The 57,671-nt window shown below is 56.4% G+C and carries 59 protein-coding genes (1 of these 59 running past the window's edge); 12 read left to right on the top strand and 47 right to left on the bottom strand.

Annotated elements, in window-relative coordinates; translation table 11 throughout:
• From dxr to rpsB, 8 genes are all read right to left on the bottom strand, one after another.
• A protein-coding gene (gene dxr / locus PG731_RS06870; protein WP_270772980.1) for a 1-deoxy-D-xylulose-5-phosphate reductoisomerase crosses the window boundary here: on the bottom strand, positions 1-814 show its 5' portion. 401 nt of this gene lie to the left of the window's left edge; the window shows 814 of its 1,215 coding nt (coding positions 1-814); the start codon lies at positions 812-814; its stop codon lies off the left edge, out of view.
• A gap of 15 nt (positions 815-829) precedes the next feature.
• Positions 830-1,381 carry a DivIVA domain-containing protein gene (locus PG731_RS06865; protein ID WP_101627854.1) on the bottom strand — a complete coding sequence of 184 codons (552 nt, stop codon included), beginning with the start codon at positions 1,379-1,381 and terminating at the stop codon, positions 830-832.
• The gene (rlmN, locus tag PG731_RS06860) at positions 1,378-2,625 is read right to left on the bottom strand and encodes a 23S rRNA (adenine(2503)-C(2))-methyltransferase RlmN (protein WP_270772979.1); all 1,248 of its coding nucleotides are present in this window, start codon (positions 2,623-2,625) and stop codon (positions 1,378-1,380) included. The genes PG731_RS06865 and rlmN overlap by 4 nt, the downstream gene beginning before the upstream one ends.
• An 8-nt stretch (positions 2,626-2,633) precedes the next feature.
• Complete coding sequence (locus PG731_RS06855; RefSeq protein WP_270772978.1) at positions 2,634-3,524, bottom strand: phosphatidate cytidylyltransferase; 891 nt, start codon at positions 3,522-3,524, stop codon at positions 2,634-2,636.
• Positions 3,521-4,078 (bottom strand): ribosome recycling factor, encoded by a 558-nt coding sequence (gene frr / locus PG731_RS06850; RefSeq protein ID WP_195224481.1) that lies wholly within the window; start codon positions 4,076-4,078, stop codon positions 3,521-3,523. The genes PG731_RS06855 and frr overlap by 4 nt, the downstream gene beginning before the upstream one ends.
• Before the next feature lie 18 nt (positions 4,079-4,096).
• Complete coding sequence (gene pyrH / locus PG731_RS06845) at positions 4,097-4,813, bottom strand: UMP kinase (protein WP_101627858.1); 717 nt, start codon at positions 4,811-4,813, stop codon at positions 4,097-4,099.
• A gap of 90 nt (positions 4,814-4,903) precedes the next feature.
• Positions 4,904-5,731 (bottom strand): translation elongation factor Ts, encoded by an 828-nt coding sequence (tsf, locus tag PG731_RS06840; protein ID WP_270772977.1) that lies wholly within the window; start codon positions 5,729-5,731, stop codon positions 4,904-4,906.
• Between the two features lie 33 nt (positions 5,732-5,764).
• Entirely contained in the window at positions 5,765-6,592 is an 828-nt protein-coding gene (rpsB, locus tag PG731_RS06835) for a 30S ribosomal protein S2 (RefSeq protein WP_006681171.1), read from the bottom strand.
• Between the two features lie 348 nt (positions 6,593-6,940).
• Here rpsB and PG731_RS06830 point away from each other — a divergent pair, with 348 nt between their 5' ends.
• On the top strand, positions 6,941-7,453 hold the full coding sequence (locus tag PG731_RS06830) for a M23 family metallopeptidase (RefSeq protein ID WP_270772975.1): 513 nt from the start codon (positions 6,941-6,943) through the stop codon (positions 7,451-7,453).
• A 55-nt stretch (positions 7,454-7,508) separates the two neighbouring features.
• Here PG731_RS06830 and PG731_RS06825 read toward each other — a convergent pair whose 3' ends face one another.
• The 17 genes from PG731_RS06825 to PG731_RS06745 form a co-directional block, all read right to left on the bottom strand.
• Positions 7,509-8,423 (bottom strand): tyrosine recombinase XerC, encoded by a 915-nt coding sequence (locus tag PG731_RS06825; protein WP_270772973.1) that lies wholly within the window; start codon positions 8,421-8,423, stop codon positions 7,509-7,511.
• 10 nt (positions 8,424-8,433) lie between these two features.
• The gene (dprA, locus tag PG731_RS06820; RefSeq protein WP_270772972.1) at positions 8,434-9,588 is read right to left on the bottom strand and encodes a DNA-processing protein DprA; all 1,155 of its coding nucleotides are present in this window, start codon (positions 9,586-9,588) and stop codon (positions 8,434-8,436) included.
• Positions 9,572-11,131, bottom strand: coding sequence for a YifB family Mg chelatase-like AAA ATPase (locus tag PG731_RS06815; RefSeq protein WP_270772971.1), 1,560 nt, complete (start codon positions 11,129-11,131; stop codon positions 9,572-9,574). The genes dprA and PG731_RS06815 overlap by 17 nt, the downstream gene beginning before the upstream one ends.
• Entirely contained in the window at positions 11,128-11,538 is a 411-nt protein-coding gene (locus PG731_RS06810; RefSeq protein WP_270772969.1) for a YraN family protein, read from the bottom strand. The genes PG731_RS06815 and PG731_RS06810 overlap by 4 nt, the downstream gene beginning before the upstream one ends.
• A 111-nt stretch (positions 11,539-11,649) precedes the next feature.
• On the bottom strand, positions 11,650-11,946 hold the full coding sequence (locus PG731_RS06805) for a DUF2469 domain-containing protein (protein ID WP_101627866.1): 297 nt from the start codon (positions 11,944-11,946) through the stop codon (positions 11,650-11,652).
• Positions 11,947-11,981: 35 nt separating this feature from the next.
• Positions 11,982-12,665 (bottom strand): ribonuclease HII, encoded by a 684-nt coding sequence (locus PG731_RS06800; RefSeq protein ID WP_270772968.1) that lies wholly within the window; start codon positions 12,663-12,665, stop codon positions 11,982-11,984.
• Positions 12,655-13,362, bottom strand: coding sequence for a signal peptidase I (gene lepB / locus PG731_RS06795; RefSeq protein WP_207760301.1), 708 nt, complete (start codon positions 13,360-13,362; stop codon positions 12,655-12,657). The genes PG731_RS06800 and lepB overlap by 11 nt, the downstream gene beginning before the upstream one ends.
• A 107-nt stretch (positions 13,363-13,469) precedes the next feature.
• Positions 13,470-13,826, bottom strand: coding sequence for a 50S ribosomal protein L19 (rplS, locus tag PG731_RS06790; protein WP_195224491.1), 357 nt, complete (start codon positions 13,824-13,826; stop codon positions 13,470-13,472).
• A 181-nt stretch (positions 13,827-14,007) separates the two neighbouring features.
• The gene (gene trmD / locus PG731_RS06785) at positions 14,008-15,351 is read right to left on the bottom strand and encodes a tRNA (guanosine(37)-N1)-methyltransferase TrmD (protein WP_270772967.1); all 1,344 of its coding nucleotides are present in this window, start codon (positions 15,349-15,351) and stop codon (positions 14,008-14,010) included.
• The gene (gene rimM, locus PG731_RS06780; protein ID WP_101627870.1) at positions 15,351-15,875 is read right to left on the bottom strand and encodes a ribosome maturation factor RimM; all 525 of its coding nucleotides are present in this window, start codon (positions 15,873-15,875) and stop codon (positions 15,351-15,353) included. Before rimM ends, trmD begins: the two co-directional genes overlap by 1 nt.
• A gap of 173 nt (positions 15,876-16,048) precedes the next feature.
• Positions 16,049-16,288 carry an RNA-binding protein gene (locus PG731_RS06775; RefSeq protein ID WP_006681183.1) on the bottom strand — a complete coding sequence of 80 codons (240 nt, stop codon included), beginning with the start codon at positions 16,286-16,288 and terminating at the stop codon, positions 16,049-16,051.
• A gap of 2 nt (positions 16,289-16,290) precedes the next feature.
• The gene (rpsP, locus tag PG731_RS06770; RefSeq protein ID WP_270772965.1) at positions 16,291-16,779 is read right to left on the bottom strand and encodes a 30S ribosomal protein S16; all 489 of its coding nucleotides are present in this window, start codon (positions 16,777-16,779) and stop codon (positions 16,291-16,293) included.
• A 227-nt stretch (positions 16,780-17,006) separates the two neighbouring features.
• Positions 17,007-18,113: an amidohydrolase family protein gene (locus PG731_RS06765; RefSeq protein WP_270772964.1), complete on the bottom strand. Its 1,107-nt coding sequence runs from the start codon at positions 18,111-18,113 to the stop codon at positions 17,007-17,009.
• Positions 18,110-19,702: a signal recognition particle protein gene (ffh, locus tag PG731_RS06760; RefSeq protein WP_270772962.1), complete on the bottom strand. Its 1,593-nt coding sequence runs from the start codon at positions 19,700-19,702 to the stop codon at positions 18,110-18,112. Before ffh ends, PG731_RS06765 begins: the two co-directional genes overlap by 4 nt.
• A gap of 153 nt (positions 19,703-19,855) precedes the next feature.
• Positions 19,856-21,133 carry a signal recognition particle-docking protein FtsY gene (gene ftsY / locus PG731_RS06755; protein WP_270773002.1) on the bottom strand — a complete coding sequence of 426 codons (1,278 nt, stop codon included), beginning with the start codon at positions 21,131-21,133 and terminating at the stop codon, positions 19,856-19,858.
• A gap of 88 nt (positions 21,134-21,221) precedes the next feature.
• Entirely contained in the window at positions 21,222-21,566 is a 345-nt protein-coding gene (locus PG731_RS06750; RefSeq protein WP_270772960.1) for an ABC transporter, read from the bottom strand.
• Between the two features lie 117 nt (positions 21,567-21,683).
• Positions 21,684-23,552, bottom strand: a complete 1,869-nt coding sequence (locus PG731_RS06745; RefSeq protein WP_270772958.1) for an RNA polymerase sigma factor — start codon at positions 23,550-23,552, stop codon at positions 21,684-21,686.
• A gap of 198 nt (positions 23,553-23,750) precedes the next feature.
• On the opposite strand from PG731_RS06745, the gene PG731_RS06740 reads away from it, so the two are divergent.
• Positions 23,751-24,851 carry a polyprenyl synthetase family protein gene (locus PG731_RS06740; RefSeq protein ID WP_270772956.1) on the top strand — a complete coding sequence of 367 codons (1,101 nt, stop codon included), beginning with the start codon at positions 23,751-23,753 and terminating at the stop codon, positions 24,849-24,851.
• 105 nt (positions 24,852-24,956) lie between these two features.
• Here PG731_RS06740 and PG731_RS06735 read toward each other — a convergent pair whose 3' ends face one another.
• Positions 24,957-25,307: an Rv2175c family DNA-binding protein gene (locus PG731_RS06735; protein WP_101627877.1), complete on the bottom strand. Its 351-nt coding sequence runs from the start codon at positions 25,305-25,307 to the stop codon at positions 24,957-24,959.
• A gap of 120 nt (positions 25,308-25,427) precedes the next feature.
• On the opposite strand from PG731_RS06735, the gene pknB reads away from it, so the two are divergent.
• A complete protein-coding gene (gene pknB / locus PG731_RS06730) occupies positions 25,428-27,470 on the top strand; it encodes a Stk1 family PASTA domain-containing Ser/Thr kinase (protein WP_270772955.1) in 2,043 nt (680 codons plus the stop codon).
• A 301-nt stretch (positions 27,471-27,771) separates the two neighbouring features.
• Here the strand turns inward: pknB and PG731_RS06725 are convergent, their stop codons facing one another.
• The 3 genes from PG731_RS06725 to PG731_RS06715 all read right to left on the bottom strand — a co-directional run bounded on the left by PG731_RS06725 (position 27,772) and on the right by PG731_RS06715 (position 31,356).
• Entirely contained in the window at positions 27,772-29,187 is a 1,416-nt protein-coding gene (locus tag PG731_RS06725; RefSeq protein ID WP_270772954.1) for a class II 3-deoxy-7-phosphoheptulonate synthase, read from the bottom strand.
• Between the two features lie 8 nt (positions 29,188-29,195).
• Positions 29,196-30,413, bottom strand: a complete 1,218-nt coding sequence (locus PG731_RS06720; protein WP_101628666.1) for a pyrophosphate--fructose-6-phosphate 1-phosphotransferase — start codon at positions 30,411-30,413, stop codon at positions 29,196-29,198.
• A gap of 124 nt (positions 30,414-30,537) precedes the next feature.
• On the bottom strand, positions 30,538-31,356 hold the full coding sequence (locus PG731_RS06715; RefSeq protein ID WP_270772952.1) for a lysophospholipid acyltransferase family protein: 819 nt from the start codon (positions 31,354-31,356) through the stop codon (positions 30,538-30,540).
• Between the two features lie 49 nt (positions 31,357-31,405).
• Between PG731_RS06715 and PG731_RS06710 the strand changes: the two genes are divergently transcribed.
• Complete coding sequence (locus tag PG731_RS06710) at positions 31,406-32,152, top strand: 3'-5' exonuclease (protein ID WP_270772951.1); 747 nt, start codon at positions 31,406-31,408, stop codon at positions 32,150-32,152.
• Between the two features lie 149 nt (positions 32,153-32,301).
• Here the strand turns inward: PG731_RS06710 and trpD are convergent, their stop codons facing one another.
• From trpD to PG731_RS06680, 6 genes are all read right to left on the bottom strand, one after another.
• Positions 32,302-33,363, bottom strand: coding sequence for an anthranilate phosphoribosyltransferase (gene trpD / locus PG731_RS06705; protein WP_270772950.1), 1,062 nt, complete (start codon positions 33,361-33,363; stop codon positions 32,302-32,304).
• The gene (locus PG731_RS06700; RefSeq protein WP_101628670.1) at positions 33,360-33,755 is read right to left on the bottom strand and encodes a response regulator; all 396 of its coding nucleotides are present in this window, start codon (positions 33,753-33,755) and stop codon (positions 33,360-33,362) included. The genes trpD and PG731_RS06700 overlap by 4 nt, the downstream gene beginning before the upstream one ends.
• A 120-nt stretch (positions 33,756-33,875) precedes the next feature.
• Positions 33,876-34,868 carry an FKBP-type peptidyl-prolyl cis-trans isomerase gene (locus PG731_RS06695; RefSeq protein WP_270772947.1) on the bottom strand — a complete coding sequence of 331 codons (993 nt, stop codon included), beginning with the start codon at positions 34,866-34,868 and terminating at the stop codon, positions 33,876-33,878.
• Between the two features lie 13 nt (positions 34,869-34,881).
• Positions 34,882-35,235 carry an iron-sulfur cluster insertion protein ErpA gene (erpA, locus tag PG731_RS06690; RefSeq protein ID WP_101628672.1) on the bottom strand — a complete coding sequence of 118 codons (354 nt, stop codon included), beginning with the start codon at positions 35,233-35,235 and terminating at the stop codon, positions 34,882-34,884.
• A 113-nt stretch (positions 35,236-35,348) separates the two neighbouring features.
• The gene (locus tag PG731_RS06685) at positions 35,349-36,335 is read right to left on the bottom strand and encodes a glycerate kinase (protein WP_270772944.1); all 987 of its coding nucleotides are present in this window, start codon (positions 36,333-36,335) and stop codon (positions 35,349-35,351) included.
• Positions 36,332-37,708, bottom strand: coding sequence for a M20/M25/M40 family metallo-hydrolase (locus PG731_RS06680; protein ID WP_270772942.1), 1,377 nt, complete (start codon positions 37,706-37,708; stop codon positions 36,332-36,334). Before PG731_RS06680 ends, PG731_RS06685 begins: the two co-directional genes overlap by 4 nt.
• Before the next feature lie 101 nt (positions 37,709-37,809).
• Here PG731_RS06680 and PG731_RS06675 point away from each other — a divergent pair, with 101 nt between their 5' ends.
• Positions 37,810-38,403, top strand: a complete 594-nt coding sequence (locus PG731_RS06675) for a DUF3043 domain-containing protein (RefSeq protein WP_270772941.1) — start codon at positions 37,810-37,812, stop codon at positions 38,401-38,403.
• 106 nt (positions 38,404-38,509) lie between these two features.
• Here the strand turns inward: PG731_RS06675 and PG731_RS06670 are convergent, their stop codons facing one another.
• From PG731_RS06670 to PG731_RS06630, 9 genes are all read right to left on the bottom strand, one after another.
• Positions 38,510-39,385, bottom strand: a complete 876-nt coding sequence (locus tag PG731_RS06670; RefSeq protein WP_270772939.1) for a TrmH family RNA methyltransferase — start codon at positions 39,383-39,385, stop codon at positions 38,510-38,512.
• Positions 39,382-40,440, bottom strand: coding sequence for a quinone-dependent dihydroorotate dehydrogenase (locus PG731_RS06665; RefSeq protein WP_270772938.1), 1,059 nt, complete (start codon positions 40,438-40,440; stop codon positions 39,382-39,384). The genes PG731_RS06670 and PG731_RS06665 overlap by 4 nt, the downstream gene beginning before the upstream one ends.
• An 18-nt stretch (positions 40,441-40,458) precedes the next feature.
• On the bottom strand, positions 40,459-40,827 hold the full coding sequence (locus PG731_RS06660) for a hypothetical protein (protein ID WP_270772937.1): 369 nt from the start codon (positions 40,825-40,827) through the stop codon (positions 40,459-40,461).
• 561 nt (positions 40,828-41,388) lie between these two features.
• A complete protein-coding gene (locus tag PG731_RS06655; protein WP_270772935.1) occupies positions 41,389-41,550 on the bottom strand; it encodes a MetS family NSS transporter small subunit in 162 nt (53 codons plus the stop codon).
• Entirely contained in the window at positions 41,547-43,169 is a 1,623-nt protein-coding gene (locus PG731_RS06650; protein ID WP_270772934.1) for a sodium-dependent transporter, read from the bottom strand. The genes PG731_RS06655 and PG731_RS06650 overlap by 4 nt, the downstream gene beginning before the upstream one ends.
• A gap of 214 nt (positions 43,170-43,383) precedes the next feature.
• Positions 43,384-44,025: an AEC family transporter gene (locus PG731_RS06645; protein ID WP_270772933.1), complete on the bottom strand. Its 642-nt coding sequence runs from the start codon at positions 44,023-44,025 to the stop codon at positions 43,384-43,386.
• On the bottom strand, positions 43,961-44,320 hold the full coding sequence (locus PG731_RS06640; RefSeq protein ID WP_270772932.1) for a hypothetical protein: 360 nt from the start codon (positions 44,318-44,320) through the stop codon (positions 43,961-43,963). Before PG731_RS06640 ends, PG731_RS06645 begins: the two co-directional genes overlap by 65 nt.
• 161 nt (positions 44,321-44,481) lie before the next feature.
• On the bottom strand, positions 44,482-45,624 hold the full coding sequence (gene glf / locus PG731_RS06635) for a UDP-galactopyranose mutase (RefSeq protein WP_270772931.1): 1,143 nt from the start codon (positions 45,622-45,624) through the stop codon (positions 44,482-44,484).
• A 150-nt stretch (positions 45,625-45,774) separates the two neighbouring features.
• Positions 45,775-46,791: a glycosyltransferase gene (locus tag PG731_RS06630; protein ID WP_270773001.1), complete on the bottom strand. Its 1,017-nt coding sequence runs from the start codon at positions 46,789-46,791 to the stop codon at positions 45,775-45,777.
• A gap of 201 nt (positions 46,792-46,992) precedes the next feature.
• Between PG731_RS06630 and PG731_RS06625 the strand changes: the two genes are divergently transcribed.
• The 4 genes from PG731_RS06625 (at position 46,993) to PG731_RS06610 (ending at position 49,918) form a co-directional block, all read left to right on the top strand.
• Positions 46,993-47,937, top strand: coding sequence for a ketopantoate reductase family protein (locus PG731_RS06625; protein WP_270772930.1), 945 nt, complete (start codon positions 46,993-46,995; stop codon positions 47,935-47,937).
• An 82-nt stretch (positions 47,938-48,019) separates the two neighbouring features.
• Complete coding sequence (locus tag PG731_RS06620) at positions 48,020-48,850, top strand: HAD family hydrolase (RefSeq protein WP_270772929.1); 831 nt, start codon at positions 48,020-48,022, stop codon at positions 48,848-48,850.
• Positions 48,851-49,019: 169 nt separating this feature from the next.
• A complete protein-coding gene (locus PG731_RS06615) occupies positions 49,020-49,250 on the top strand; it encodes a glucose PTS transporter subunit EIIB (protein WP_101628683.1) in 231 nt (76 codons plus the stop codon).
• Between the two features lie 137 nt (positions 49,251-49,387).
• Positions 49,388-49,918, top strand: coding sequence for a PTS sugar transporter subunit IIA (locus PG731_RS06610; RefSeq protein ID WP_101628684.1), 531 nt, complete (start codon positions 49,388-49,390; stop codon positions 49,916-49,918).
• A gap of 384 nt (positions 49,919-50,302) precedes the next feature.
• On the opposite strand, the gene malQ is transcribed toward PG731_RS06610, so the two are convergent.
• On the bottom strand, positions 50,303-52,459 hold the full coding sequence (gene malQ / locus PG731_RS06605; protein WP_270772926.1) for a 4-alpha-glucanotransferase: 2,157 nt from the start codon (positions 52,457-52,459) through the stop codon (positions 50,303-50,305).
• A gap of 92 nt (positions 52,460-52,551) precedes the next feature.
• On the bottom strand, positions 52,552-52,806 hold the full coding sequence (locus tag PG731_RS06600; protein ID WP_101628686.1) for a PTS transporter subunit EIIB: 255 nt from the start codon (positions 52,804-52,806) through the stop codon (positions 52,552-52,554).
• 219 nt (positions 52,807-53,025) lie between these two features.
• On the opposite strand from PG731_RS06600, the gene PG731_RS06595 reads away from it, so the two are divergent.
• The 3 genes from PG731_RS06595 to PG731_RS06585 all read left to right on the top strand — a co-directional run bounded on the left by PG731_RS06595 (position 53,026) and on the right by PG731_RS06585 (position 57,017).
• Positions 53,026-53,985, top strand: coding sequence for an acyl-CoA thioesterase (locus PG731_RS06595; protein ID WP_270772924.1), 960 nt, complete (start codon positions 53,026-53,028; stop codon positions 53,983-53,985).
• Positions 53,986-54,247: 262 nt separating this feature from the next.
• Positions 54,248-56,395: a DNA methyltransferase gene (locus tag PG731_RS06590; RefSeq protein WP_333558944.1), complete on the top strand. Its 2,148-nt coding sequence runs from the start codon at positions 54,248-54,250 to the stop codon at positions 56,393-56,395.
• Positions 56,319-57,017: a type IIL restriction-modification enzyme MmeI gene (locus PG731_RS06585; protein WP_270772922.1), complete on the top strand. Its 699-nt coding sequence runs from the start codon at positions 56,319-56,321 to the stop codon at positions 57,015-57,017. Before PG731_RS06590 ends, PG731_RS06585 begins: the two co-directional genes overlap by 77 nt.
• Before the next feature lie 315 nt (positions 57,018-57,332).
• Here PG731_RS06585 and PG731_RS06580 read toward each other — a convergent pair whose 3' ends face one another.
• On the bottom strand, positions 57,333-57,566 hold the full coding sequence (locus PG731_RS06580; RefSeq protein ID WP_270772921.1) for a hypothetical protein: 234 nt from the start codon (positions 57,564-57,566) through the stop codon (positions 57,333-57,335).
• Between the last annotated feature and the right edge of the window lie 105 nt (positions 57,567-57,671).

The raw sequence follows: 57,671 nt of genomic DNA, 5'->3' as shown, positions 1-57,671 counted from the left end.
CGTCAATCCACGTCACCATTGAGTGCACGATCGACTGGGGGTGAACAGTCGTCACAATGTGCTCGGGAGCCACATCAAACAGCAGGTGAGCCTCAATCAGCTCCAGCCCCTTGTTGACCAGCGTCGAAGAATTGATCGTGACAACTGGACCCATGTTCCACGTCGGGTGAGCAAGAGCAGCTTCCGGAGTGATATCAGCAAGTTCAGCGCGCTTCTTACCCCTAAACGGGCCACCCGATGCCGTCAGAACAAGATCGGCCACCTCAGTGCGGCCGGTGACCACCGGTGAAGTGAGGCCAGCCTCGTGAATTCCACTGGCCAGCGCCTGAGCGATAGCCGAATGCTCGGAGTCTACAGGCACAATCTGACCCGGACGCACGCAGGCGCTACGCACCAAATGGCCACCCACGACCAACGATTCCTTATTCGCCAAAGCTAGCGTCGCACCGGACTTCAAAGCAACCAGAGTGGGAAGCAAACCCACTCCCCCGGTGATACCGTTCAGGACAACTCCGTCAGGGACAAGTGAAGCCACTTGAGTTGCCCCGTCTGCCCCTTCGATAATCTGGGGGTGCGCAGACGAATCAATGGCATGAATCGCGTCGCGTAGCTCGCCACCAACAAGACGATCCACACTGACGACAGGAACATCGAACTCAACCACCTGGCGCGCAAGAAGCTCAATATTGCCACCGCCAGCAGCAAGACCTCGAATATCGAAACGCAACGGATTCGCGCGAACGATATCCAACGCTTGAGTACCAATTGAACCGGTCGACCCCAGCAGGACAATCGGCTGACGCGAAGAAGTCACGATTCGCCCTCCCGATCAGGAAACAGCCAGAAGAATCTCTACGGCGCGCCCAAGATAGGCGTCAACCGTTCCTTCCGTGTAGCCCTTCTTGCCACGAGCAGGCTGGAAAACAGCAAGACGAACGTCATCAACGCTCATCTCAGTGCCCTCGTCAAAATAGGCGGCCAAACGATCCAGCAGATCATCAACCTGAGCCGCGTCATATCCACGACCGGATTCCGGGTGCGAGAAACGCTCGCCCCGAGGACGCATCAGACGGTCGTACAGCGTCGTTGCGCGCTCGGCAACCTTCTCGAACCATGCGGCCTCGCCGTTAACAGCAATATGATCCGCACGATCACGCTGAACAAAGGCCGCTTCAAGACGGCTCATCGCGGAATCAACAGCATCAATCGCGTAGCCACGACGCTTCAATGGGAACGTCGCCTGGCGAACCTGCTGTGCAGAGAACTGCTCTGCCGGCAAGCCACCTTCATACGCCTGGCGTGCGTCCGCAAAGAAAGCGTCCACACGCTCAGTCGCGTAGCCGTGACGCCAGAAGCTCACTCGTGGGAAAGAGTCACTCATCGAGTCTCCTGAATTGAAGTGGAATCTGAATTGATAGACCGACGCTTCGCATTCGCTTCCTTCACTGCTGTTGCGAGCTGACCGCACGCACCATCAATGTCAGAACCGCGAGTATCGCGAATCGTCGTCGAAATCCCATTGTTGCGCAGAGTAGCGACAAATGTGTCCTGAGCACGCCGAGTAGACGCAGTCCAGATTGTGCCGGGAGTCGGATTCAACGGAATTGGGTTCACATGAGCCCACCCGCGACCGCGCTTATTGAGCTCATCAGCAAGCAATTGGGCACGATATTCCTGATCGTTCATATCCTTGATCAGCGCGTACTCAATCGACACGCGACGACCCGTCGCAACAAAGTATCGGCGAGCAGCATCAAGCAACTCCCCCACCTTCCAGCGCGAGTTAATCGGAATCAACTCGTCGCGAAGGTCATCATCGGGAGCATGCAACGAAACTGCCAACGTCACAGGCATGCCTTCTTTCGCCAGCTTGTCGATCGCGGGAACCAAACCCACCGTCGACACAGTGACGTTTCGAGCTGAAAGTCCAAAGCCTTCTGGGCTGGGATCAATCAGGCGGTGCAGAGTATTCACGACCGTGCGGTAGTTAGCAAGCGGTTCGCCCATACCCATAAACACAACGTTAGAGAGGTGCGTCGGCCCGCCGGAAAGCTCGCCATCACGACACGCAATCTGCGCTTGGCGCACCTGATCGACAATTTCGCCCGTCGACAGGTTACGAGTCAGCCCCATCTGGCCGGTCGCGCAGAACGGACACGCCATGCCACATCCTGCCTGCGAAGAAATACACAAGGTCGTGCGCTGCGGGTAACGCATCAGTACGGATTCAACGCGTGCCCCGTCGAAAAGCTCCCAAAGGTGCTTAATCGTCATTCCACCATCCGCGTGTTGCGCGACGACTTGGCGAACCAGTTCAGGCAACAGACCTTCACGAATTGCACCGTGCATCGATGCGGGAATATCACTCATCTTCACCGGATCGGCTTCGAAGTGATCAAAATAGTGTCGAGAAAGCTGGTCAGCACGGAAACCGGGAAGACCCAGATCCTTCAGGACTTGCTTACGTCCTTTTGCGTCCACGTCAGCGAGGTGAGCAGGTGCCTTGCCACGTTTAGCTGGCGCGAATGAAATCACCGGCTTCGCATCAGCTGACGTTGCTCCTTCTGGTGGCTGGTCAGTCGGACGCACTTCACGCCGACGCTGTTTTTCGAATTCGAGGCTCATAGGATTCCTTACAGCGTCCAGGTGAAGATCATAAACATAAGCGGTGCAACCATCAGCAGAGCATCAATGCGGTCAAGGACACCGCCATGCCCCGGCAGAATCTGCGACATGTCCTTCAGACCGGTTTCACGCTTGATTAACGATTCAGTGAGATCACCGAGCGTGCCGACAACACACGCAACAACGCCGGCAAGGAAGCCGAATGCCCAGTGTCCGCCAAGTGCCCAGAAAGCAAGTCCGCCAAGTGCGACAGAACCAATTGTCGAGCCGATGAAGCCTTCCCAGGACTTCTTGGGTGATAGTCGAGGCGCCATCGGATGTTTGCCGAATAGAACGCCTGCGACCCAGCCCCCGGTATCGGATGCGACGACTAAGCCAACGTAGGTGAGAACCACCCACGGGTTAGCGAACTGGCGCATCATCAGCACAACGAACGAGGCAAGGAAAGGAACATACAGCGCGGCAAAGACCGATGCGATAACGTCGTTAATCCGCCCCTTGGGGTTCGGATCCAAGATTCGCCACGCAACAACAGCGAAAATGGTTGTGTACAGGGCAAAGAGGAGCGCTTCTGCGCCAAGAGACCATGCGCACGTGACCATACCGATAGCTCCCGCATACAGCGGAGCCATCGTCAGCTTTGTTTCTAGGTGGGCGAATGCGCCACCTAACTCGTATAAACCCGCCAGCGACGCCAGCACAATGAACAGTGTCAAAAGTGGCGGTACATAAAACAAGCAGATACCGACGAAAAGAATCAAGACAACGGCAGTAGATACTGCTGCTGGAAGATTACGTCCCGCTTTCCCAGTGGCTGCCAGTGGTTCCTTCAACTTCGTTGGTTGCGGAGAGAAAAACTTCGCAACCAACGAAGGGGAAGAATGATCAGAGGCGCTCACAGCGTCAGGAGCTCAGCTTCCTTGGAAGCAAGAAGCTTGTCGATCTGTTCGACCTGCTTCTTCGTCAGCGATTCGAGGCTCTTTTCTGCACGATCGACCTCGTCTTCGCCGGCTTCGCCGTCTTTCTTCAGCTTATCGAGCTGTTCCTTTGCCTTACGACGAACATTACGAACTGCAACGCGGGCATCTTCGGCCTTGGTCTTTGCCAGCTTCACGTATTCCTTACGACGTTCTTCAGTCAGGGCAGGAAGAACAACGCGGACAACGTTGCCATCATCGGTCGGGTTCACACCCAGATCAGATTCACGCAGGGCCTTCAAGATCTCATTCGTGGCAGTGCGATCAAACGGGGAGATCAACACGGTACGAGCTTCAGGAATCTGGAAAGAAGCGAGCTGCTGCATCGGCGTGGGTGCGCCGTAGTAGTCGACAAGAATCTGCTCGAACATCGCTGCGTTTGCGCGACCGGTGCGGATATTGCCAAATTCGTGGCGTGCGGATTCAACCGCACGGTCCATCTTTTCCTCGGTTTCAAGGAGGATGTCATCAATCATTCGTGACTCCTATGTTGATCAGTCTTGTGCAGTCACAAGAGTACCGATTGTCTCACCCATCAGGGCAGCAGTCACATTGCCTGCTTCAGACATTCCGAAAACTCGTGTCTGTAAACCATTATCACGGCAAAGTGCCAAAGCTGTTGCATCCATGACCTTGAGTTCCTGAGAAAGGGCGTCCGAGTACGTCAGGAATTCAAGACGCTTCGCGTCCGGGTTCAGACGCGGATCATCATCGTACACACCGTCCACGCCGTTCTTAGCAACAAGAAGCTCGTCGCAGTGGGTTTCAAGAGCACGCTGAGCTGAAACCGTGTCCGTCGAGAAGAACGGCATGCCGGCTCCCGCGCCGAAGATAACAACGCGCCCCTTTTCCATATGGCGAATAGCGCGCAAAGGAATGTAGGGCTCACCAACCTGGGTCATCGTAATTGCGGATTGAACACGCGCAGGAACACCGGCTTGTTCGATGAAGTCTTGAAGCGCAAGGGCGTTCATCACCGTACCGAGCATACCCATGTAGTCAGCGCGCGAACGATCCATGCCTGCTTTAGCTAGCTGTGCACCGCGGAAGAAGTTACCACCGCCAACGACGACTGCGACTTCAATGCCTCGACGGACAGCAATAGCAATCTGCTGGGCAATATCGCGAACGACAGTGGGGTCAAGGCCAACGGCGCCACCGCCGAAAGCTTCACCAGACAGTTTAAGAAGGACCCTACGAGTATGAGGCATGCGCGTTTCTCCTGTTCACGCGGTAAGAAGCATTAGTACACAGGATAGCCGAATGGCCCCGCCCATTTGGGCGGGGCCATTCATGCGTTATCAGGCTCCGACGTGAACGCGAACGAACTCGGTCACCTTTGCGCCGGCCTCGGCAAGAACCTTGCCGACCGACTTAGAGGGATCGCGGGCGAACGCCTGGTCCACGAGGCAGTTGTCCTTGAAGTAGGCTTCCATGCGACCATCGACGATCTTGCCGACGATGTGCTCGGGCTTGCCTTCTTCGAGCGTGATCTTCGTGAGAGTCTCGCGCTCCTTCTCCAGAACGTCAAGCGGAACGGCATCGCGATCAAGGTATGCCGGCATGTAAGCGGCAATGTGCATTGCGATGTCGTGGGCAACGGAAGCACCAGGTGCGTCGGTGACGACGAAGACGCCAACCTGCGGGGGCAGGTCGGGGCTGGTCTGGTGCAGGTACAGGTCAACGTTCTCGCCCTCGACGCGCACAACGCGACGGATTTCGAGCTTTTCGCCGATGACTGCTGCCATGGAATTGAGCTTGTCCTGAACGGTCTCGTCACCCATGGGGGATGCGAGGAGAGATTCAAGATCGGATGCGCCCGAAGCAACGGCTGCTGCAAGAACCTCGTTTGCGAAGTCAATGAACTTCTGGTTCTTTGCAACGAAGTCGGTTTCGGAGTTGACCTCGACGAGGACGCCAACGCCATCGGCAACCTGAGCGACCAAAAGGCCGGCGGATGCCTGACGATCTTCGCGCTTGGAGAGCGACTTCAGACCCTTCAGGCGGATGATTTCGAGAGCCTTTTCAGCATCGCCATCAGCCTCGGTCAGAGCCTTCTTCACGTCCATCATGCCTGCGCCGGTCTGCTCACGCAGAGCCTTGACGTCAGCAGCGGTGAAATTCGCCATTGATGTCTCTTTCTACTTTGAAGTTGGTAAAGATCAGTTCTCGGCGGGAGCTTCGGTAGCCGGAGCTTCTTCAGCCTTGGCTTCGCCCTTGTCGCCTTCGAGGAGTTCGCGTTCCCACTCGGCGAGCGGTTCTGCAACGGTTTCTGCCGAGTCAGCGGACTTGCGGGTTTCAGAGCGAGCAAGGAGGCCCTCTGCGACTGCGTCTGCGATCACGCGGGTGAGCAGTGCAACTGCGCGGATGGCATCGTCGTTACCGGGGATGCGGTAGTCGACCTCGTCCGGATCAGCGTTGGTGTCGAGGATGGCGACGATCGGGATGTTGAGCTTGCGAGCTTCGGAAACCGCGAGGTGTTCCTTCTTCGGGTCAACGATCCAGATCGCGGACGGGGTCTTGGCCATGTCGCGGATGCCACCGAGTGTGCGAGCCAGCTTGTCCTTCTCACGACGCATCATGAGGAGTTCCTTCTTGGTGCGGCCGGATGCGGCGACATCGTCGAAGTCGATCTGCTCGAGTTCCTTGAGGCGCTGGAGACGCTTGGAAACGGTGGAGAAGTTGGTGAGCATACCACCGAGCCAACGGTGGTTCACGTACGGCATACCAACGCGGGTTGCCTGCTCTGCGACGGCTTCCTGTGCCTGCTTCTTGGTGCCAACGAAGAGGATGGTGCCACCGTGTGCGACGGTCTGCTTCACGAAATCGTAAGCAATATCGATGTCAGCAATGGTCTGCTGAAGATCGATGATGTAGATGCCGTTGCGCTCGGTGAGGATGAAACGCTTCATCTTCGGGTTCCAGCGGCGGGTCTGGTGACCGAAGTGGACACCGGACTCGAGGAGCTGACGCATAGTTACGACTGCCATTGAATCGTCCTTCCCCGCAAAACTGCGGGATCATGAGGGTTTTCACCCTCGGTTTCGGTTACGTGCTGTGCGCGGGTACGCAAGCCCTGGTGCCATGACTTAAGTTCACCTCGAAAGGACCTGGAACTTATGCCCACCGCGGAAGACCGCTGACGTGAAAATGGCACGCGAAGTCACCTGCAAGCAGGTGCTCGAATAGCTTATCTCATATGCCCTAATACTCCCTATTTCGCTTGATGTGACCCTCGTCGCGCGACTTATCCACAAATGCCCCACCCGATCACGGAGTATCCACAATGCGTACTCACCCCATTCGCCCTTTAGCCTGCGATCAACGACATTGAGTGCATGTTTCTTCGCAGTGACCGTTATGCACGTCTTCCTTTGGCGATCCTTGCCGCCTTGGCTCTGTTTTCTTTCCTATTGACGAGGCCGGCCAGCGCATCCATCTGGCAACACTGGCAGTGGCCGACCAGGAATGCGGTAAGCGTGACCAGGGGTTTTGATCCTCCGGCGTTACGGTGGCTTTCAGGTCATCGCGGAGTCGATCTGAAGGTCGATGCTGGCGCTACGATCTATGCCCCGGCTGATGGGATTGTAGAAGTGGCCGGCGAGATTGCCGGCAAGGGTGTTGTCTCGTTGTCCCATGGCCCCGTCCGTTCAACATACGAGCCCGTCGATGCTCTTGTGAACGTTGGAGAGCACGTCAGTGCGGGGACTCCCATAGCGACCCTCAGCGGCGGGCATGAGCCAGCAGGAGGTCTGCACTGGGGTGTCAAAACCTCAAGGGATCACTACGTTGATCCCCTACGGTTCTTAGTTGGCAATCTCGCCCTGAAACCCTGGGAGGGGAGCAAATAGGGCGGCTAGCCTCGTCAATCGTGGACGGGGCGAAGCTGGAGGGCAGACGAATGACTTAAGCGCGCGGGTGTGCCTGAGCATAAATAGCGGACAGTCGTTTTGAATCAACGTGCGTGTACCGCTGGGTGGTCTGTAAAGAAGAGTGACCCAGGATCTCTTGAACGCTACGCAAGTCTGCTCCCCCTTCGAGCAGGTGGGTCGCCATCGTGTGCCGTAGGGCGTGTGGCGCAAGATCTGGAACACCAGCACGGGTAGCTTCGCGATGGAACATGGAGCGAACAACTCGAACATCGATCCGCTTGCCGTGGTCACCAATGAACAGAGCATTCCCAGAGTCAGAATTGCTCAATTGCGGACGACCGCTAACCGTCCACGTCTGCACGGCTTCGAGGGCAAGATCGGTCAGCGGGACAACGCGTTCTTTGTTTCCTTTACCCAGAACACGTCCGGTGTGACCTGAATAATCGATGCTTGTCAGATTCAACCCAACTAGTTCTGAGATACGCATTCCCGACGCATAGATCAGTTCAAGGATCGCCCAGTTCCGCAAATCTGTTGCATCGCCTGAACGGGCGTGGGCACGCGCATAGTCCATCAGGGTTACAGCATCATTCAATGTCAGAACCTGAGGAAGGCGTTGATCTACGCGAGCAGACGCAAGCGATGCAGAAGGATCGTGAGCCAACACGTCATGGTCAATCGCCCACCGACAAAAGTTTCGTACGGCAGCGGTCTTACGTGACAGGGTCGAACGTGATGCTCCCTGCTCGCTCAGTTTCGCTAGCCACAGGCGAAGACGGCGCGTCGTCAAGCGAGCGTCTAGTTGCTCGTTCGTTGGATTCGGGTCAACGCCGATAAACTCAAAACATCCAGTAACATCGCCCGAATATGCCGTGATCGTATGGTCAGACAGCCGGCGCGTATGGGTCAGGAATGATACCCATGCGTCGAAGATGCCTAACTCACTCATGCCTTCATTATCAGCACCGAGCTCCGTCTTTGCGAGCCCAACCGCGGGAGTTAGAACGCACGTACCCCTCAAGTTCCAGTTCCGCGAGCGCCCGCAACGTTTCCTGTTCGCTCATGCCGGCGTTTGCAGCGAGGTTGGAAAGTGTTGAGAGGGTGCGTATGGGAAGGGCTTCCCATGCCCTGCGCGCGTGGGGTGAGAGTGCGTTGACTCCCTGATCTGGGCAGACGGGTTCACCGAAGAGTGTGCCCTGGAGTTGCGTGTGCAGGGGATCAATCATTTCGTGGATGTCGGATGCGTTTCTGATGAGCGTGGCACCGTTGCGAATGAGCTCGTGGCATCCCATTGAGGATTGTGAGGTGATGGGTCCGGGGACTGCTCCTACGGGTTTGCCTAGTGTCATTGCTCGTCTGGCTGTTGCGAGGGCACCGGATCTGGATGATGCTTCGATGACGACGGTGGCATCCCCCCAGGCGGCTAGCATTCTGTTTCGTCCAAGGAAGCGCCATTTTGCGGGTCTGAAGCTTGGTGGTACTTCTGAGACGATGGCTCCTGACGATTCGAGGATTGTTTCGAAGTCGCGGGTATGAGAGACGGGATAGGGGTTTGCTACTCCCCCGGCGAGGATGGCAATTGTCTGCCCGTTTACTGCGAGTGTTCCCCTGTGGGCGGCAATGTCGATGCCGAATGCTCCGCCGGAGAGGATGGTATCCCCTCTGTCGGCAAGGTCGGATGCGATGTCGAAAGCGTTCCTTATTCCGAGGTTTGTTGTTGCTCTCGCTCCGACGATGGTGACTGAGCGTGTGTGTGGGAGTGTGCCTCGGACCCATAGGCCAAGTGGTGTTGATTCTTGAAGGATGTTGAGTTCTTTGGGGAAGGATGGGTCTTCTTGGCTGATGAAGCGTCCGCCTAGGGCGCGGATTGCCGCGAGTTCTTGGTTGACGTTGTTGCGTAGTGCTCGTGGTTTGAAGCGTTTCCAGGCGTCTTCGAGTGTTTTTCGATGCTGTGACAGTGGTGGTGGGAGTGGGCCGGGAGAATCGGCGCGTACCCATTCGACTGATTCAATGAGTCCCAGGTGAAGTCGTAGAGCGTGGGCATGGGCGTCTTCGGGTTCTTGGATGCATGTCCACCATGCCCAGGCGAGGTCGCGTTCACTGATAGAAGGCATCGAGTGCTCCTGAGTTTCTCAGTTGTAGTGCCTGTGCAAGGTCGGTGTCGTTGGGTGTGGATCGTTCGTCTAGGTCGGCGAGGGTCCACATGAGGCGTAAGACGCGATCGGCGCCTCTCATGGACAGGATTCCTCTGTCGACGCCTTGATCGATGCGGTCGATGTATGTGCGCGCTATGCCCGAGTGTTGTCGTAACCAGGGGCCGGGAAGCTGACAGTTGAGGGTCCATCCTGTTCCTTCTAGGCGTGTGCGTGCCCTGTCGCGTGCGGCGAGTACTCTTTCGGCTACTTCTTCGGATGTGCGTCGTTTGCTGGCGTTGAGCTGTGCGCGGGTGGGGGCACGCATTGCGATTGTGATATCGATGCGGTCAAGCAGGGGCCCTGATAGTCGTGTGATGTACCTGCGTTTTTGGATGGATGTGCATCGACAGGGGCGAGCTTTGGTTCCGCCACCACACGGGCAGGGGTTTGAGGCGAGGATCAGTTGAAATCTGGCGGGATAGGTGGTGTGTCCTTTGGCTCGGTGGATCGTGATGACGCCTTCTTCGAGTGGCTGGCGCAGAGCGTCGAGGACCGAGGGAATGAATTCGGTTGCCTCGTCAAGGAACAGGACTCCCCCGTGTGCCAGTGATGCTGCACCCGGCATCGCAATCCCACTACCGCCACCAATCAGGGCCGGCATTGTGACGCTGTGATGAGGGGATTGGAAGGGTGGGGTGCGCATCAGAGTTGTGTGGTCTTCGAGGCGGCCTGCGATGGAATGAAGTGCGGATGTCATAAGGGCTGTTTGATCATCCATCGGCGGCAAAATCGTTGGCATACGTGATGCGAGCATTGACTTGCCAGAGCCGGCTTCACCGATGAGCAACACGTGATGACCTCCCGCGGCAGCCACCTCTAACGCGTCAACGGCTCCGTCTTGACCTCGTACATCTGCTAAATCTGAAACCGCGACGACGTTTTCTGTCACTCTCTCAGTCGGCAGAGCTTGGAAAATCGGGATAGGTGTTTTCGGACGCAGAGCATCTCCCCCAGCCCAGGTAACAAGATCAGCTAAGTGGTCGAAACCAATGACATCAATACCGTGGACAAGACGAGCTTCTAAGACGCATGACGCGGGAACGATGACACGTTGAATCCCAAGTTTCTTCGCCGACAAGACCGCGGGAAGAATTCCTCGGATTGATTGGATACTGCCGTCAAGAGCTAGCTCTCCTAATAGAGCAGCGCCTACAAATGCCTGTCTTTTCAGTGAGCCCGCAGCTTGAAGCACTGCGATGGCAATCGCAAGATCAAACCCTGAACCAGACTTTGGAAGACCCGCCGGCGACAGGTTCACGGTGATATGCGCGTCCATCACTTCCAAGTTGCAGGACTGCAACGCCGAGCGAACCCGGTCTTTCGCTTCACGCAAAGACGCGTCCGGCAGGCCAACCAGAGTGAACTTGACCAGTCCGCGCCCCACGTGTGCTTCGACGCGCACCCGATGGCCTTCTATGCCCACAAGTCCAATTGAATCAATGTGTGCAAGCGAGGCGTTCATGCGATGCCTCGAATCCACGCGATGTGCGCACCGTAGTCACGTAAGTCCGCATCTGGACCAGCCTCTTCAACGACTACACGCATTGCCGGATCGACAGTGATCGCAACAATGTCAACGCGCACGTGTCCACGGCACTCATGTGATCGTGCCCAAGCAACCGACAGCGAACGTAGTTGCCTGACCTTTCGATCATCAACTGATTCGAGCGCGCTCCCCTTTGCGTTCCCAAAGCGGGTTCTGACTTCGATGACAATCGTGTTCGAGCCGTCCGTCGCAATGATGTCGAGCTCGCCTGCCCTGCCGTTGCGCCAATTTCGATCAATAACCTGCAGACCGGCTTCGCTGATAAAGCGCGTCGCAGTGGCCTCGCCTAACACTCCGAGCTGACGGCGAAAATCGTTTCCCATACTGACCTCCGCACCAAGCGTCAGTCAGGAAAGCACAGAGAGAAAGTCAGCGAAAGCGAAATTGTGGATAAGTGGCACCCACCTGAAATTGTGGATAGCCCACCGAAGGGGTCAGAGGTTCAGCTCTGGCTTGGTCAATTCTTCGACGTTCACGTCTTTGTAGGTGATGACCTGGACAGAACGCACGAAACGCGAGGAACGGTAAATGTCCCACACCCACGCGTCAGTCAGCGTGAGCTCAAAGTAAATATCCCCACCAACTGGGCGGGCTTGAACATCGACCTGATTGCAGAGGTAGAAACGGCGTTCGGTTTCGACCACGTACTTAAATAAGCCAATGACATCCCTGTACTCGCGGAAAAGTTCAAGTTCCAGAGAGTTTTCGTAGCTTTCGATGTCTTCACTCACGGTTCAATCATGCCTAACAAATTGTTCCTGGCCCTTCAGGCGCGCTCGGCGTGCCCAGTGCCGGGAAGATTCCACGAACGACGATGAAGAGGAGAAACCCCTAGTCGCCCAAGAGCGTCAATGTGTTTTGCCGAAGAATAGCCTTTGTTCGAGGCCCAGTCGTATCCCGGATCTTCCAGTGTTTTCATCCATTCGTCACGTCTGACCTTCGCAACAACGGATGCGCCGGCCACGACCGAGCATGATGCGTCAGCCTTGACGCGGGTGACAACGTTTGGCACCTCAATGTCCGGGTAGGGTGCGTCATCAATCGGAGAAAACAAATCGTCGGATCGCGTCAGCCAATTATGCGTCCCATCAAGCAGGACAATCACGCGTGCGCCATTGGGAATATCCAACTGTTGCAGAGCACGCATACCAGCCAAACGCAGGCCAACAATGATTCCGTGGGCGTCGACTTCATCATTCGAAGCAAAACCCACACCAACAGACGTCACCCACCGGCACACCAGAGGCTCCAAGGCGACGCGTCTTTTTTCGCTCAACTGTTTCGAGTCGCGAAGCCCCGCTGGTTGAGGGGCCTCGTCCCCCGTGACAAGGCACGCCCCCACGACGACGGGCCCTGCAATTGCGCCACGCCCCACCTCGTCCATTCCAATGACAACGTCATAGTGGGTAAGGAGTTCACGTTCGACATCGCGCGTCGCATCACTGGGCATCGGGAATACCAGCAAAAACGTCGCGACGATTCAGGCCAACCTTCCAATGCGACGTCGGCCAAATAACTGCGCTCACGGTGCCAACAACCGCGTCTTCGGGAACGTAAGGTGTTTCACCAGAACCCATGTGGTAGCGAGAATCCGCTGAATTACCACGGTTATCACCCATGACCCACAGCGTGCCCTGGGGAACCGTAATATCGAAAGAAATGTCAGAGGGAAGCTGACCGTCAGCAATGTAGGGTTCGTCCACGGGCACACCGTTCACTGCAACCTTGCCTTCGGCCGTGCAACAAGTGACGTGGTCACCGCCCACACCGATCACGCGTTTCACAAGTGTTTTATCTGAACCACCGGGAAGAAAACCAACAAATCTACCGACGGCATTGGCAAAAGAATCACCGGTTGAAAGATTCGACGGGAGCCAGTCCAACTGATCGTCAAAAACAACCACGTCACCGCGCTCAATATTTCCCGTGTGTGCCGCGATACGTGAGACTGCGATACGGTCATTTTCCACCAGGGTGTCGCGCATGGACGCGGAGGGAATCCAAAACACTTGGACGATAAAAACGCGGAGCAGAGTGAAGATCACGAACGCCACGACCACGATCAGGGCAAGTTCACGAATCCAAGCAAAAAAGCCACCCGAACCGGTATCCCCATCAGAATCGATGGCGTAATCACTGTCAGTCACTCGTAGTCCTTCACTTTTCAGAGGAGATGCCAACACCGGTTGGCATACGAACACGCAAGCCCGGCGCCCCGAAGGGCACCGGGCACGCAGTGGTCATGCTCAGAGTTTCACTCTGCGCTGCCCGAACGGTGTTCCTTAATCTTGGCAGCCTTGCCGTGACGCTCACGCAGGTAGTAGAGCTTTGCACGACGGACGTCACCCTTAGTGACGACCTCAAGGTGGTCGATCGTCGGTGCATGCAGCGGGAACGTACGCTCCACACCAACACCGAAGGAGACCTTGCGGACGGTGAACGTCTCAGAGACGCCGTGACCGCGACGGGCAATAACAACACCCTGGAAGACCTGGATACGGGAACGGCTTCCTTCAATAACCTTCACGTGAACCTTGACGGTGTCACCGGCGCGGAACGAGGGAAGATCGGAACGAAGGGAAGCGGCGTCGACTGCGTCCAGCTTCTGCATGTTTACTCCTTGACACTTCTGCCGCAGGTCAGTTGCGTCGAATACGGCAGGCGGAGCCTGCGCTTTCTTCACCGGGCATTCATGTGAGTGTCCCCCTGCGGCAGGTTGCACTCGAATGCACCGTGTTCAAGTGTGCCACATTCGCCAGGCGCTGCCCACTGTCGGCGAGGTACGACTACGTTTATCGAACGGTGAGATTCCGCACGAGGACAACGTCTGAGTTCATTACTCCCCCGACGTTGAACGTGCGACGTGCCTTCTTTTTGAAGCCGTGCTTCTTGTAGAACTTTTGAGCGCGAAGGTTGCCGGTGTTTGTTGCTAAAACTAAGCGCGGGGCTGTATTGGAAGCTTCAACGTCCGCCACTGCTGCTTCAAGTAAAACGCCCGCCAGACCACTTCCACGCCACGTAGCATCCGTGTAGCACTTGGACAGGTAGGCGTCCGACGCTTCGATACGTCCGGGTCGCACCATGTCTTTTTCAATCGCGTCTTCGCCGATGATCGACAGGGTGTATCCGCCCAGTTCACCGTCGATTTCGGCGACCAGCACGCGGTATCGTTCCGGCTGAGCGATGAATCGAGCACATGCCTGAGGCGATAGCTGGTCGCCGATAAACGCTGCGATTGCTTCATCAGAAAGGAAGTCGGGACAGGCGTCCGGGAACGTACGCGCCGCAAGTGCGGCAAGAGGTTCTCCATCGTGTGCCTGAGCCACTCGAATCAAAACCGTATGATGCCCGCTAGGTGTGACGAGGTGCCCGCGGGCAGCAAGAAACTCTTTGTCAGCTGAATCGAGATCCTCGTACTGCAACTGAGCAATCAAATCCGGCCTGCGCTCGAGCGTCCGCTTCAGCGACAGGTCGCGTCGCCAGCGTTCGATCCGCCCGTGATCGCCACTGAGAAGAACGTCAGGCACCTCGATATCACGCCACGAACGAGGCTTCGTGTACGTCGGGTACTCCAACAGACCGTTCTCATAGGACTCTTCCTCGAGCGACTGAGAGTTCCCCATAAAACCGTCGAGTAGACGCGTCACCGCTTCCACAAGCACGAGCGCCGCCACTTCCCCACCGTTCAACACATAGTCGCCGATCGAGTACTCAAGAACCTCGACACCGGACGCGCGGTAGTGATCGGCCACACGCTGATCAATCCCTTCGTATCGTCCGCAGGCGATCATCAGCTGATCGACATTAGTCAGATTGCGTGCGGTTGCCTGCGTCAACGGAATACCGGACGGTGTTGGAATCGCAAGAACACGACGTTGCGCAACGTTCTGGTCTTGCCCAGCAGAGCACTCAGCAATGACCTCGTCGAGAGCCTCTCCCCACACGGTCGGCATCATCACCATGCCCGCGCCACCGCCGTACGGGGTGTCGTCAACGGTGCGGTGTGCGTCGTGCGTCCAATCGCGTAGATCGTGGACATGCACATCGACGAGGCCAGTCTCGTGTGCCTTGCCCAGCAGAGACAGATGTACGGGCGCGAAGTATTCAGGGAAAATCGAGAAAAGGTCGATCCTCATCAGTTGGAATTCCTATCCGATGCGTCGACATAGTCATCATCAAACAATCCGGGAGGCGGAGTCAGAGTGACGCGCTTATTCTCAATGTCAACCTCAGGAACAAGCTCTTCAACGAAAGGCACCATGACTGTTGCTCCGCTGACGGGCTTGACCAGAAGAAGATCCTGAGCCATTCCAAATTGCAGGCCAGTCACTGTTCCCAGTGCCAAACCATCGGGCGTCACGGCTACGCATCCCTTTAGTTGATGCGGATACCATGCGTCTTCTTCTTCAGTTTCTTCGACCAGAAGCTTCTTGCCACGCAGAGCCTCTACCTGTTCGCGGGTTGACAGTTCCTCGAAGCCAACAAGCAGGCGATCCTTGTGCATACGCGCACTGCGAACCGTCAGTTCCATTTCAGGCTCTCCCAGTACATCGAAGACAAAGCCGGGTGCCCAGATCTCAGGATCGTCGGAACGTACTTCCACCATTGCTTCACCACGAAGGCCATGAGCTGGCCCGATGATGCCTGCGGTCATCTGCATAGTGTGTCCTTCATCCTTAAGTTGTGTACACCGAGAAGTGACGTATTGGCTTCTAGTATCCCACGGCCAGCGAATCGGTCTGCATTCTGTTTACCGCCCATATCCGTGGGAGAAATAAAACAGTGGAGGGGCTCAAAACTGAGCCCCTCCACATGAGTTTTGTTTGCGAGCGCTTACTCGCGATCCGTGTCGACAACGTCAACACGAATAGGACCGCGCGTTGAAAGAGCGCCCATCACCGTGCGCAGAGCGCGAGCGGTGCGACCACTACGACCAATCACACGACCGAGGTCATCGGGATTGACCCGAACCTCAAGAAGGTGACCGCGTCGCATGGAACGAGCCGAAACCCGAACATCTTCCGGGTGGTCGACGATTCCAGAGACGAGGTGCTCAAGCGCATCAGCCAGCATGATCAGGCTTCCTCGCCAGCTTCAGCCGAAGCTTCTTCAGCTTCAACTTCTGCTGCCTTTGCTTCAGCCTCGCTAGCTTCAGCGGCGGCCTTTGCTTCTGCTTCAGCCTCTGCCTTTGCAGCTGCCTGAGCAGCCTTCGACTTTTCGGCTTCTGCTTCTGCAGCCTTGACAGCTTCAGCAGCTGCGCCAGCCTTGTCAGACTCGGCAACCTTGACGCGGGAAACCGCATCCTTCTTGCCGTTGAACTTTGCGATGTCGCCGGTCAGGACGAGCAGGTTACGAACCTGGTCGGACGGCTGTGCGCCAACACCCAGCCAGTACTGAGCGCGATCCGAGTCGATGCGGATGATCGACGGGTTCGGCTGTGCGTCGTACAGACCGATCTCTTCGATGACGCGACCGTCACGCTTCTTGCGCGAATCGACGACGACAACACGGTATGCGGGAGCATGAATCTTGCCCACGCGCTTCAAACGAATGCGAACTGCCACTTGTGTGGTCACTCCTGTTTCTAGTTCAGAGTTGGAACGTGCACTTCCCCGGTGGGAAACACAGGTCGGTGTTTGTTCCGGGACGCGGTCAAAGAAGGTGAGAGGGTCCTCCAGTGCCCGAGTACGCCCTCAATTGTGCCATAGTTGGCGCCCGATGCCCCAAATCTGGGGCTCAGCACACGCTTCAAACCGCCGTGGAATCGGTCACGTTCGAAGCAAAGAGCAATTCAGGAACGCGAGTAAACCAGCTGCCCGTTGATCACGACGTGGTCGGGCTGATCCAATGCACCGCTTGTTCGCGGATCCTCGCGGTAGATCAGAAGATCCGCACTGGCACCCGGGCTCAACTGCTCAAAGTTCAGTGCAATGCGGGACTTCCATGTGGCGACATCGATCAGTTCTAAGCGCGATACTCCCCGATCCAGCCAGAGTTCAAACTCTTTACCGATCGTCCCATGCTCTTGGTAGCCACCAGAATCAGTACCCATCACCAAGGTGACGCCGAATTCCCGGAGCATTGCGAAATGCTCGCGACGCTCGTCGTACATACGAGACATGGTCGCAGCGTATACGGGGTATTTCGCTCCGGCCTGATCAGCGAAGTCCTTGAACAATTCAACTTGAAGTAGCGTCGGAGTGACCAGCACTCCCCTGCGCGCGGCCTCATCTGCTTGATCCGCGTCCATGCCCGTCGCGTGTTCAATGTCGTCGACGCCCGCTTCAAGAAGTGAATCGATCGTCGCGTGAGCGAAGGAGTGAACCGCCACTTTCGCACCGTTTTCGTGGGCAGCTGCAACGGCATCAATAAGAACCTCCGTCGGCCACAACGGATCGAGGTCAGAATCTGCACCATTCGAGCGATCAATCCAGTCGCCGACCAGTTTCACCCAGCCGTCGCCCCGTTGCGCCTGCTCAGCGACGAGGTCCGGAAGATCAGCGAGATTCTCGCAGTCAATGGGCATGCCACGAATGTATCGCTTGGGACGAGCAATATGACGTCCTGCTCGAATCAGTTTCGGCAGGTCATCACGTGAATCCAACCAACGGTTATCAACGGGAGCGCCACAATCGCGCAGAGCCAAGACACCCGTGTTCCTCTGAGCACACGCCTGCACTTCTTGCTCTTCAAGGCCCACGGGCCCATCTGATCCAACGCCAATATGGGCGTGAGAGTCAACGAATCCGGGCACCGCAAAGCCGGTGAAGTCCGAACCTGTCGTCCCGGCCTCGTCGATCATGGTGATGCCGGAAGCATCAATCTTCCACGAACCGGTTGTCCACGATGCCGGTGAGCCGGAGGTCGCGGACCAGAGTAGCGATCCCTGAAAGATCACTTGAGGCCGGCCATCATGCGCTTGATGTCGTCTGGCAGATCATCCATCGACGGACGAGCGGTCGGTTCACGAGCAGGCGCACCGCCGAATGCGGATCCTGCAGCGGGCGCAGATGAACGTTGTTCGGGCGGAAGAAGAGCCTCAAGCTCCTGCTGGCGACGTTTCGCAGGATTACCGGAACGTGCCTTCTTCTTCACCTTCGCACGCTTTGCCTGAGCGGCACGCGCATTCGCCTTCTGCTTCGCCTTACCGCCCTGGCCGGGCATGTTACCGAAGCCGGGTACTCCGCCCATCTGGCCCATCTGACCCATCATGGCCTTGGCAGCTTCAAAGCGCTTGACCAGCGAGTTCACGTCAGCAACCGTCACACCGGAGCCTCGTGCAATACGCGCACGACGCGAACCGTTCAGTAGCGAAACATCTTCGCGTTCCGCGGGCGTCATCGAACGGACAATCGCCTCAATACGGTCGACCTCGCGTTCATCGAAGTTTTCAATCTGCTCGCGAATCTGGCCTGCGCCAGGAATCATGCCGAGCATCTTCTTCATCGAGCCGAGCTTCTTCACCTGCTGCAACTGCGAGAGGAAGTCACCCAAAGTCAGTTCGCCGGCCATCGCCTTTTGCGCCATGCGCTCGGCTTCTTCGGCGTCCAGCTTCTTTTCTGCCTGCTCGATCAGGGTGAGGATATCGCCCATATCGAGGATGCGTGACGCCATACGGTCAGCGTGGAAGCGCTCAAAGTCATCGAGGTTCTCACCCGTGGACGCGAACAGGATCGGCGCACCGGTCACGCCTCGCACGGAGAGCGCAGCACCACCGCGGGCGTCACCGTCGAGTTTCGACAGGACAACACCTGTGAAACCCACGCCATCGCGGAACGCGGTCGACGTTTGGACGGCATCCTGACCGACCATCGCGTCGAGCACGAACATGATTTCGTGCGGTTGAACGGCATCACGGATCGCGACAGCCTGAGCCATCATTTCTTCGTCGACACCCAAACGACCCGCGGTATCGACGATGACCACGTTAATGCCGTTTTCAATCGCGTGGTTCAGACCCGAGCGTGCGACCTGCACCGGATCACCAACGCCGTTACCGGGTTCGGGTGCCCACACTTGAACACCAGCACGCTCACCCACAACCTGCAACTGGTTCACTGCATTCGGGCGCTGAAGGTCAGAAGCAACAAGAAGAACGGACTTGCCTTCTTCGCGGAGCCACTTACCGAGCTTTCCGGCAAGCGTCGTCTTACCGGCACCCTGGAGACCGGCAAGCATGAAGACCGTCGGACCACGATCGGCAAACTTCAGTTCACGAGTTTCGCCGCCCAGAATCTCAACCAGTTCCTGGTTGACGATTCGAATGACCTGCTGTCCGGGATTCAGTGCCTTCGAACGCGCCGCACCGTAGGCCTTCTCGCGGACCTCGTTGGTGAACTGACGAACAACGGGAAGAGCAACGTCAGCGTCAATCAGGGCGCGACGAATCTCTGAAATTGTCTGGTCAACATCTGATTCGGTCAGTACGCCACGAGAGCGAAGCTGTTTAAAAGACTGAGTCAGCCGATCCGACAGATTTCCGAACACGTTGAGTCTCCCAAAAGGTGGAAAGCAAAAGGGTACGAGGCCACGACCTCGTTTACTGGTCAAAGCCTATCGCACGCGGGCTATTCAGAGCCGTATGCGGGACAACCTCACACGGCGTGAGAGTGCCCCACCTAGCGTGCAATTCGAAGAATGTCAGCCATTCACAATGGCGTCAACGAAGCCCTGCGGATCGAATGGAGCAAGATCGTCAGCGCCTTCACCCAGGCCAACGAACTTCACCGGAACGCCAAGAGCCTTCTGCACGGAGACAACAATGCCACCCTTTGCAGAACCATCGAGCTTGGTCAGGACAATGCCGGTCACTCCAGCAACCTCAGCGAAAACCTCAGCCTGCTTCATACCGTTCTGACCGGTGGTCGCATCGAGGACCAGCAGAACCTCGTTGACAGGAGCTTGCTTTTCCATGACACGCTTGACCTTGCCAAGCTCATCCATCAGCGTCGACTTCGTCTGCAGACGACCAGCGGTATCAACCAGCACGACATCAATATTCTTGTCTGCGCCAGCCTTGACAGCATCGAAAGCAACCGAAGCCGGATCTGCGCCCTCGCGATCAGAAGCAACGACCTCAACACCAACGCGTTCGCCCCACGTGCCCAGCTGTTCGCCGGCAGCAGCGCGGAAGGTATCAGCTGCACCCAGCAAAACGCTCTTGCCTTCGGCAACGAGAACGCGAGCCAGTTTGCCAACGGTCGTCGTCTTACCAGTGCCGTTCACGCCAACCATCAGAATCGATGCGGGAAGCTCACCATTGTCGCCCTGACGATCAAGATGCAGGCTACGATCCATCGCAGGATCAACCAGCGCAAGAAGCTCTTCGGAAAGGAACCTCTTAATGGAATCAGTGTCGTGAACACCTTCAACAGCCACGCGATTCTTCAGTGCTTCAATCAGCGTGTCGGTCGCTTCAAGACCAAGATCAGCGACAAGAAGCGTATCTTCGACTTCTTCCCAGTCAGCAGCCTTCAGCTCACCACGGGACAACACCGAAACGATAGCCTTGCCCAGCGTACCCGAACGCGACAGGCGCGAACGCAGGCGAGTCATACGGCTCGGCACTGATTCAGGAACCTCAACTGACAGTTCAGGTGCTTCGACAGGCTCTTCAACAGGTGCTACTACCTGGTCTTGCCCGCCATCTACGACAGGTTCGGACGTCGGAGATAAAGAGGCGGCCTCGTCGATCGGCGACGGACTACCGCGCGCATCAGGTGCATCTGCAAGGGCCTCATCCGCAGGAGTTGTCGGCGCGGCCGTAACTGGCGTGGCCGGAGTAGCAGGCGTAATAGTCGGCACGGACTTCTTCGAGCTACGCGCAACTCCAATACCAACGCCCACGATGACAACGACGAGCAGTGCAATACACGCAATGCCCGCCGGAGAGCTTAAAAATGAAAGAACAGCGTCCATGGGCTCATCATCTCCCATGGACGCTATCAAGTTCCACTTATTGGTTGAACCTAACGTAGTCGAACACTAGTGGCACGCTAGGCAACGTTTACTCGGCCGAAGCTTCCTTGCCTGCCTTGCGGTGCTCCTGCATCGCTTCAAAACGATCCGTCACACGTTCAATACGATCAACGCCGGGCAAACGATCCGCATCAAAATACGCGTTCTTCATCGACGACGTATCACCCATCAGATCCGTCAACGTTGTCGAGTGAGGTGACACAGGATCGGCATCATTTTCGGGAGCATTCGTCAGCTTCTCACGCTGGTCACGAAGATGTTCCTGCCAAATGGACGCAGGGCGACGCTCAAGTGCCAAACCAACGATCACCGCAACAGCGATAACCACAACGAGCAGAAGAACAAAGGCCATGATGAGAAAACCCGAGAGCATACCACTATGTTCTAACTGTTCGAGCCCATCGGCGACTTGACACTTAGTGATTTCATCGTTTCGTGACCATGAGATGAGTCACCGCACCGTTACTGAGATAAGACAACCGCGAGGCGATCAGTCGAGGTAATCGCGAAGCACCTGGCTACGCGACGGGTGACGCAACTTCGACATCGTCTTCGACTCGATCTGACGAATACGCTCGCGCGTCACGCCATAGACCTTGCCGATCTCATCCAGGGTCTTCGGCTGGCCATCGCCCAGACCGAAACGCATCGACACAACGCCAGCTTCACGTTCCGACAGGGTGTCGAGCACGTTGTGGAGCTGTTCTTGAAGAAGCGTGAACGACACCGCGTCGGCGGGAACGATTGCTTCAGAGTCTTCAATCAGGTCGCCGAACTCAGAATCGCCATCTTCACCCAGCGGAGTGTGAAGCGAGATCGGTTCGCGACCGTACTTCTGAACCTCGACGACCTTTTCGGGCGTCATGTCGAGTTCCTTCGCCAGTTCTTCCGGCGTGGGTTCACGACCAAGATCCTGAAGCATCTGGCGCTGGACGCGAGCAAGCTTGTTGATGACCTCAACCATGTGGACAGGAATACGGATCGTGCGAGCCTGGTCAGCCATTGCACGCGTGATCGCCTGACGAATCCACCAGGTTGCGTAGGTGGAGAACTTGTAGCCCTTCGTGTAGTCGAACTTCTCAACTGCACGAATCAGACCGAGGTTACCTTCCTGGATCAGATCCAGGAACTGCATGCCACGACCTGTGTAACGCTTAGCCAGCGAAACGACCAGACGCAGGTTTGCTTCCAGCAGGTGGTTCTTCGCCAGCTGACCGTCGGATGCCATGAAGTGCAGCTCACGACGTTCCTTCGCCGTCATCGAATCGGCTTCGTTCTTCAGCTTGTATTCGGCATAGAGGCCAGCTTCGATACGGCGAGCAAGGTCAACTTCCTGCTCTGCGTTCAGCAGCGAAACTTTGCCGATCTGTTTGAGGTAGTCCTTGACCGGGTCCGCGGTTGCACCCGCGACGGTCACCTGCTGGACGGGCTCATCGGACTCGTCGGAGTCGGAAACGACGAAGCTACCCTTCGTCTTTGCCTTCGACGTTGTTACCTCAACGACTTCCGACTTGGGCTTGGACTCTTCATCTCCCTCTTCAGATTCGTCTTCATCATCTGACGTATCGTCGCCATCGGTGTCTTCGGTATCGTCGAGTTCTTCTTCGTCGTTCAGATCGATATCAGCATCGTCGATATCGTCTTCAGTCTCTTCTTCAGACTCTTCAATTGCCGGTTCTTCAACCTTGGGCTCGTCCTTCTTCTTGCGACGAGTCGTCTTCTTTGCAGGCTTGCCTTCTTGGGTCTCTGCGACCTCGACAGTCTTCTTGGTCGTGCGACGAGTCGTCTTCTTCGCAGGTTTGTCTTCTTGGACCTCTCCAGCCTCTGCAGCCTTCTTGGTACGACGCGTAGCCTTCTTCGCAGGCTTTCCTTCTCGACTCTCGACAGATTCGCCGGCCTTCTTCGTGGTGCGACGAGTCGTCTTCTTTGCCGGTTTTGCGGGCTCTTCCTGGGTAAGCGGAGCCTGCGCGTCGGTTGTAGGAGCTTCACTAGAAGTGGCTTCAGCGGTCGCCTTCTTCGTGGTACGACGCGTGGTCTTCTTCGCAGGAGCCTTGGTGGCTTCAGCTTCAGACGAAGCTTTTACAGCTTCGTCGGCGACCTTCTTCGCGGTACGTCGAGTCGTTTTCTGAGCAGACTTCTTTTCGGGAGTGACGTCGCCAGCTTCCGCAGTCTTCTTCGCCGTGCGGAGCGCGGTCTTCTTTGTGGGAGCCTTGGTAGCTTTGTCGGTAGCCTTTTGAGTCACAGCCTTCGAAGCACGCTTCTTCGTTGCTGGTGCGGTCTTTTCTACCTCTACTGTTTCGTCAACCTTGCTGGCCTTGGAAGTAGTCTTGGACCCCTTGGTAGTGCTCGATCCGGCCACACCTATCCCTTTCGCAGAAAATGGGGACTTCTTCGCGCCGATTCGGGCGCTGAAAATCTGCTTTTAATTATAGTCCGATAGTGCAAATTTTCCTGATGAGCCTACCTGTCAACCCCTATTTTTAATGATGTAGCTCACCAAAAGCGAAACAATAATGACCAGCACCACATTTGTGCTTGTCACGCTACAGTGTGACCTATGGAAATACTTGCCGCACGGTTCGCCGAACTCCGCCCCATCATCGACAATGCGACTCACGATCATCTGATCGCTGTGATGGACGAAATCGGCACGTCACGAGTCTCGGATGAATTTACGCAGACCTGCGTCGCATCGATCCAGTCAGGCAAGCGCTTCCGCGGACTTCTGGCATATTTCGGGGCTTCGTTGGCCTTGCAACGTCCGCTGGATGATCCGGATCTTGACCTTTCGGCGTTAGCAGCCGGCCTTGAGCTCTACCAAGCCTCAGCATTGGCGCACGACGATCTCATTGACCATGCTGATACGCGTCGCGGAGCCCCCACTCCCCATGTTCGCCTTGCTGGGATTCATCGCGATAGAGGCTGGGAAGGGTCTGCAACCGCATTCGGCGCCGCCGGCGCTGTTCTTGTCGGTGACCTGTTGTTCTCCGCCGCCCAGGCCGCGGTCAATTCTCAGTGCTCGGCGTTGGACCCAGAGCGCGCCTTCTTGCTCATGCAGCGTTTTACAACGATGCACGCGGAAGTGGGCTTGGGGCAATACCTTGATATCCGAGCAGAAAATCTTCCGTTGGACGTCGAAGATGACGTAGCCATCAGCGTCGAGGATGTCATGGAGGTTGTCCTCCACAAGAGCGCGCATTATTCGATCGTCCACCCGGCGATTCTCGGGGCGATTGCCGGCGGTGGTTCACCCGAGTTGATCCAGGCGTTGGACTCTATCCTCACTCCGTGGGGTATCGCTTTCCAGCTTCGCGATGACGATCTGGGGATCTTCGGCGACCCGGCAACCACGGGCAAGCCTGCCGGCGATGATCTGCGTGAAGGCAAACGAACCGTATTGCTTTCTTTGGCGTGGTCTCATGCGACTGTAGACGAACGTCGCACTCTGCTCTCAGTGCTCGGCGATGAGGATGCTTCGGATGAAGCGATTGCCCAGTGCGCGACGATTATTGAAGAACGCGGTCGACGCGCCCACGAGTCGCTGATCGATTCTCTAGTGAAGGAAGGCCATCGCGGTTTTGACGCCTATCCATTCACTGAAGACCAGCGTCGCGATCTGACCGAGTTGGCTGAGATCGTCACCGCCCGTACGGCGTAACCAGTCGCCTTACGCGTTCAGATTTGCCTTCTGCGATAATGAAAAGAACGAGGCAACGCACATGAGCGAGCCTCGTTCTTTGTTCAAGCGCGGGTCGGAATAATTTCAGAACGCCAGAGTTGAGGCGATTGAATTGACCTTGTGGTGGCGCCCCTTCAACAGGGCTTCCATGGGCGTTTCACCGAGCTCGTCTTGAACGGTGTACAACCACGCAGCCGCTTCTTCGGGCGTAAAACCGTCGTCCTCCAGAAGCGTCAGCGTGCCGGGAAGGCTGAACAGTGGCTCCCAGCCGTTTGCACCGAGGACAATGATTTCACGAGGAATCGCAGGCTTGCCGTTCTCGCCCTTCACGGCAAACAAAACATGATCGCGCACAAACTGCTTGATCCGGCGTTCTTCGACGCCCAACAGGCGACCGGCTTCTTCAAACGAAATAGTTTCCACATTCTGGGTCATGTTCTAAGCCTAGCCGTCAAACACTCCCTCGGCCTCGTCCCTAAGCGCTGAGCGCACGAACTCACATGGCGCGCCGTCTTGCGTACGCCCACTACGGCGCCCCTCTAATACAATCCGAACGTGACCGATTTTGATTCAGACCGACGCACCCCTGACGCTGGTTCGCAGCCGACTGAGCGCCTGCAGACCCTACCAGGGCATCTTGCTGCGCCTGAATCACCCGAGCCCAACGATCTTTCATCCCCTACGAGCGACCAGATTGATCCGCTTCTAGGAATGCTTATTGACTCGCGCTATCGCGTGATCCACCTGCTGGCTCGCGGCGGAATGGCAACCGTGTACGTGGCACAAGACGAACGCTTGGAGCGCCCGGTTGCTTTGAAGATCATGCATCCGCATCTTGCCCAGTCACAGGATTACGTTGCTCGTTTCCGTCGCGAAGCGCGATCCGCTGCCCGCATCATTCACCCCGGTGTCGTCTCGGTTTTCGATCAGGGTGTTGTTGCTGGTCAGGGATTCTTGGTCATGGAGCTCATCGACGGACCAAACCTTCGCACTGTCTTAAACGAACAAGGTTCTTTTACCGTTGGGCAAACCCTGTCCTACGTTCACGACGTTCTTGACGCACTGAGAGCCGCTCATCGTGTTGGTGTGATCCACCGCGACATCAAGCCAGAAAACGTCCTTGTTCCCGCAGATCCGCCTGCTCGCGTGACCGATTTTGGTTTAGCGCGCGCGGCCTCTGAAGTGTCACTTTCGACCACTGGTTCAATGCTGGGAACCGTGGCCTACATTGCTCCGGAAGTTGCCCTGTCACACGACGTTGATCAGCGCACCGACCTTTACGCCGTTGGCATCATGGCGTTTGAAATGCTCACGGGTTCAGTGCCGTGGGAAGGCGAAAACGCTATCCAGATTGCTACGCATCATGTGAATGATCCAATTCCGATGCCGTCGACTCTGGTCAGCTGGTTGCCTCGCGAAATTGATGACTTTATTTCAGCGTTAGCTGCGACGAATCCTGATGAGCGACCAACAGACGCCGGTGAAGCACTTGAGCTCCTCTCTCGCGTCGAAATTGGACTGCCGGAAGAGATCCTTACTCGTCGAGCCGACGTTGCACCAAAGGTTGCCTCTTCTGCAGGAGAAACGGCCACTTGGGAGCATCTGGGTGTGACGTCTTCACTTCCCCCGAATGGTCATTCCACGTCCCGCACTGTTGTCCAGGCTGCGGGAGTGCAAGGAGCGATGCATTCTCCAAAAAAGAATCGCCGTTCGTTCATCGGCAAGTTCCTAGCCATCATTGCCTTCGTCGCCATCATCGGTGGCGTAGGTGGCTGGTGGTGGTGGAACGAGTACGGCCCCGGCTCGTACTTGACCATGCCTCAAACAGCTGGGCGTTCCTCACAGGCCGTGAAGTCAGAGCTTGCAGCTCTTGGGCTTGGAGTGATTGAAGAGGAAGCGTTCTCTGACACCGTCCAATCCGGTATCGTCATTTCTTCTGATCCCGATGGCGGGCAGCCTGTTCACAAGAACGCCGAGGTTCGCGTAACAACCTCCAAAGGCATCGATATGCGAGCTGTGCCCGATCTTGTTGGAAAGAACAAGTCTGAGATTGAGACTCTGCTCATCGATGCTGGTTTAGCCGTGGGCACAATCAACGAAGAGTATTCGGAAGAGGTCGCCAAGGATATCGTCATTTCTCAGTCCTTGGATCCCGATACGTCGATCCCCCACGATACGAAAATCGATGTTGTTGTCTCGAAGGGTCGAGAACCACTGACGGTTCCGGACCTCATGGCGATGAGTAGCGCTGATGCTCAGGCTGCGATCGAGGCACTGGGATTGGTCGCGTCGCCAAGCGAAGAGTACTCGGACAGTGTCGCCGAAGGCTCCTTGATTTCCCAGACCACAGCAGCTGGCACGACTCTTTATAAGGGCGACAAGGTCGAATATGTCGTTTCTAAGGGGCCAGAAACAGTTGAAGTCCCCTCCATTACGGGTAAGCAGGAAGCTGAAGCGAAGCGAATCTTGGAAGCCGCCGGCCTGAATGTCACGGTTCAACGCGTGCTCGGTGGCGTGTTCGGGACCGCGCGTTACACGGATCCCGATGCTGGCACGGTTGTGAAAAAGGGATCGACGGTCACCCTCTTCATCGTGTAGTCGATAGCTCTGCACAGAGCTTCTACCGATACAGCTTTCCCTGCGACTCTCGCTACAGCTGTCAGCAGCGTTCACGGTGCCACTCCAACGCCCGACGCCCATACTTCGACAAACTTCGCCACGCCCGCCACGACCTCGTCCAAGAACACGAACACAGCCAGGAAAGTGTCCAAAAACGGGGTCCGCTCCACACAAACCCCACAACATCGCCTCACACGACCAAAGCCACCAGAACAAGGCCGCGCCCGCCAAGCAATACGATGCTTGTGCGGGCGCGGCCTTGTTGTATCGGGACGAAGATTTAGAGATCGCGACGCAAATACTCTGCGACTTGGAATGCCATTTCTAACGACTGCTGGTGGTTCAAACGTGGATCAACCAAGGTCTCGTAGCGCTTCTGAAGCGACTCATCGTCAAGCTTTTCTGAACCACCAATAACTTCGGTGACATCGTCACCGGTCAGTTCAACGTGGATGCCACCCGGAACGGTTCCTGCTTCGTCATGAGCATCGAAAAATCCTTTCACTTCCTCCATGATCGTTTCAAAGCAACGCGTCTTATATCCGGTGGACGATGGGATCGTATTGCCGTGCATGGGATCGGTAATCCACGTGACGGGGCGACCATCAGTCTTCGCAGCGTTCAGCAACGGAGGAAGATTATCAAGAATCGTGCCTGCACCCATGCGAGTGATGAAGGTCAGACGTCCTTCTTCGCCTTCGGGATTCAATCGATCCATCAGTCCAAGCAGATCGTCGGGCGTCGTTGTAGGACCAACCTTGACACCGATCGGGTTACGCACACGTGCAAGAAGCTCAATATGAGCACCTTCAAGGTCGCGTGTGCGTTCCCCTGCCCACAAGAAGTGACCGGATGTGTCATAGGGCAACCCGTTACGCGAGTCGATACGCGTCATTGCTGACTCATATTCAAGCAGAAGTGCCTCGTGCGACGAATACAGGTCAACGTCGCGCAGGGAATCGAAGTCAACACCGGCGGCCTGCATGAATTGGACGGCGCGGTGGATCTCTTCAGCCAAGGACTCGTAGCGTGCGTACGCGGGGTTCTGCGTAAAACCACGGTTCCAGTGGTGAACCATGCGCAGGTCAGCGTAACCACCCTTCGTGAAGGCGCGGATCAGATTCAGCGTCGACGCAGCATGGTGGTACGTCTGAAGAAGACGATCCGGATCCGGAATACGCGCTTCGGGGGTGAACTCATAGGAATTCACAGCGTCTCCGCGATACGACGGAAGAGTCACGCCGTCGCGGGTCTCCATGTCGGAAGAACGGGGTTTCGCATACTGTCCGGCGATACGGCCAATCTTCACAACGGGAAGCGAGGCACCGTATGTCAGGACAACCGCCATCTGAAGGAGCGTCTGAATCTTTAAACGCAGGTGATCGGCGGTGGATTCTGCGAAGGTTTCGGCGCAGTCTCCACCCATGAGGACGAAGGCTTCACCGCGTCCCGCAGCTCCCAGCCAAGTCCGCAGATCGTCCACTTCACCAGCAAACACAAGCGGTGGCTGGCGACGCAACGCTGTTGTTACGTCTTCGACTGCCTGCGCATCAGGGTAAGTCGGTTGCTGCAGGGCTTCACGGTTACGCCATGAGTCCCACGGCGCGTCCATACCGGCTTCTGGGGCTACGAGGTCCTCCGGGTCGCGGCGCGCCGGGTACTGTGCGAACCGTGGCGTGCCGCGACCGGGATTCATAGGAAAACTCACTGTGCAGCGGGTTTCACTTCCTGGCCGATCTCGGCCATCATGTCGAGGAACCACTTCTGAGAAATATCGAAGGGCTTGCCACCGGCAATACGCGGGAACGCGATTGCGGTCAGGCGGTCACCGTTTTCTTCATCGTGGCCGATAACGCCGGATTCGCCCTTGAGAGCGCATTCGACAGCAAGATCAGTCATGGACTTGATCAGGCGCAGGTCGTCAGCGTTTGCACGCGAAGAACGTGAGAAGTAGCCCGACTTCTGGACCATGACCTTCTCAGCGTCAATCTTGGATGCGAACTGCTTGGCGAACCACTGGCCGGGGTTGATGGTATCGAGCTTCACGTGGCCGAAGGGGTCGCGCTGGACCTCAACGCCAGCTGCTTCCATTTCAGCGATGATCTCGGGAACGCCTGCCCCCTCGGAGAGGAAGATGTTGACGTTGCCTTGCTCGTCCATAATGGCCTTGAGGCGCTTGGCCTCGGCGTCAATGTCGAGTGCCATTTCGGGCAGGAAGACAGCGTGGATGTCCCAGCGTTCCTGCGACAGGCCGATGGAGGGAACCCATTCCTGGGTCTTCAGCCAGTTGTGGTACTCAAGCGAACCAGCAGCGGTCAGCCAACCGCAGTGACGACCCATGATTTCATGGATGATCAGCATACGGGGGTTGGAGCGGTGCTCACCGATGACGTTCTGTGCATACTCGGAGACCTCTTCAGCGGCGGTCCATGCACCCAGGGACTGGCGGATCGGCACAACGTCGTTGTCGATCGTCTTGGGCAAGCCGACGACCGTCAGGTGGTAGTCATGCTCTTCGAGGTAGGCAGCAAGATCTGCAGCCGTGGTGTTGGTGTCGTCGCCACCGATGGTGTGCAGAACGTCAACGCCATCCTTACGGAGCTGCTCAGCAGCCTTTTCAAGCGGATTTTCGCCTTCGGCGACAAGGCCACGCTCGACGAGGTTCTTCGCGTTGGTCAGCTTGACGCGCGAGTTACCAATCGGGGAGCCACCGAAGCGGTGAAGGACAGCAGCATGCTTACGAGCTTCTTCGTCAACGACAACGAAGTTGCCGGTCAGCAGACCGTGGTAGCCGTTCTGGTACGCGATGATCTCGATCGAAGGATCGATTTCGTTGTAGCGCTCAATGAGGCCACCAACAGCGGAAGAAAGACACGGAGCGAAGCCACCGGCGGTGAGCAGAGCGACGCGACGAACCGACATGGAAACACCTTTCAGCGTTGGAACAAGTGCGGTCGGACGACACGCACCTCAAACACCACTAGTTTAAAGCCACAGTGGAGTTGGTATGGGGGGTCGCCCGTCCCATGGACGGGCGCACACGCATTTATTCTGCGTTTTCACCCTTGTTAGGATCCGTTTCGCTGGATTCTTCTTCGGGTCGATGAGGTACCTCGACGATCGGAGCGGTACGCCCACCAGGACCGGGTCGACCATTCGCGGGAACCGGGCCGTCGAACTTTCCGTCGGCGGCAAGCTTCGCCTTCACGTCTGCTGCATAAAGGTCAACATATTCCTGACCCGAGAGCAGCATCAGGTTGTACATGATTTCGTCCGTGATGGCGCGCAGGACGAAGCGGTCCTTGTGGAGGCCCTTGTAACGGGAAAAATCCAGGGGTTCGCCGATGACCATGCCAATGTTGGTGCGCGACGGGATCTTCTGGCCGATCGGCTGAGCAGCGTGCGTGCCAATCATCGCGACGGGAATAACGGGGGCTCCGGACAGCAGAGCAAGTCGAGCAACACCCGTCTTACCGCGGTAGAGACGGCCGTCGGGCGAACGGGTTCCTTCGGGGTAAATGCCGAAGAGTTCACCGCTGGCGAGGCGGTCAAGACCGGCCTTCAAAGCACCTTCGGATGCGCGACCTCCCGAACGATCAACGGGAATTGTGCCAACGGCGCGCATGAATTCCTTCGTGACCCAGCCCTTTGCACCGGTACCCGTAAAGTAGTCGGCCTTACCCATGAAGACGACCTCACGGTCGAGCATCATTGGCAGGAAGACAGAATCCCACACCGCGTTGTGGTTTGAGGCAAGAATTGCCGGCCCGGAGGTCGGGATATTCTCTTTGCCACGAATCCACGGCTTGTATGCAGCCTTCAGGATCGGACTTCCGGTTGCCTTCAATGCTTGGTAGAACGCCACGGCCCCTCCACGAGGTTCGAAGGTAAAAACACGAACTATGCTTAACTCTATGCCCAGTTCACGCGATATGCCGGCAGACAACGACGCTATCTCAGATTCAACGGACAGGCGTGCGAATATCGTTGCACAAGTGCGCACGTATCTGAGCCAAGCACGTCAGATACGCGACGGCGCATCGCGCATAATCAGCGGGCTGTCTTTCGCTGATACGACGTACGTTGTCGTTGATCTTGAGACGACGGGACTTGACAACGATGACCAGATCACCGAAATTGGTGCGCTTAAAGTCCGCGGTGGCCAGGTACTTTCTACTTTCCAGTCGATGGTGAACCCACTGCGTCCTATCCCTGAAATCGTCACGACTTTGACAGGTATTACCAATGAAGACGTGGAGGGTGCTCCGACTGTTGACCAGGTCCTCCCCCAGTTCTTGACGTGGATCGACGACGGTGAGCCCGCGCAGGTTTTCGTTGCTCAGCACGTTCCTTTTGATCGCGCTTTCCTGCTAAGAGCATGTCAGCAGGCTGGTCTTAAATGGCGACCTCTGCCCTATTTCGACACGTTGACTCTTGCCAGGATTCTGCTTCCAAAGCCTGAGGTTCCCAGTCATTGCCTGGGTGCTCTAGCCGATTATTTCGATGCTCCCGTAGTGGAAGCACACCGTGCTTTGGCTGATTCCTACACGACGTTGCATGTACTGGACGGGCTTACGCACATACTCGAAGACATGGGAGTGACCAGTAGCGACGATATTGCTCTCTTGTCGACGCCACGCGAAGAATTGGGTGCCTACTAGTACGTCGGGGTACGAGGCACATCATTGAGCTTTCCCCTTAACAAAGCCACAAGGTAAGGCGACAGAACCGAAAAACCGGTCGGACACCTGATGGTGTCCGCCCGGTCTCGTACATTCTTCATCGCACCAAGGTGCACGATGGGCACAATTCAGGCTGATGTGAGCTCGATCCAGCGGTTCAGCAAATTCATCGCACGACCGTCATTCATGGCATCGCGTGCCATCTGGATACCAACGCCGAAACGCTCGACCAGCGAGCCGTCACTAGGACGCACGCCCTGAGCCTTGCCATATGCGATCAAACCACCCGCGGTGTTCAGCGCGACTGCGTCACGAACCGCCTTTCGGCCACCACCGAGCAGGATTTCTCTCACGACAACAGCGTTATCATCTGGGTCGCCACCGCGAAGGTCTCCGATTGCTGCCGGATCCATGTCGAAGTGTTCGGTCGGGTCGAACTCACTATGAGTGACTTCGCCGTCGCGGACCTCCCAGATCTCGTTCACGTCAACTGTAGAGAGTTCATCCAAGCCGGTTTCCTTGCCTCGGAACACCAGAGCAGACGCACCACGATCAGCAAGAACGCCGGCGATCAGGCGAGCATTCGTCGGATTCGACGAACCGATCGCGTTCGAGGTTACCTTCGCGGGGTTCGTCAGCGGGCCAAGAATATTGAATGCTGTCGGGAACGCCAAGGAACGACGAACAGGAGCGGCAAAACGCATCGACGGGTGAACCTTGTTCGCGAATAGGAACGCGATGTTCAGTTCATCGAAAATCTCGCGCATGCGCTCGGTCTCGTGGTTCAGGTTCACGCCCAAGGCTTCCATCACGTCGGCGCTACCCGACTGGGAGGTCGAGGCGCGGTTACCGTGCTTGATCAGCGGAGTACCAAGGGAGGCCAGAACGATTGCAGACATGGTCGAAATGTTGACGGTCTTGTAGCCGTCACCACCCGTACCGACAATATCAAGAGCATCGGTGGGCAAATCAACGCTGACCGCGTGGTCCTGCATAGCGTCGGCAAGACCACGGATCTCGGACACCGTTGGCTTTTTGATGACCATAGCGGTCAGGAAGGATGCCAGGCGTGATTCACCAAGCTCGCCACTCATCACCTGGTCCATCATCCAGTAGGAGCTGTCGTAATCCAGGTCCTTACCCGAGATAATGTCGGCGATCAGTCGAGCCCATTCGAAAGATTGACTCACTGGCGCGCCTTGCGCAGAAGGTCTGCAACGGTTTCCTGTAGCTCGATCGGATCAAGCGGATCCGAAATAGTTGCCGCAGCACCCGCCCAGGTAGCAAGCCAGGAATCCTGCTGGCGTGCGGTCAGGAAGATGATCGGCGGAAGTTTCTCTACCGTGTTCTTCAGTTCCTGAGCGACGGACATGCCACCTTCCTTGGTGGTTTCAGCATCCAGGATCAGAAGATCGAAATCGTTGTTTTCCACCAGTTCCTTGGTGCCGAAGGGGGTTGCAGCTTCGGACCATTCAATGGTCGGCAGATCCTTCGCAGCCCGAATACCAACACCGTTGACAACAGCATGGCGCTTATCAATGTCAGCGCTAAAAACCAGGATGCGTGCGGTCATTTCGCTCACGATCTTCTCCCAATGGTTGGATGCCTTACGGCTTCGAAACTTTAACCGGGTCTATTGTATGCGCTAGTGGGCGATCCACCGCTCGGTGAACCGCCCACTAGAACGAGTTGCGTCAGGCTATCAGCGTGCCTTCATCACTCCGATAACGTCCAGAACGAAAACCTGGGGGGTGATCGTCTGCGTTGAGCCCGACTGAGCACCGGACTGGGCAGACTGCTGAGCAGCTGCGCTTGCACCGGCGATGTACAGGAAACGAGTACCGACAGTCTTCCCTACCACTTTCAGCTGGGCGGCATCTGCGGTGTACTTTTTGTTGGTGTCAGACCACGTCGACTGGACCTGGGAGGCATTACCAAACGGGGCGCCCAAACCGCGGTAGAGAACAATGTCGCCGTCTTCGATGGTCTCACCGACACCGGTGTAGATATCAATCGATGCGTCTTCGGTGGGGGCAGGGCTTCCTTCGGTGAAGGACAGAGTAGGTTCGACCGCTGGGTCACCTTCAACGCTGATGCCGGCGGGCAGTTCGTTACCGGTAGCGGTAGCCTTCTTCAGGCTTTCCTCGTCGATAGAAACGTTCGACGTGGAATCAAGCAGGTCGACAACGAAAATCAGCGTGGAGTTGGCGGGAATCGATGAGGAATCCTTGTTTCCGTACGCCCAGGTTGCGGGAACAACCAGCTCAACGCGGTCGCCAACGTGCTGGGTCGCTAGGCCGTAGGTCCATCCGGGGATCACCTGGTTCAGACCGAAAGCGATCGGCTTACCGGTTTCGAAGGAGGACTCAACCTTGGTGCCGTCCCAGAGAGCGAGCTCGTAGTTGACGTAGACGGTGTCGGTGAGCTGAACTTCAGCGCCGTCACCTTGAACGAGGGTCTTGACATAGACCTTGTCGGTCGGAGCGTCGCCTTCGCCGGCGGAGATTTCGGTGTCTTCACCGTATCCGCCCGTTGTTGCCGGGAAGTTGAAGTCGCCGTCACGTTCAACCTCGGGGATTGATGTGCCTGATTGGGCTGAGGCAGACTGCGAGTCGTCAGTAGAACCGCACGCTGCAAGACCAAGGGAAACGGTGATGGCGAGGACGGCTACGGCCGCCTTATGCATAATCTTCATATTTTCTTTCGGCTCAGTGGAAGGATTCACCACATGCGCAGGTGTTCCGCGCGTTCGGGTTGTCGATGGTGAAGCCCTGACGTTCAATCGAGTCTGCGAAGTCGATCGTTGCACCGTTGAGGTACGGAACCGACATGCGGTCGACAACAACCTCAACACCGTCGAAGTCACGCACAGCGTCGCCGTCGAGCAAACGGTCATCGAAGTAGAGCTGGTAGATCAGGCCGGAGCAACCACCGGGCTGAACGGCGATGCGCAGGCGAAGGTCGTCGCGCCCTTCCTGTTCGAGCAGGCTCTTCACCTTGGCTGTTGCAACGTCCGTCAACGTCACTTCGTGTGCGGGTGCTTCGATGTCGGTGTCAGACATGACGCTCCATTCGTTTGAAAAAACTCATTGACAATTGTTTAGAGTACGTGCGTTCGTCGCGTTGTGCCACGGCAAGGGCGCCCATGGACGTTACGGGTGAGAAAACTAACCGACTATCGCGCCCACGTGCGCGCGATTCGTTCTCCTGCTTCACCCAGGGTAAGCGCCCCTTCGGTAAGGAATTGCCCATGTAGACCCCACTGGGCGCGTTCGTGCGCGGCAAGTGACGATTCGCTTCCGAGTGCCACGACCGGTAAAGCGTAAAGCCCTGCCACATCCGTGATCACATCCAGTGATGCGTCAGCGAGCGACGGTGAATGCAAGCGCGGTTCGGCGACGATGACGAGGTTCGCATCTGCGAGCGCAGAATCAAGGTCGCAAATGGCGCGCAAGAATTGGCCTGTGGGAACAATTCGTCCCCCCAGTGCTCCAACAATCGCGCCGATTCCACCGGCTGCACCGGATCCAGGAGCCGTGCCCCAGTTGGTGGGAGCGGCCTCGTCCCCCATGGGGGACGCCAAAAGGTTACGCTTCGCCTTCGTTGAAAGAACGCGGGTCAGCATCGAGGTGAGCTGCCGGTTTTGCGATGTGCGAGCCTCAAGGTCGACGCCGAGCGCCAGCACGGATGACAGTCCCAGCAACGGCCTCATCGACGAGGCCGCGACCACCACATCACGACCGGCGATAGCGGCGCGGGCGATATCGAGCGCACGCCGCAACCGGTCTTCAAGATCCGGACCATCGCTCAAATCGACGTTGGACAGGGCGCTTAAAAACCCAAATCCGCAGTCAACGTCAATCGAATGGGCGCCTTCAATAAGCGGGGTGAGCCCGCCGTCAAAGGCATCGAGCGTGCGCTGACCCGCGTCGAACGTAGATTCTTCGTGGATAGGAACGACGATCGGCGCCCAGCCGGTGGCCTGCGCTTGCGCGAGTGCTTCGGTGAAGGCAACGCCAGCTCCAAAAGGAACAAGGCGAATATTCCAGTCGGGTTTGCGCGCGCTAAACCCGTCAGCGCAGGCATTTAAAGCAGCCAGCGTTGACGGGTATGCGGGGTCACCGCCGGTCCAGTGCCCGGCGATGACCAGTGTTGGACTCACAGTTGGGGCAGACGCGTCAGAAGTAGCGCTTCAGCAAGAATCGCTGCGCGCAGGTCCGGGATCGACTGCGACTCGTCTTCGGAGTGGGCGTTCGTGAGCGGATCCTCAACGCCGGTCACGACCACCTGAGCGTGAGGGAACAGGCGCTGGAAGTCGGTGATGAACGGGATCGAGCCACCCACACCAATGTTCACAGACTTCACGCCCCACGCATCCGACAAAGCCTCGTGCAGAAGCTTCGTAACGGGTGAATCCATATCCGCCTGGTAGCCGTTTCCGGCTTCGTTGCGGGTGATCTCAAGGTGGGCGCCGAACGGTGCGTGCGACTCGAGGTGCTCGACAAGACGATCCATGGCCTCAACCGGATCCTTGCCCGGGACAACGCGCATCGACAGGCGGAAGCGAGTGTGCGGAGCTATCGTATTCGACGAGTTCGACACGGGGCGCGCGTCAAAACCGATGACGGAAACGCTGGGCTTGGTCCACACGCGGGCGGCCAGATCGCCACTACCGGCAAGCTGAACGCCGTCAAGCAGGCCAGCCGCTGCGCGGAACTCATCTTCTGGCCAATCCACGTCAGCCTTATCGGAGCCACCAAGACCCTCGACAACCAGATCACCCTTCTCGTCGTACAGGGACGAGATGAGCATGGCAGCGCAGGTCACCGAGTCCAGCATCGGGCCACCGAACATGCCGGAGTGAACCGCGTGGTCAGCGACAGTCAGGTCGACGGTGCACACGGAGTTGCCACGCAGGGTCGAGGTGACGGCGGGCTCGCCAACCTTCCAGTTATCGGAGTCGGCGACGACGATGACATCAGCCTTCAGCTTGTCCTTGTGGGTTTCAAGGAAGGTCGTAAACGACGGGGAACCGATTTCTTCTTCGCCTTCGATAAAGACAACAACATTCACCGGCATGCGATCCTTCAACAGCGACATCGCACCGAAGTGAACGATGACGCCGGCGCCGTCATCCGAGGTGCCTCGACCGTAGATGCGATCCCCGCGAACCTCGGCAACAAACGGGTCAGATGCCCAGCGGGACACGTCGCCGGTCGGCTGAACATCGTGGTGAGCGTAAAGCAGAACCGTCGGTGCGCCCTCAACCTTCGGGCTGGTCGCCACGATGGCGGGTTTGCCTTCCACACCTTCGGGCGTGGTGACGCGAAGAACCTCAGCGTCAAAACCGAGCGATGCGAAGCGCTCACACACGTGTGCGGCGCTGCGGGCCAGGTCTTCCTGGTGCGCTGGATCGGAAGAAACCGAAGGAATTGCAACCAAGGTCTTCAATTCATCAAGGAAAGAATCGAAGGAGGAATCGAGCAAGGAATTGAGTTCATCTCGCGACGGCGCGAGTGCAGATGTTTCAGACATGACTCTTACATTAGTGGACGAAATGAGCCTTTGGCGCTTTCATCAGTTAGCCTGTGTACGTATTTCATGCACTCATCACTGGCATTCAAAGGGGATTACAGGTGTCCGAAGCCGAAAAGCAGAACGAAACGACCGGCAAGAAGGGACGTCCCACTCCGAAGAGGAAGGACGCTCAGGCACGTAATTCTCACCCGTTGGTTCCCGCTGATCGTAAGGAAGCAAAGCGTCAAGCACGCGCCCAACGCGATGCACAGTTCAAGCGCGAGCAGATGGCATTGGAGACCGGCGACGAACGCTACCTGCCCCTCCGCGACAAGGGTCGCGTGCGTCGTTTCATTCGCGATTACGTCGATGCGCGCTGGTCCTTCTCTGAGTTCCTTCTTCCCGTGATGGTGATCTTCCTGATCGCGATGATGGGTGTTTCCCTGATCCGTTCGCTTCCGGCTAACGTCACGAGCATCATGATGATCTCGGTGACTGTCGCGCTCTACAGCCTGTTCCTGATCTCGATCATCGAAGGCGTTGTTGTGTGGCGCAAGCTGAAGCGTCGCATCGACGAGCGCTACCCGAACGATCAGATTGCACCGCGTTCGTGGTACTACTGCTTCTCGCGCATGATTATGGCTCGCCGTTGGCGTAGCCCTCGTCCGCAGGTTGCGCGTGGCGAATTCCCGGGTAAAAAGAAGACCAAGTAACCCGGTTACTTCCGCTTAAAAGTCGAGGTCACGCCCGGTGGCCTCGACTTTTTAGTATCGCTTCTGCCACTTCGCCGGTTGCGTATGGCGGTTCCTCGTTTGTGTTTTACGAGGCCGCCTGGCCGACGTGGCGAGTTGCCCAGAATACGACTGCGGAGGCTGCTGCGACGTTCAGCGAGTCGACTCCTCCAGCCATTGGGATACGCACGACGGTGTCGGCGTTCGCGATAGTGCGCGGTTTCAATCCGTCGCCTTCTGTTCCCATGACCATCGCGACCTTGGCGTCTGGCGCGGTGCAGGCGTCGGATTCAACAAACTCGTCCAAGCTGACTGAGTCGTCAGACAGTGCGAGTGCTGCAACGTGGAAACCAGCATCGTGCAGTTCATCCATTGCGGGCCACTTTTCCATACGGGTCCACGGCACTTGAAAGACCGTGCCCATTGAGACTCGGACCGATCGCCGATAGAGCGGGTCAGCGCAACTGGGTGTCACCAGAACGGCATCGACGCCAAGAGCGGCCGCGGATCGGAAAGCTGCACCGACATTCGTGTGATCAACGAGGTCTTCAAGAATGACGATGCGACGTGCGGACTCACCGTTACGGGCAGTTTTCAAAAGATCACTGACTGGCTCCAACACCGGGCGTTGCATCGCTGCCAGTGCGCCTCGATGCAGATGGAAACCGGTGATGGTTTCTAAAAGAGCCTCGTCCGCCATGAAAATCGGGATGTCTGCCCCGTCGGGCGACCCCGTTGCTTTCTCGATCAGCGGAGCAAGATCACTCATCCATTTTTCAGCCATAAGGAATGACCGCGGATGATGACCGATTTCTAGGGCACGCATAATCACGTTCGTTGACTCTGCCATGTAGAGTCCGCGTTCGGGTTCAAGAGCGGCACGAAGCTTGACGTCTTTCAGCTTCGTGTAATCGGCCAGACGAGGATCTTGGTCAAGATCAGCCGATTGAAGAGGAATAATCACGGACGCACCTTCGCCAATTCCCTGTTCACTTCACCCGGCCATGATGGGCCCTCGTAGATGAACGCGGTGAAGGCTTCGACAAGATCGGCACCCGCACTCAGCATGGCGTGCGCATCGTTCGAAGTGAAGATCCCGCCGGCTCCGATCAGAATCTGCTCATCATCGAGGTTCGAGGCAACAAGACGAACAACGTCTAGGGCGCGCTCACGCAATGGAGCTCCGGATACACCACCATCACCCAGATCGTGGTTGATGGTCGTGTTCGTGGCGACCACACCAGCCACACCCAGTTCGCGTGTGAGCGCACAGATGTCGACGATATCTTCATCAGCCAGATCGGGAGCAATCTTGACGAACAGAGGAATCGGACGATCCGTGGCTTCCTCGCACCCTTTTCGGGCTGCCTGCAGGATCAGACGAAGCGAATCAACGGATTGAAGATCGCGAAGCCCAGGAGTGTTCGGTGAGGACACATTGACGATCACAAAATCAACCCACGGTGAAAGCTGGCGAGCGCAGTATTCGTAATCTGCCGGGGCGTCTTCGGCGGGAGTCACCTTGTTTTTCCCAATATTGGCGCCAACAATCGCGGCGCGACCCGCCTTTGTTGAACGCAGTTTCTTCAAGCGCTCACCCGCAGCGTCGGCACCTTCGTTATTGAATCCCATGCGATTACGAAGACCCTGAGATTCCATCAGACGCCACAAGCGAGGTCCTTCATTGCCGGGTTGGGCCTTCGGGGTGATCGTACCGACCTCGACGAATCCGAAGCCCAAAGCGGTCAGTCCAAGAACCGCACAAGCATCTTTGTCCATTCCTGCTGCAAGACCCAGGCGGTGACGTACAAGACGCCTGCCGATGTAGACCTTGCGACGCTCTGGAAGCGAATCAACATCGATATCGTCGAAATGACCGATCGTCGCTCGCATTAAACCGCGAGTAAGTGCACACTTTCCTGCATATTCAATGGCGGTGATACCCAAATGATGAGCCATCTCGGGATCGGTGCGATGAATGAACGTTTTAAACAACCACGAGTACGTCTGACGGATCATGTCTTAAGCCTATGTGTTTCAGTCCCACCATATCCACCACCCATTTCGTGATTGACAATCGGTGGGGACTAAGAGGAATTCATCAGGATCCCCTTGAGCGCTGGTCAGCCCGTATTTTTCACGAAGAATCGGCCAACACAATGCCAACGAACGTGCGTATGGAGCCTGCGCAGAGCAGTCGGACGTGGAAGGCAGATAGATTCCATCAATGCTGATCCGTTCGTCAAAACGAGGTGCACACACAACGTATCCGCTCAAATAGACTCCCAGATTGTTCGCGCACGCTTTCAATAGATCACACACCTGCGGTCCGGAGTTTTGTGATTCCTCCAGGTTTGCTTTGGGAAGCAGGGACAGAAGCTCGGTAGCAACTTGGGATCCGATCATGTCAAAACGTGCAAACTCATCGCTCAAAGCGGGCAGACACATATAGGGCGATAACAATTCATAGAGTCCCGTTTCGTGAACCCAATGGCTCGGACCATACAGTCCCTCATACCCCGACATTGGTTGAAGAGTATTCAGCGTCATCATGCAATCCTTTCTTCGTTGGAAACGACTGCTTTTACTGAACGCCAAACCGGCTTTCGGTGCATCTTCATTCCCTCGATTCTGTGGATAAGTGCCCCTTCATCACTTTTGTGGATAACTCCCCCGGACTGGCCAACACGATAACGCCATCGACTACGACCCCAAACATCACAACGAATCCCTACACATCCGCACAGGCTGGGCAGGCCACTCAACCACCCCGACACGCCCAGAAAAAGACACACAAAATGTTACTTAGCCCGAAAAAACACACAATTCGGGCATTAGCCCCACATTTGGGTATTAACCCAAAAATCGGGTGGAATGCAATAAAAGCGGTGGCCGGTGATGAACATTCATCACCGGCCACCGTCGTCGATCAAGCCAAGCGCCACGCAGGGCACTTTCACGGCTTCATCATTCGTTTGTTGTCGAGTCCTTCGGGTCTACCGACTGAGCTGGAGCCTCGGCCTCGTCCCCCGGAATTGGAAGGACGCGGAGAAGCACGACGGAGGCAACAAGGCCACCCCACACAAGAAGGATCGTCACCAGGAACATGACGGTTGCAGCTGCGCTCACGATGCACCTCCTTCACGGGTTACCTCAGCGGTTTCGGCGCCGGAAACGGTCGCATTAACCAAAGCTTCCTCGTCTTCTTCAACAAGGTGAGTAACCGTTTTTGCATCGACACCGTGATGGCTCCAGGGCAGAAGCGTCAGGATTGCAGACACGATGATCGCGAACGCAACCGAGCCCCAACCGAAGATCAGGACGAAGCTGGTCTTGTAGCCACCGTAGCCTTCTTGGATGTAGCCGACGATCGCAGAGAAAAGCATGAAGATCAGCACTGCGGGGATAATGACGCCGACCAGTGCATCCCAAGCCTTCGGCACCTTGACGCTGGACACCGAGTTCAGGTGTGTGCGCAGACCCTTCAAACGCGGAGCGAAGAGCGCTACCAGGATTGCCATCGAAACAGCAGTCGACACGACGCCGATGTTGTTGATGAAAGTATCGACGATATCCAGGTTGTTCAGACCCGAGCGGGTACCGAACAGAGACAGCGAGATAATCATTGCGGGAACGCCGAGAACCATGGAGGCCTTAATCGGCGAGAAACCGAACTTATCCTGAAGACCGCCGGACACAACCTGAAGTAGCGACAGTAGGGAGGTAATACCGGCAAGCACCAAGGAAGCGAAGAACAAGACGCCGAACAAGGAACCACCGGGCATCATCGAAACGATCTGCGGGAAGGTCACGAAAGACAAAATCGGGCCTGTCAGGCCTTCCAGTTCATTCACGCCCACACCTTGCGATGCTGCCATGAAGCCAAGAGCAGAGAAGACGCCGATACCGGCGAGGATTTCGAACGAGGAGTTCGCGAAACCTGCGACCAAAGCTGTGCCGGTCAAGTTCGTCTTCGGCTTCAGGTAGGACGCATACGTCAACATGATGCCGAAGCCCACGGACAGCGAGTAGAAGACCTGTGAGAAGGCTGCGAGCCACACGTGTGGGTCGGACAACTGTCCCCACTGCGGGGTGAAGAATGCGTTCAGACCATCGATCGCGCCATTAAGGAAGATTGCGCGAAAAACCATGACCAGGAACAGGACAACCAGCAACGGAAGGAAGACCTTGTTTGCTGCTTCAACGCCCTTGGATAGGCCACGTCCGATGATCAGAAGGACGAAGAACCACACGAGTGCCAGCGGGATCATGATGGCTGCAACGGGGCTCCATGAGAAGGTTTCGCCATCAACAGTCTGTAGGAAGTCATTCAGGAAGAAACCCTGCGGGTCATCGCCCCACGACTGGTTCACCGAGTAGATCGTGTACTGAACGCCCCATGCGATCACGGCACCGTAGTACACCATAATCACGAAACAAACCAGAACCTGGAACCAGCCGATGAACTCGCCACCGGCTTTCAAGCGACGCAACGCCCACGGCGGTGAACCACGGAACTTGTGGCCGAGCGAGTAGTCGAGCCACAGCATCGGAATACCGACTGCGATCAGTGCGACAAGGTAAGGAATAAGGAAGGCGCCACCACCGTTTGCGTAGGCGACACCGGGGAAACGCCAGATATTTCCCAGACCGATTGCGGAGCCGATCGCGGCAAGGAGGAAACCGGTCTGACCGGTCCAGGTATCCTTGCGTTCCGGCTGCTCGGCCGTAGGTGTTTGAGTTGACATGGGTACTCCCTATAGACAGGATTCCCATTCAATGTAACGGCCACGCGCAAAGTGCCGGTAAAATGTCCACCAGATAGACACCAAGTACGCCGCATTTTTATCCGCGTCTGGGTGCGTGTTTCATTTTTCGCATTGACGAGGCCCCGAACATGAACCTCGCGTCATCGGAGCACGGTGGCGTTCAGGTGCCCTTCGATGCGTCGAAATGGATGTCTTAGACGCCCAGCAGAGAGTGGAAAATCCAGACTGTCGCGATCGAAAGCGGAAGCGAAGCGAGCGTCGTAATCAGAACCGTTCCTTGGGCGATTCCTTCTCCCGTTCGCGCACGCAATGCTGCGATAAACGCGTTCTGAGCGGTGGGAAGTCCTGCCATAACGGTCACGACCATCAGTTCGTAGCTCGACATTCCCAGCAGGTACCCGACGCCACAAGCAACAAGGGGTTGCACAAAGAGCTTCGACATTGAGGCAAGGATTGTTGCTCCACTGAACAGGTGTGCGTGGGAGCCTCGTTGCCCCACAATCGAGGCACCGAATGCCAGAAGAATAATGGGCGGGGCGCCGTCACCAAGCATGGACGTTGACACTTCAAGCAGAATGGGAAGCTCAAACGGCAGAAGCGAGAAGACGAAACCAATCGCAGCGGCAATGACCATCGGGTTCTTGACGACCATCGCGATCACCGACGAAAACTTCGTTTTCTTCCCCGCACCAGCAATATCGGCCATGATGAAGAACATGGGGGTGAAGAAACCGAGCTGGAAGATCAGAATCGGAACGACGTGCGTTGTTTCACCGAATACGTAAACGGCAATCGGAATACCAATGTAGGCAGCGTTGTTCAGTGAGGATGACATTGCGCCCCACCACCAGGTCTCCCCCACGGACGCGCATTAATCCACCGCCAATAATGACAAAGGCCAGTGCAGAGCAGGCACCGGCTGCCGCAGCAACGCCAAGATGGGATCCAAAAGCGCTGAGAACATCGGCGTTCGCAATAGCGTGGAAAAGCATTGCGGGTGCGGTAATCCAGTAGGTGATGTCGGACAGAAACTTCACTTTGGCGCCGTCGATCAATCCCACTCGGTGTGCGACCGCTCCGACTCCAATGACAAGCGCGATTGCGCAGATACTGAAAATAACGCTACCCACGTGCCAAAGGGTACGACTTCTCTGCCCTCGTTTGCCTCGACGTCCGACCCATTGACGAGGGTTGAGGGAATACTCACCTAGGCACCCATTGATCGGTTAAACGTTTAATAGGTTCCTCGTCGCGTGTCCATCAGGCCCGAGTCGGACCTGGCGTCCACGCCTTACCAGCGCGAAACGACCTCATCAAAGCGGGTCAAAGCCGACGCAATCGCCATATGCATATCGAGGTACTGATACGAGCCCAGTCGCCCACCAAACAGAACCTTGTCCTCCCGCGCTGCAAGCTCGCGGTAGGTAGCCAGAGTCTGCCTGTCGGTCGGCGCTGAAACCGGGTAGTACGGCTCGTCATCACTATTGGCGAAGCGCGAGAACTCACGCATAATCACTGTGTTCGTCGCGCCCGTCCGGTCACGTTCAGGGTGCAGGTGAGCAAACTCGTGGATGCGCGTGTAGGCAACGGTTTCATCGGCGTAATTCATCACCGAGCACCCCTGGTAGTCAGCGGTATTGACGACTTCGGTCTCAAAATCCAAGGTTCGCCACTTCAGCTCGCCTGCCTGGTAATTGAAATAGCGATCAATTGCACCCGTGTACACAACACCGGTTTGACCAACCGTGCGATCTTTGGAGAATTCGTGTGAATCATCGAAGAAATCGGTGCGTGTCTTCACTGTGATGCGTGGATGATCAGCCAGCCGGGTCAGCCATGCTCCGTAGCCGTCGACGGGCAGTCCCTCGTAGGTATCGCAGAAATAGCGGTTGTCGTAGGTAAAACGAACGGGAAGGCGCGAAATGATTGCAGGATCCAAGTCCTTCGGATCCATCTGCCACTGCTTCGCGGTATATCCCTTAATAAACGCCTCGTAAAGCGGGCGACCGATCAGACTGATCGCCTTTTCTTCCAGATTCTCAGGAGTTTTAGCACCGAGTTCTGACGCCTGATCTTCCACAAGCGCTCGGGCAGCATCTGGCCCATAGGCCGCATTGAAGAACTGATTAATCGTCCCTAGGTTGATCGGCATCGGGTAAACAACTCCCTGATGGTTTGTGTAGACACGATGCTGATAATCGTTGAACGCCGTAAAACGATTGGCGTAGTCCCAGACGCGTTCATTTGACGTGTGAAACAGGTGAGTCCCGTATCGGTGCACTTCAACACCAGTTTCAGGATCAACTGATGACCATGCGTTGCCACCGATGTGGTCACGGCGCTCGATGACAGTCACGTTCATACCGCGAAGTTCGGCTGCCTGACGCGCAAGCGTGAGTCCGAAGAATCCGGAGCCGACAACGACAAGATCCATACAACCGGTCCTTTCACAGGGGCTAGAGCACGTGTGTCAACCGTGCACACCCACAATGCAGATTGCCCTCAGTTTAGTGGTAAGAACGCACTCTTCCGGCCAATAGCACGTTATCAGAGCACAAAGAGCGACCAGAACGGGCAAGCCCGGTCAGTTAAAGCCAATAAGCGCTCGGACAATCCCATAGCCTTTTCGCAGAACCCATTCATTCTTCACACGAATCACTCGCCCCAGAAGATCGGATTCAACACGTTTGGCCGCGACGGGATTTACTTCTTCGAGGTCCTTCCACAGCTGGTCTTTCATCGCCAAGTGCTCGTCAGTTCCCGACAGAACAGCCATGATTGTGCAGACCACGCAGTTAATGCGCAGGTAGTGGATCATGTAGTTATAGAGGTTGGCCGGAACCGTGTCCGGGTCCGGAATAGCCTTCACCATCTCACGATTAACCCGCATCAACTGATCCAAGCGTGAAATCATCACGGGCTCGTTGACCGACTGGTCGTCACGACCAATGAAGTAGCGGTACAGGTTGACGTCAAGGTAGCGAATCGTGCGAATCAGCGGGAATGGCGTGTGGGAGTAAATGAAGTCAACGTAGAACGTGTGCTCGGGCATGACCAGACCGGACTGACGGACAAGTTCGGTGCGCATGGTCAGCGAGTGCATCATCAGGTACTGCGTGTAACGGCACTTGCGAACCTCTTCCCAGCCGATTGTGCGCCCCTGTGGCAGGACGTTGCGGTAGCGGACAACCAGCTTGTGCGCCTTGCCTTGCTTTTCGTAGACGTAGTTAGTGACCAGAAGGTCCAGTTCACGCCCGTTCGCACGTTCTTCACGAAGAACGTCAAGCACCTTGTTCATTGCCGCGCGATCAACCCAGTCGTCAGAATCGACGACGCGAATGTATGTGCCCGTGGCAGCTTTCAAACCGGCATTGACTGCACCACCATGGCCTTTATTTTCCTGGTGGATAGCCCGCACGCAGGTCGGATACTTTGAAGCCCACTGATCAGCAAGCGCGCCGGTGTTGTCTTGCGAGCCGTCGTTGACGATCAGCACTTCCACTTCATCGTTGTAGTCAACGAGGGTCGCGAGTGCCCGATCCAGATAGTCCTGCGAGTTGTACGAGGGAACGATGACAGACAGCAAGGGCTGGGCGGACATAAGCTTTCCTTGATCGGCGTCAGGCGGGTATGCATTAAGCATAGTCGTTGAAGCGTTACGCATATCGCGCCTATATCCGACGCAGGTGCCTGGGAAGAGATGCGTGGCCTCGTATGCATACATCACCATTACCGAGTGTTAACAGTTGAGAATTTTTCGCAAACCGGTGACGCACACCCACAAACGTGCCACTATCAAAGCATGAAGATCGCAATTATTGGTTCCGGCGGCGTGGGCGGCTACCACGCAGGTGCTCTCATGGATGCGGGCGCCGAGGTCCATATCGTCACCACTTCCCGTCACGTCGCAGCAATCAGCGACAGGGGCTTGATCGTTCACACCGAATCCGGTTCGCGTACCTATCACCCCGCATCGGTGACCACCGACGGCACGGGCGTGGGCGTCTGCGACCTGGTGATGATCACCGTCAAGCTCACTCACTTCGAAGAATCGCTGGAAAACTGCCAGCAGATGATCGGCGCAAACACGCTGGTCCTGACCTTCCAGAACGGTGTCGTTGCGCCCGACATGGTGGCGAAACGCTTCGGAGTGGAGCACGCACTCCCCTGCGTCACCTTCATCGTTGCCTTCATCGACGGCCCGGGCGAGGTCCGTCAGATCGGTGGCCGGCCAAAGATGCTCATCGGTAGTGCACCGATTGGCTTGGACGGAACGTACCCAATCCTCGAAGAATTCAAGGACGCACTGCTTGCCAACGGCGTTGATGCGCACATATCCCCCACGATCGCACACGACCTCTGGTACAAGTACGCGGTCATCTGCACCATGGGTGGCGTGAACGTTCTGGCGAACGCGACCGTCGGCGACATTCGTTCCTTCGACGAAACCCACGCTCTCTGGGCGAAGTCCGTGAAAGAGGTCCAGTCGGTCGCGCGCTGGAGCGGCGTTGATTTGACCGACGAGGACTGCGAGAAGATCGTCGGCGAGCTGGATAACTACCCGGAAGCCTCGACGTCGTCGATGCAACGCGACCTGATTGCAGGAAAGCTGTCGGAACTGGAGTACCTGAACGGCGCTCTTGTGGCGAAGGCTGACGCTGCCGGAATTGATGTTCCGTTACAGCACCTGATTGTGACTATCGCGCGCTTGCACGCCAGGCGTGGTCGCGTTGGTCTGGCTTCCTAACCCTCCTGCACTCTTACTTCACACGGTTGCTTCACACGGTCGCTCAGGCATCGTGCCTGAGCGACCGGATATCCTTAGGACCATGACTTCTGCTTCCTCTTCAGCCCAGTTAATCTTCCTTGACCTTGACGGGACCCTGATCGGCAAAGACCAGACGGTCCCCGAATCCGCCCGTCAGGCGTGCGAGCAAGCTGTCGAAGGTGGCCACACCCTGTTCATGTGCACGGGTCGTTCGATTCCAGAAATCTACCCCTACCTGTGGGATTTCGGTTTTTCAGGGTGCGTTGCGGGAGCGGGAAGCTACGTGCGCGTCGGTCAAGAAGTCCTGCTGGACGAACGCATTGACCCCGCGCTGATCGAACCGATCACCGATGTGTGGCGTCAGCTTGACGGAATGTGGATCTGGCAGGGGTCGGACGCCATGCACCCCTCCGAGGGATTCATGGAGATGTTCCTTGAAACCGCCGGAATGAAGCCCCAGGATTGGGCTCCCTACGCCGAGTCCGTCGCTCCCTATCTTGGCGAGGGTCTTCCGAAGTCATCAGCGAAGTGCACGGCGTACATCCCAGCAGGTAACACGACCTACGAGCAGGTTCGCTCCCTTATCCCCGACTCGATGGACGTCACCCCCGGCTCCGTTCCCGCAGGTAACACTCTGGTTTTTGAGGTGACTCCGAAGGGAATCTCGAAGGGCACTGGCATTCAGCTGGCTGCTCGCCATCTTGGTTTCGACATCGCCAACACCATCGCCATCGGCGATTCCATGAATGACCTTGAAGCACTGAAGGTGGCTGGAAGGTCAGTCGCAATGGGCGGAGCCGACCCCGTAATCGTCGCAGCCGCAACGTTCGAAACCGCCACCTTGGAAGAAGACGGTTTGGCCCGCGCCTTCGAAAAGTTGGCGCTGATCTAGTGGTCGCGACCTCGTTCTTTCTGCGTTTCACCCAAGGGACGAAGCCGCGCTCACCACGTGAGCACTTTCCCCACTTAATGCACGATGAACAGGGCACATTCACCCAAAGCGCGCTAAACTAAACTAAATGTGACATAGACCCTATTTGCGGTGTTTTGAGGAGGCCCACATGAGTCAGGCAGCAGACATCCTTTCAGCCCTCGGTGGCTGGGACAACATTGAGACGATCGAAGCGTGCATCACTCGTATCCGCGCAGAGGTCAAGGACGAAGACAAGATCAACGAAAAAGCCCTCTCTGACGCGGGCGCATTCGGTGTTGTCACCGTCGCAAACTCGGTGCAGGTCGTCATGGGCCCCGAAACCGAAACCATCGTCGAGGAAATCGAAAAGCTCAAGTGACCCTTGCGATTATCGAAGCTGGCATCATCGCAACAATGATCGCGGTTCACTGTGCACAGTTCGTTCCTTCTTTGGCGCAAACCCGCACCACGCGCTGACCGCGCGCCTCATTCGTTGATGAACACGCATCTACTTCCATGACGTTCACGATCTACGCACCACTTTCCGGCACGGTCGAAGCTCTTTCCGCCGTGCCGGATCCTGTGTTTTCTCAAGAGATTATTGGGCCCGGTTTCGCGATTGTGCCCGAAGGCGAAGGTGCGGGTGCAACCATTGATGTTGCTGACGTGGGTGCGAGCACGGGCGATGCTGGCGCGAGTGCTGACTCGCTCTCTATCGCGAACGCTCCAATTTCGGGGACAGTTCATTCGCTTCACCCGCACGCTTTTGCGATCAAGCATCGGTCGGGCACCGGAATCTTGGTTCACCTTGGTATCGATACAGTGAACTTGAAGGGTGAAGGGTTCACCGTCCACGCTTCTCAGGGCGACGCGGTAAAAGCCGGCTCACCTTTAATCACGTGGGACCGTAGCATTGCGCGCCATGCTGGCCTTGCCGTGATTGTTCCCGTCATCGCTCTGCGCCCCGATGTGTCCATGAAATTGCTGGTCAAGCCGGGTACTTTCGTTCGAGCTGGCGTTGCAATCGCCACGTGCTGGGAGCTCTAGCACTTTTCCGGTGGCACCAACTACACCCCACGCGACGAGACCACACATTTCAGGGCAAAAGTGTCGCGTCAAGCGCAGTCCGTGCACACAAAGCACCCCAATCACCGCACCACCTACACCCCACGCGACACTCTCACGCGTTTACAGGCCAAACCGTCGCGTCAAGCGCAGCCCGGAGCACAAAACCCGCCTCCTCACCGCACCAACTACACCCCACGCGACGAGACCACGCGTTTACAGGCCAAACCGTCGCGTCAAGCGCAGCCGGGAGCACAAAACCCGCCTCCTCACCGCACCAACTACACCCCACGCGACACTCTCACGCGTTTACAGGCCAAACCGTCGCGTCAAGTGCAGCCCGGAGCAAAAGCCCCAGCCAGTCCCCTACTTTCGAGCGCGCACCGATGCCGTCAGAACGGTGAACAGGGAGTTCAAACGCTCATTGGTCGGAAGGTCGTCAATGTAGACCTCAACACCGTCAGAATCGCAGAGCGGAACACGCCAATTCGGATATTCCTTGTCGGTGCCCGGAAGATTCTGAGGGCGCCGATCACCCACCGCATCCACCAGCGATGCCACAACCAACTGAGACGGGGTCTGCGCAACATACGCGTGCAGGGCTTCAACGATCTCGCGCTCTGACGGGGATGCGGATTCAAGCAACCCGTATTCACGCAGTCGAGCTAGAACCTGTTCAAGTTCAAGACGGTCAGCGGCTCGCACGGATTCGACGTCCTCGACCAGCAGGCCAAGCTCGTCGCGCAAAGTGGTCTGCACACCAGCCAAGTATCCGGCGGTCGGTGGCAGGTCGTGCGTGTTTACTGCGGCAAGGCACGCGGTGCGGTACGAGCCGGGGTGAAGTGGCCACCCGCCACCGTCCTTCTCGAACCAGAGGATCGAGGTCCCTAGGATGCCTCGCGAGCTCAGGTAGTCGCGGACCCACGGTTCAACGGTTCCGAGGTCTTCACCAATAACAACTGCTCCGGCGCGTTGCGCTTCTAGGAGCACGGTTCCGACCATGGCCTCGTGATCGTAGTACACGTAGGTGCCGTTTCCGGCACCCATGCCCGCTGGGATCCACCAAAGGCGGAAGAGGCCGAGGATGTGGTCGATGCGGATGGCTCCCGCGTTGGCGAGGGCTGCGCGGACCATGTCGCGGATCGGCTTGTAGCCGGCCTGTGCCAGGGCGCGCGGCGACCATGGCGGTTCCGACCAGTCCTGTCCCTGCTGGGAGTACATGTCCGGCGGAGCACCAACAGTCATACCTTGGGCGAACACCTGGCGGTTGGACCAGGTTTCGGATCCGTGTGAGTGAACACCGACGGCAAGGTCAGCCATGATGCCGATGTCCATACCGACGTCGGTTGCGACACGTTGCGCGTCTTGCATCTGCTGGGAAACAATCCACTGGCACCATTCCCAGAATTCGATGCGGTCTGCCAGTTCAAGGCGGGCACGGTCAGCGGACGGTGATGTTGAGGATACGATCTCGTCGGGCAGGATGGGGGATTCGTTTGCTTCTGCTAGGGCGCTCCAGAGTGCGAAGTTTGCCAGATCGCGTCCACCTTCTTCGACGAAGTGGGTGAATTGCGAGGTCCGGTGGTACGAGCGCGGAATCTGGTAGATCAGTTCGAGAGCTTTGCGTTTGGCTTCCCACGTGCGATCTCGGTCGACCAGCGCATCCGCGGTATCGGTAGCGTTCGCGGCTAGGCGGAGTTCTTCGATGGATCGACGAACGTCAGGTGATGCGTCGGCGAATTCGTCGATTGCTTCTGGGCGGATGTAGATGGGATTTAGCCAACGGCGCGAGACCGGCAGGTACGGTGAGTTTTCCATCGGCGTGATCGGGCTAGACGCGTGGATGGGGTTGATGAGCAGGAAGTCTGCTCCCCTGTCGGCGCATACTGATGCGAGATCGGCGAGGTCTTCAGCGTCACCCAGTCCCCACGAGCGTGCCGAACGCGTTGAGTACAGCTGTGCAGATACGCCCCAGCGTCGCTTGGAGTCAGAGAGCGGGCCGTTGTCAATATGATTGGGTGCAACAAGCAAAGTTGCGGAGTGAATTTCTCCGCCTTCAAGCGTTGCAACGATCCGGTGCCAGCCCGGTGCCAGGTGGTCGGGTGTTTCGAAAGTTGCGCGACCGATCAGCGCGTCACCGATTTGGCGCGGGGCGATGTAGCGGTCGAGTTGCGTGCAGTCACCGGATGTTCCGTCTTCGCTGATCCAGGTGACGTGCACCCAGTTGCCGTGGGGGACGTGGACGGGGAAATCACGGTGTTGTCCTTGGCGTGCCACGATCGTTGGTGGCAGTGTGGCAAGCCAGAATCGGTCTTCTGTTTCCGTCAGCGCGTGGTGGATGTCTCCGACCGTTGAGTCGGCGTCAACGTTGACGCCGAGTGCTTTGAGGACAGCGAGCAGAGAGTCAGCTGAAACGAATTTTTGTCGTCCGTACCAGTCCCAGAAGAAGGTTGCGACACCATTTTTGTCGGCGAGGGCTCGTAGCGTGTCAATATCGGACGCTGCTGGCGCACTCCAGTCCACGTGTGACTCCTTTGGTTGCGGGCGTACAGTCAAGTCTATGCGTCAGTCTTGCCCTTGGGAACCGCTGGACGGCAAAGTGGACGCGACTCTGGTTACACTTCGTTGGCAGTATCCCACTTGACGACGGTTGCCATTTTTTCGGCAATGTCATCAGATTCAGTGCCTGCGATGATTTGGACGATGTTACCGGATCGGACGACTGCCAGGACGAACGGCATGCGGAGTGCGTCTTCGTTAACGTTTGCTTGGTTTCCTACTTCGACTCGGATACGGAGGGAGCATGGCTCAATGTCGACGATGTTGGATGTGCCGCCGAGGGCGTCAACCAACGCGAGAGCCGATTCCATCTCGCTCCTTTCTTCCAAGGCATAGTCCTGTTGCGATCCGCATCACATGGTAACCCTTTAAGGGTATGATCGCAATCACTAAACGCGATCGGGCTAGTATTTTTTGACTGTTTTTTGCAGTTTTCTGCGTTGTCTGTTGTTGACTGTAGGCGGATTTCTGTGCCTAGGGTGGGCGGATTGTGCGGTGGCGTGCGCGAAGTTTCAGGTGAAAATAGATACATGACTCGCCCCATTGATGTTCCGCTGATTTCTACTGAGCCTGTTGCGTCTGTTTTAAGAATTTTGGCTTTGGAAGAGTCTGGTCACGATCGTTTTGTCGGTCATTCGTTGCCTCAGGTGAGGCGTGTTTATGGTGGCCAGGTTGTGGCGCAGGCGTTGGTGGCTGCCGCTGCGACGATGACTGAGGGGCGTCTTCCTCATTCGTTCCACACGTATTTCATGCGTGGTGGCGACCCGTCGATACCGTTTGAGCTTGAGGTTCAGCGTCTTCGCGATGGGCGTTCGTTTTCTTCGCGTCGGGTTGTGTGTCGCCAGGGTGAGAAAGAGATTCTGGCGTTGCAGGCGTCGTACGAGGGGAACGAGGCCGGCTTGTCTTTCACGTCTGACTCCCCTGCCGTGACGCCACCGGAAGAGCTTTCGAGTGCTTTGGAGATTTTTCGGGCGATGGATCATCCGGTTGGGCGTTTTTTAGGGAAAACAACGGCATTTGATGTGCGCCATGTTCAGCAGTCGCTGTATACGCAGTCGGATGAGTCGTTGGCCAGTCGTCAGCAGTTGTGGATGAAGCCTCGTGCCGAGGTGCCTGCTGAGGCAAGCCAGCATGTTCATCGCGCTTTGTTGGCGTATGTGATTGATCAGGTGATGTTGGAGCCTGCGATGCGTGCGTTGGGGTTGTCCTGGATGACTCCTGGTATGTCAGCTGCGTCGTTGGATCATGCGATGTGGTTCCACCGCGATGTGGATATTAATGAGTGGTTGTTGTTCGATGGCGCGTGTTCGAATGTAAATTCGTCGCGTACGTTGGTTCGTTATCAGGTGTTTACGCGCAATGGGACGCTGGTTGCTGAGGCTGAACAGCAGGGTATGTTGCGCGTTCCCGGGAATGGGCAGGCTGGTTCTGGGCGCTGGGGTTTCGGTGTGGATCCGAAGACCGGTCAGATGCGTGCTGGTATGGCGTAGTTGTGTTGGCGTAGGTGCGGGACGGTTTGGAGTTGTAGAACGCAAACACCCTCAGTTGTCGCAGATATAGGTAGCGCGGAGTCACCACTGGTAACTCTGCACTACTTATTAGGGATCGAGTGAGGCTCAGTCTTCGTAGCGATGCTTGCCTTAGAGGGCGAGTATTCCTGCGCCTGCAGGGGCGCCCCTGATTCCTTGCTCTGCTTCCAAATTATTGTCCGTGGTCCCGACTAATATTGCGTTAGACACTTAGGGAGGCAATGTGGCTACCGCACTTTCACTCGACGAGATCCGCAGGCGTTGCACGAAGGTTGTTGCAGACTGGGTGGAGGAGCCCGGCGATGAGCGTCAGCAGGCGCAGTCGTTCATCAAAGACTTGCTTGGAGCGTTCGGGATCACGCAAACCAAGGCGGCTTTGTATGAAAAACGCGCTAAGCGCACCTCCACCGGTAGGCGAGGATTCATCGACGCCCTGATACCCGGCCTAGCTTTGATTGAGATGAAAACTGCGGGGCGTGATCTTGAAGCTGCGGAGGCGCAAGCCCTGGATTATATGGAAGACCTAGCCGAGGTTGAACGCCCTAGTCGCGTTATTACTTCCGATTTCAAAACGATCCGAATTCTTGATATCGAAGCCGAGGACGGGGCTGACACCGTCCAATTTCCGCTGGAAGAGCTTCCCTTACATGCGGAAGATCTGGCTTTCCTAGCTGGTTTTCAAACCCGCGCTTTTGGCTCGCGAGAACAAGAAAAAGCATCCATTCGTGCCGCGCAGATCATGGGGCGCCTGTATTCAGAACTAGAGAAAACCGGATACTCCGAGCACGAATCCTCCGTATTCCTAGTCCGCTTACTGTTTACCCTGTACGGTGACGATTCAGGCATGTGGGAGCGCGACCTGTTTTACGAGTTCTTAGAGAAGCGAACGCGCGAGGATGGCACAGACCTTGGGGCACAGCTGGTGATGCTGTTCCAGATTATGAATCAGCCAGAGGCCCTCAGGCCAGCGAACATGGATTCGCTACTTTCTCGCTTCCCGTACGTAAATGGCGGAATTTTTGGCGAATCCACATCCATTCCCTACTTTGATTCAACAATGCGCGAGCTTTTGATTGAAGCCTGCATGTTCAACTGGTCAGAAATCAGCCCCGCAATTTTCGGCTCACTATTCCAGTCCGTAAAGAGTGCGAAAGCCAGGCGGCAGCTGGGTGAGCATTACACGACTGAGATCAACATTCTTAAAACCATTGAGCCTCTATTCCTTGACGAACTTCGCACAGAGTTCAAAACCTACTATCACGACGTAAAGCGGCTCGAAAAACTGCGCGACAGAATCGGGCAACTCCAGGTCATGGACCCGGCTTGTGGTTGTGGAAACTTCCTGGTGGTTGCATACCGTGAGTTGCGCCAGTTAGATTTGGAAATTCTTAAACGCTTGGAAGAGCTAGACCCAAGTGCGGGTGGAACCCTCTTTTTTGAGCGCGAGAACCTAAACGTCAAACTGGAAAATTTTGCGGGTATAGAAATTGAGGAATGGCCTGCCCGCATTGCGCAAACAGCTTTATACCTGGTGGATCACCAAGCAAACCAGAAACTCGCAATGTCGCTGGGCGCTCCCCCAAAAACACTGCCACTGGACAAAGTTGAGTGCATCCACGTGGGCAACGCGCTACGCACCAACTGGGAGCAAGTTTTCCCACCCTCAGACCGCGTGCGCATTGTTGGAAACCCGCCATTTATTGGCCAGTACCTGCAAGGTGCAGACCAAACCGAAGACATGAAACTCGTGTGGGGTGACCTATACGACGGCTACCTCGACTACGTTACCGGCTGGTACAAAAAGGCGGCAGACTACTTCCGGTTTGTTAACAACGGCCAGTTCGCTTTTGTGTCCACCAACTCAATCACGCAAGGCCAGCCCGTGCCATCCCTATTTGGCCCGCTGTTTAGCAACGGCTGGCGCATAAAGTTCGCGCACCAAACTTTCTCTTGGACATCCGAAGCTGCCGACGCCGCAGCTGTTCACTGCGTAATCATTGGCATGGAGAAGAAACGTCGCGCAAGCGCAACCCTCTACACCTACGCCGACATTAAAGGCGAACCCACTGCAGTTCCAGCCAAGAACATCAATGCCTACTTGGTGGACGCCCCCAATCTATTTGTGAAGAAGCGTTCGACCCCACTATCAACGTTTGTTCCAAAGGTTTCTTACGGCTCAAAGCCAGCCGACGGCAGAAACCTAATTGTAGAAGTTGACGAGTACCCCGAAGTGACCGCCGATCCCATTGCGGCGAAATATTTGCGGAAGTTTGTAGGAGCTCGCGAGCTACTCCATGGTGAAAACCGCTGGTGCTTGTGGCTCGAAGACGCCCCCCCCCGCAGAGATTCGACGCTCAAATGTTTTGCGTGACAGGTTAGATGCTGTTCGACAGTTCCGTCTCGGTAGTAAAAAACAGGCGACAAAAAATCTAGCAGACAGCCCGCATCTATTCGCCGAACGCAGGCGATTTACGCAACCTTACCTGTGCATTCCCTCCGTCGTTTCTGAAACCCGAAACTTCTTTACTGCTGCGCGACTAGACGCGGAAACCATCTCGTCGAATCTGGTCTTTAACGCTGAAGACCCCGACGGTTACCTATTCGGAATAGTTTCTTCATCCATGTTCATCACCTGGCAGAAAACCATCGGGGGAAGACTAGAATCGCGTCTTCGCTTCTCAAACACCGTGGTGTGGAATAACTTCCCGTTACCAGAAGTCTCTGAAAAGCTCCGCGCCGAAATCATCGCCGGTGGCCAAGCCGTCCTCGACGCCCGCAACCTCCACCCTGAACGCTGCCTAGCAGACCACTACAACCCACTCGCAATGAGCCCGCAGCTCCTCGCCGCACACCGAAAACTCGACAAAGCAGTAGACCGGGCCTTCCGCCAAAAACCATTCAACTCAAACGAAGAACGCCTCGAAACCCTCCTCAAGTCCTACCTTAAAATGACAGAGCAGGACGCACTCATCAAAACCAAACGCCGCCGCTAGCCCCAGGTACCCAGACAGCTTCAGACCAATTAGTTCATATAAGGAGGATGATTAGCTTGTACGACAACGTTAAAGACTACACCTACCATTTTAAATATCAGGTAAGTAAGGAAGAGGTTAAGGCAACATTGGCGAAGTCTTAGACCGCCTCCAAAAAGCCGGATTCGACCCTGTACCAGAAACCATCGCCGAGGGTCCTTGGGTTTATAAACCTGAAAAAGAATCCTACGAGGAATACCGGAAGCGTTGCGGCTTGTAATCTAACCAACTAACCAAGTTCACCCACCCCAACAGGAAACAATCAGAAGAGTTTAACTATTTACGCAGGTAAATCTCTTCAAGATCAGCAAAGTCTTCATCTAAGTATTCGCCAGGCTGGCCAACCTCTTTGAACAGTTCATACAGGTGGTCCGGCAACTTCACATCATGGTTAATGAGAATAGCTGACGCGGATGCCAAAGCCGCACAAGCATCATGATCAAATATGTACCAGAGCTCTTCAATATCTGGCTCGTCATCATCATGAACCTGCTCAGCAATGGGGAACAATCCCTTAGCTAATTGCTCAAATAGATCGCACATAATCTCATTTTGCTTCTGTCATTGGGGGTTAAACGACAAAATGTGTGTTTTTGTTGGCGTGTCGGGATTAGA

The sequence above is a fragment of the Pauljensenia sp. OF14-1SRA genome (assembly GCF_027694595.1).
GTDB classification, from domain to species: Bacteria; Actinomycetota; Actinomycetes; order Actinomycetales; family Actinomycetaceae; genus Pauljensenia; species Pauljensenia turicensis_B.
This window is presented reverse-complemented; position numbering and strand designations above follow the sequence as displayed.

Bases quoted from the DNA above. Each gene is read 5' to 3' on its own strand.
- PG731_RS06865 (WP_101627854.1), bottom strand. From the start codon at position 1,381: ATGAGTGACTCTTTCCCACGAGTGAGCTTCTGGCGTCACGGCTACGCG.
- rlmN (WP_270772979.1), bottom strand. From the start codon at position 2,625: ATGAGCCTCGAATTCGAAAAACAGCGTCGGCGTGAAGTGCGTCCGACT.
- frr (WP_195224481.1), bottom strand. From the start codon at position 4,078: ATGATTGATGACATCCTCCTTGAAACCGAGGAAAAGATGGACCGTGCG.
- pyrH (WP_101627858.1), bottom strand. From the start codon at position 4,813: ATGCCTCATACTCGTAGGGTCCTTCTTAAACTGTCTGGTGAAGCTTTC.
- tsf (WP_270772977.1), bottom strand. From the start codon at position 5,731: ATGGCGAATTTCACCGCTGCTGACGTCAAGGCTCTGCGTGAGCAGACC.
- rpsB (WP_006681171.1), bottom strand. From the start codon at position 6,592: ATGGCAGTCGTAACTATGCGTCAGCTCCTCGAGTCCGGTGTCCACTTC.
- PG731_RS06830 (WP_270772975.1), top strand. From the start codon at position 6,941: ATGTTTCTTCGCAGTGACCGTTATGCACGTCTTCCTTTGGCGATCCTT.
- PG731_RS06825 (WP_270772973.1), bottom strand. From the start codon at position 8,423: ATGAGTGAGTTAGGCATCTTCGACGCATGGGTATCATTCCTGACCCAT.
- dprA (WP_270772972.1), bottom strand. From the start codon at position 9,588: ATGCCTTCTATCAGTGAACGCGACCTCGCCTGGGCATGGTGGACATGC.
- PG731_RS06815 (WP_270772971.1), bottom strand. From the start codon at position 11,131: ATGAACGCCTCGCTTGCACACATTGATTCAATTGGACTTGTGGGCATA.
- PG731_RS06810 (WP_270772969.1), bottom strand. From the start codon at position 11,538: ATGGGAAACGATTTTCGCCGTCAGCTCGGAGTGTTAGGCGAGGCCACT.
- PG731_RS06800 (WP_270772968.1), bottom strand. From the start codon at position 12,665: ATGCCCAGTGATGCGACGCGCGATGTCGAACGTGAACTCCTTACCCAC.
- rplS (WP_195224491.1), bottom strand. From the start codon at position 13,826: ATGCAGAAGCTGGACGCAGTCGACGCCGCTTCCCTTCGTTCCGATCTT.
- trmD (WP_270772967.1), bottom strand. From the start codon at position 15,351: ATGAGGATCGACCTTTTCTCGATTTTCCCTGAATACTTCGCGCCCGTA.
- rimM (WP_101627870.1), bottom strand. From the start codon at position 15,875: ATGCAGATGACCGCAGGCATCATCGGGCCAGCTCATGGCCTTCGTGGT.
- PG731_RS06775 (WP_006681183.1), bottom strand. From the start codon at position 16,288: ATGCTGGCTGATGCGCTTGAGCACCTCGTCTCTGGAATCGTCGACCAC.
- ftsY (WP_270773002.1), bottom strand. From the start codon at position 21,133: ATGGACGCTGTTCTTTCATTTTTAAGCTCTCCGGCGGGCATTGCGTGT.
- PG731_RS06750 (WP_270772960.1), bottom strand. From the start codon at position 21,566: ATGCTCTCGGGTTTTCTCATCATGGCCTTTGTTCTTCTGCTCGTTGTG.
- PG731_RS06740 (WP_270772956.1), top strand. From the start codon at position 23,751: ATGGAAATACTTGCCGCACGGTTCGCCGAACTCCGCCCCATCATCGAC.
- PG731_RS06735 (WP_101627877.1), bottom strand. From the start codon at position 25,307: ATGACCCAGAATGTGGAAACTATTTCGTTTGAAGAAGCCGGTCGCCTG.
- PG731_RS06725 (WP_270772954.1), bottom strand. From the start codon at position 29,187: ATGAATCCCGGTCGCGGCACGCCACGGTTCGCACAGTACCCGGCGCGC.
- PG731_RS06720 (WP_101628666.1), bottom strand. From the start codon at position 30,413: ATGTCGGTTCGTCGCGTCGCTCTGCTCACCGCCGGTGGCTTCGCTCCG.
- PG731_RS06710 (WP_270772951.1), top strand. From the start codon at position 31,406: ATGCCCAGTTCACGCGATATGCCGGCAGACAACGACGCTATCTCAGAT.
- PG731_RS06695 (WP_270772947.1), bottom strand. From the start codon at position 34,868: ATGAAGATTATGCATAAGGCGGCCGTAGCCGTCCTCGCCATCACCGTT.
- erpA (WP_101628672.1), bottom strand. From the start codon at position 35,235: ATGTCTGACACCGACATCGAAGCACCCGCACACGAAGTGACGTTGACG.
- PG731_RS06680 (WP_270772942.1), bottom strand. From the start codon at position 37,708: ATGTCTGAAACATCTGCACTCGCGCCGTCGCGAGATGAACTCAATTCC.
- PG731_RS06665 (WP_270772938.1), bottom strand. From the start codon at position 40,440: ATGATCCGTCAGACGTACTCGTGGTTGTTTAAAACGTTCATTCATCGC.
- PG731_RS06660 (WP_270772937.1), bottom strand. From the start codon at position 40,827: ATGATCGGATCCCAAGTTGCTACCGAGCTTCTGTCCCTGCTTCCCAAA.
- PG731_RS06650 (WP_270772934.1), bottom strand. From the start codon at position 43,169: ATGTCAACTCAAACACCTACGGCCGAGCAGCCGGAACGCAAGGATACC.
- PG731_RS06645 (WP_270772933.1), bottom strand. From the start codon at position 44,025: ATGTCATCCTCACTGAACAACGCTGCCTACATTGGTATTCCGATTGCC.
- glf (WP_270772931.1), bottom strand. From the start codon at position 45,624: ATGGATCTTGTCGTTGTCGGCTCCGGATTCTTCGGACTCACGCTTGCG.
- PG731_RS06630 (WP_270773001.1), bottom strand. From the start codon at position 46,791: ATGTCCGCCCAGCCCTTGCTGTCTGTCATCGTTCCCTCGTACAACTCG.
- PG731_RS06625 (WP_270772930.1), top strand. From the start codon at position 46,993: ATGAAGATCGCAATTATTGGTTCCGGCGGCGTGGGCGGCTACCACGCA.
- PG731_RS06620 (WP_270772929.1), top strand. From the start codon at position 48,020: ATGACTTCTGCTTCCTCTTCAGCCCAGTTAATCTTCCTTGACCTTGAC.
- PG731_RS06615 (WP_101628683.1), top strand. From the start codon at position 49,020: ATGAGTCAGGCAGCAGACATCCTTTCAGCCCTCGGTGGCTGGGACAAC.
- PG731_RS06610 (WP_101628684.1), top strand. From the start codon at position 49,388: ATGACGTTCACGATCTACGCACCACTTTCCGGCACGGTCGAAGCTCTT.
- PG731_RS06600 (WP_101628686.1), bottom strand. From the start codon at position 52,806: ATGGAATCGGCTCTCGCGTTGGTTGACGCCCTCGGCGGCACATCCAAC.
- PG731_RS06595 (WP_270772924.1), top strand. From the start codon at position 53,026: ATGACTCGCCCCATTGATGTTCCGCTGATTTCTACTGAGCCTGTTGCG.
- PG731_RS06585 (WP_270772922.1), top strand. From the start codon at position 56,319: ATGGTGAAAACCGCTGGTGCTTGTGGCTCGAAGACGCCCCCCCCCGCA.